Source organism: Enterobacter cloacae subsp. cloacae ATCC 13047 (assembly GCF_000025565.1).
Taxonomy (GTDB): Bacteria; Pseudomonadota; Gammaproteobacteria; order Enterobacterales; family Enterobacteriaceae; genus Enterobacter; species Enterobacter cloacae.
Map to the genome: position 1 here is coordinate 4,307,475 of NC_014121.1, position 57,671 is coordinate 4,365,145.

Consider the following 57,671-nt stretch of genomic DNA (forward strand, 5'->3'; position numbering starts at 1 on the left):
GGCCAGGCGGCGTGTGCCAGCCATGCGGCACCGGGTTCCCCCTGCTGTCGTTCTCCCACGTATAGCGAACACGGCTTGGGGCTTCACGCATCTGCGCGAGGCGCATACGGTCGATAAAATCCTGTTCGCCGTCGTTCAGCCTGCCGGGCATCATTCCCACCAGTAGCCCGGCCACGGGTGCGCCCGCTCCGGCGGCGGCTATCTCCCCCAGCCCGGCAGCACCGCGCACCGCCCATGTGCCGTAGGTCAGCGCCCTGCCGCTTATCAGCTCCAGCAGGCTTGCGCCCGCTGTGGCCGTCTGCGCGCGCGTAGCTGCAGTTGCGGCGGCAACAGCGGCCTGATAATCCATCTCCTCCTGGTTGCCGTTCCACCAGCGATAAAGGGCGCTGCGCTTTTTCGGTCTGGGGATATCCTCTGGCTTTTTCTTTCTGGCGGTCTGCGCGTGCTGCGGGGTGTCTGAATCGGTTGCCGGGTCGCTGGCCGGCATGGCCAGGAAAAATGCCATATCGGCAAAATTAGTATGGGGTTCGCGCTCGTCACCGGCATCATTGCAGCCATCCCCCCGCAGGCAGGATTTTGCAAATACCCGGTTGCGCTCCCTTTCCTCCTCTCTGCGGTTTTCTTCAGCCTGCTTTTCTGCTGCCAGCCTGGCGGCGTGTTGTTCCCTGGCAACATCAACCGGGTCTCGGCCACGTCCCAGCCACTGACCTGCGGGAGCAATTACCCGATTTGAACCTGGTGGGCAATCACAGTGTACTTTTGAACCGTGAACGGCGACGGGTACGCCGTGGAATGTCACCCGTTCCTCACCTGATACAATCACGCCCTTCCTGCCACATTTAGGACAGGGAGTGGTTTTATCACCTACCCTGAGAATTCTGCGTCCAAATTCGGTGCTGTCCGTAATAGACGCAATACACCTGGCACCGGTAGTCGTTTTATCATTCTCAAGCGCCTGTCCCCGGCCAAAATTATCGGTACGATAACCCATAGGTTAAACTCCGGTAACGGTCGGAAAATCCGCCTCAAGCGCAATCACTTCTCGGGTTACCAGATTCAGCAGATTACCCACTGGGGCAACAATTCCCCCACAACGGGTAATAATCCCTTCTGTTGCTCTGCGGCAGATAGCAATCTCAGGGTGTTTACATTCAAAACCCATGATTTCTGTGATTATTGCATGTGCCGGATCAACCCTTGTGGTACTTTTTGCTGGCGTTAATTCTTTGCTGCATCGCTGATTCATATAAATTCCCTTTAGCTACATTTGATTACAAAACCGAATAATTCTACTACGAATAAAGATCAACCAGATTTAATCAGCACTTTTGGCTCATATAATCCAATTCAATATTTCCCAATCAAAAATAAACACCATCAATATTAACATCTGTGGCTCGCTATTTTTTTTCGCATACTTCAAGACAATTACAGCCTTTGAAAGTTTTGCAGCGTCCAGTTGCTTTTGCCTATACGATTTCCGTCAGGGTCGGAACAATACAGATTTAAGAAGATCGAGTTACTGGTTCACCACGGCTTATTTTCTTCAATGTTAAGTACTGAAAGGTAATAGCTTAATATTAAGCACTGACACACAAGACAAAATGTCATCGAATAAAAGTGTCAATGCGGTATACCCAAACGTAACAGATACAAGAGCAGCACCCAGTATCAACGCAAAGTGCTTTTACAGTGGGGATTCAGGAGTTATTTAGCGTTTAAAGAGAAGAGTAACCCTAACCCACAGCCTCACTGTCAAAACGCGAAACAGGGTCATAAACGCCACAGAGGAAGGCCAATCGATATTTAGCCCGCCTAGCCTTCGGCTGGGAGAGGCGCACGGGGGAAGTTGAAGCCTTAATCGTTGAGAGAGGGGCAACCATAAACGTGCAATTTTTCAAGCCGTGATAAACCTACATCTTCAAGCATTACAGTCTAACCGGTAAAGATTGCTTATAGTCCATCTGGGCTACCATGTTTCAACCAGCCAGGAGAATATCCATCAGGTAATCTTTCACGAAACCAGTCATACAATCCACGCAGCTCACTTTCGAACGCTCGGTTTAAGCCGTATCGCCCATCCTCAGCCGCGCTAAGTGCAGACTCAACTGCCTCATGAAGCCCCACAAAATCTAGTTTCAATACTTGGTAGGTATAAGCTCCGACAAAGTTGTTCAGCGCACGGCCAGCCTTCCAGCGCTCCTCTCGCACGGAAGAACGAATATCGCCAAACTCTCCCGTGTCAATCCGTGCCTCTGACACCGCCATGTAATACTTAATTAGCATCAGCCTAGCTTTCAACTCTTCCACCGTTTCGTTCATAAACACGCCCTCATCGTTAGTGAATACGCTAATAATCCATTAAGAAAAATGAAACGGAAACATCGTTATCAAAAATCAGAATAACCGTAGCAAAGTCAGCCACATGATTATACAAAGCGAGGTTTTAGCAGGCCGATAATTATAATATATATAAGTTTTGCGATGATTAACTTTTTGCAGTACAAAGCTGCAAGTTACCAACAATGCACTGGCAAGTAATAACACATTGAATATTTTATTTCATACCATCAAGCAAGTTGGCAAATTTATCATCTAATCTTTTATTATTGGCTTTGAGTCTATCTAATTCAGAGACAAAGACACGATGGTATTCAACAAATTTTTCCTCACTCATTGTTTCAAAATTTTCAATGATAAAAGAACATGCAGCCTTCGAATCCAGAACAGACTGTCTAAAGAATGTATCTCTTTGCTCAAAAAGTTCATCTAAAACAACGCGCTTTGCTGCTACCGATACATCATTGTTGTTTTGTAGTTCTCTAATGAATGATGCAATTTTTTCATATATATCCTGAAACGCGATCTCGGACTCTCTCGCTTTACTTAAAGTTTCAATTTTAAATCGATACAAAGAATCTTTGTTATTCTTTATTTTTATTTCTCTACTATTTAGATAACCCAACACTGATACAATTAACGCTAAGGCCGAAAAAAGCAAGCTAACCTTATCCAGCAAAAATAATAAAACTGACATACATCCCCCATAATAAAAAGTCATTATTGTCTAGCTACAATATAAAACTAGGCATGTTCATTGAACTCATTACGACATACTTTACAATACCAACTTGGGGAGTATTCTCTACTACCAGAATAATAGATCATATGTATTAGTTTGTTTTCGTTCTCTTTACATACCGGGCAAAAAGCAGTTTCATCACCCTCTTTCCAATATAAACGACCATCAAATTTTACTTCTTGCTTTCCTTCTAGCTTAGCCTTTAGCTCTTGTATTTCTTCTTCTTTACTTAGCAAAACAGCTTTAAGACTAACAAATTCACTTTTGACTTCTACAAGGTCATCAAGCAAATCAATCAATGTATTTCTCATTTCGGCAGCGGTAAGTTCATCGTCACCTTTTTTACGGAGATTGCGAACTAAATCAACTGATTTGTTAACAAGCTCAAGGGTGCCAGAGATAGCAGCGAGAGAAGTTGGGTCAGCCATTGTTCTTCCTTAACATGTTATTTGCATCGCTTGGGATTATATCAATTTCTACCGTAATAAGTGGAATTGGGTGAATTTTTATCTAATCAGCCACGACGCCGTCAATTGCTTGAGGCAAACCGGCAGCATCCTACTGCTCGTAAAGTTACCGTATGCACCAGAAAAGAGCCATAAAGCCCCGTTGGTGGTAAGACAACAAGCGGAGCCTCTGGCGACTTCATTAGGGTTATGTCAGTTAGTGAGGCTTATCAGGATGACCATGTACCCAAAAGGAGCGAGGCCGAACCGCTGGCAGAGCTTGCATATGGTCTGCAAGTACCGTGACCACCATAAACCTGTTTATCCCTGCGGCGTCTCGCGACGGCGACAGAACGGGGGCATCGGGCTAAAATGCGCTTCACTAAAAGTCTTCGGGATTATGCCGAGTAGGCGGCTTTTGTTCGTTGTTGGGCTGTCGCAGTAAGAACGTTGAAACCACTGCCAGCGCGGTGATATGCTCCCGACTACCACACACCAACCACGCGACAGACGCGGCGATTGTGCAATGTGTAGTTACGGCTGTACCTGCATTAGCGGGGTAAAGTAACTAGCTGATAAATAATAATATACTTATTTATCAGTGATTTGGAGCGGGCGAAGGGAATCGAAACTCTGTTTCATAATTTCCGCAACGCGACGATCATCGAATCAACATAGTAACTATTATTGATACTTGATTGCGAGATTTTAGAGGATCAGTCTCATGACAATCAAGGGCCAGGAGTATCTTTATCTTTCACCGGACGGTGTATGGCAGTTTCAAATCTACATCCCGTCTTATATGCGTCACATGTTCGGCGGGAAGCGCCTGTATCGGAAAAGTACAGGGACAAGAGATATCTACAAGGCGCGTCACTTCCGTAACCACATGCTGGTAGAGTGGAACAACCTTAAAGAACAGTTCAAGCCTGATACTGAGGATAAGCGTATTCAGCTTGCGATCACTTCCCTGCACTCTCAAATCAGGAAGAACAAGAATAAACCATTGATTGAAGAGCGAGCCAGTTCGATTCCTCACCTGTGCTTCTTACGAGATGAATACGCTACTGCCTACCAGGATCGGAGATCATTCTCCACACTGAGCAAATCGGCGCGAGCCGTTGAGGTGTTTCTCCAGAGTATTGGGAAAGTTGATATCAGCCTGGATCAGATTGGACGCCGATTAGTTACAGACTTCATAGAAGAGCAGCAGAAACGCGATGTAGCGCCCCAGACCGTGCAAAACTGGCTTACATCGTTAGGTAGCCTCTACGAGTTCGCCAAACGCCGCTATGACGCTATAGCCCCCCTAAATCCGTTTCATGGTCACAACCTTGAAGCGCGGCGCACAATTGAAAGCTATCAGCCGTTTGAATGGCATCAGCTATCTACACTACTCAACGAAGCAGACGAAGAGCTACGAGCAGTTATTCTGATCGGTTTGTTCTCTGGTGCAAGGCTGGACGAAATAGCCAGCTTGAAGAAAGAAGAGATCGTTATGGTGGAAGGGATACGGACATTCTACATTAGCAAATCCAAGACGAAGGCAGGGATTAGACACATTCCTATCCATGCTTTTCTGATCGGCATGGTGGATTATTATCTGAGTTTGAACACTGGAGATTACCTGTTACCACAGGCTAACAAGATTGAACGCAAAGACGGTAAGAAAGGACCATTCTATTCCCAAGCATTCACCCGCTTACGGCGTCGCGTAGTGCCTATGGCTACAGACCGTCAATGCTTTCACAGTTTGAGGGGGCATTTTATCACGTGTCTCGACCGTGCCGGAGTACCCGAACAACGGATCGGCTACATCACGGGACACTCTTCCCAAGCCGCTGCCACAGAAGCATTCAAAACCTACAGCGCGGGGTGTTCCATGAAAGAGCTATCCGACTATGTGGAAATGGTGGCCTATCCAGAGATCACTTTCCCAGAATTAAACAAAGAGGAGCAAGCTCCCCACGCATAAATTTATAACTAATGTCAAATTATTTTTTTGATGCGCTGCTATTCACCTTGCTCATACCTGCGAGCTTAGCTCTCACAAAAAAAACAACCAACCAATTGATAAATAATAAATAAAAGATAAAAAAGGATGACAGAATTTATTTACTCAAACAACTTTTAAAAAAATCAACCACCAAAATTTAATAGATTACAACGATCAAAAACAAATTATTGATCGCTTTTATTGATAAATGGTATTTTTTAGATGATAATCAGTACATAACTAAAATGGGCAATTAGTATGGAACACATTTATATTGCAGACCCAATAATGAATGTTGACGAGAGATTAATGGGCGTTGAACTTTTAACTCGTTTCATTTCCAATGATGGCCGTCCTTGTCATCCTGACTTTGTTATTTCATCTTGGGATTTAGATAGGAAGCGGCTCTTTCTATACGAACAATGCGGTATCATTTCCAGCAAACAAAAGTGGTTCGAACGAAATAAACTTTTTTGCACACTAAACATTGATCAACAAATGGCTTTTCTCGTTCGGCACGATCAAACATTGATAAAAGCATTTGAATCTATGCCATTCGTCAAACTTGAACTTTCTGAGCATTTCCCTGGTTTGGATAAGGGATTGAAAAGTCCCTTATTAAAATCGCTGAGCCAGGGTGTAAATGGGCTATGGCTCGATGACCTTGGCGCAGGAAACGCGAATGTAGTTAGTTTGATCGAAGGATACTTTGAGGTTGTAAAGATAGATCGCTGCTTCTTTAATGAACAGGTGCAGAAACCAACCTTCAACCTGTTGATTGCATCAATCAAAAAACACTGCGACAAAATTATTATTGAAGGGATTGAGAATAGAGATCATATGGGGTTACTGCGTGAGGTGGGAATTTGGGGATTACAGGGCTATCTTTTTAAATCTGTCCCTTTTAAAAATGTGGATTCATTGCTTTAGTGTTGAAACCATCAAAAAAGGGGCATAAGCCCCTCATTTTTTAAACTCCGTCGTAACAGTGTCAGATTCAGTTTTCTTAGGTGCATTGTTCACCACCTTCTGTTTCACCGTACCGCCTACAGATTTATTTCCCTGCGTTTTAGTTGCAATCACATTAACTGTAGCTTTACTGACAAGCCTGATCTGTTCAAATTCAAGATCGAATTGCATCGCGTATTCAGATTTATAATCGTAGGAAATACCGGAGAGAATAACATTATCGTACACTTTGTGCTCTGTCACTAATGTGATGGGCTGGCGACTTTCAAACATCTTATCGAGGTATTCGATAGCTTGACTGATACGAGTGCCATTCACACCAGCGCTGTATAACAAATCCTTTTCCAGCCTCACCGGAGTTTCGGAAATAATCCCCGATAGCTTGAATGTATTATTCTTAATCTGAACGTGATCGCTCACCTCTGCCCCGCTCTCAACGGGATAGCTGGTAATATCAGCCTGTCTGCGTATTCCCGTATCCGTCACGGCATCAAACACTATCGCCTGATAGTTCTGAATATAGCTATCTGAGGACGAATTATATACAGATGCAAGGATGGTGAATCCGTTTTCACCTTTGGTGCGGGTAGCACTGCTGTTATTACTGTTCTGAGTCGAATTGATACGGGAGGCATCGCTGCCCCCGATAGTTAAACTACCTGGTGTTGCCATTTAGCCCCCCGTCCCTTGTCCAGATGAAACAGCCAGCACCATACGCTGATTGTTATCATTGATACGCTGATCAACGGTAGCATTAAGCATGTTTCCGAATGTCGGATCAGGAGAAATAGTTAGATGGATAAGCCCTTCCGGTAGCTGATTCTGCAATACTACAGGCTGCATGATCGGCGCACTGGCTGGCTTAGCGGGCGCTGCTGCACTCTGTTTCAACATCGAAACAGGAGAGTAATCTCCGTTGGTGCTCTGCGCGTAGCTGCCCACGTCCTTAGCGTCGCTTGTCCCGTTCCACCATTCGCGCACTGTGTCGAATACATTATGCTCATGACCATCCGCTTTCGGCTGGCTGGCTCCATAGGCGTTAGCCACTGGATTACTTCCAGCCTGTACAGGTGCTGACGTAGTGCCGTAATGCTGGCTAACAGCTTCTTTAGAGGTGTTATCCCCATTGAGTAGGTTGAGCTTACCTGTGATCCAGTTGGTTAGCTTCATCAGACCATCCACCACATCGCCCGCAGCCCGTCCGACACCCTGAAAGAAGGGTAACGCCTCCTGCATAGCGTCCTTAAACTCTCGCATGGTTTCAGGGTCAATCTCTGACATAAACCCTTCGAAGAATGCCAGCTTCTGGCTATCGGAGAGAATGCTAAGCTCCTGATTAAACTTACGGTAGGCCACAAGCTGATCCTGCTGTGCTTCATCCAGCCACTGCCCGTTACGCTTGAGCACGTCCACCTGATAAGTAAGAGCCTTCCCGCCATTCATAAAGGCTTTGGCGTAAAGTCCGAGATCGTCCCCGAGGTCTTCAAGATTGTGCAAAATTTCTTGTTCGCTCAATCCTTTAGATTGCATTGTGTTGGTATATGAAGAGACAAAACCAAACGGATTTTTAGCCCATTCTTTAAGCTGTTCAGGCGTGTACCCCATATTCAAAGCGGTGTTAATACCTGTTGGTGCTCCTGTCCATTCACCTTGTTTATTACGTTTCGCATTCAACGCACCATCTGCGAGCTTTTCAGAAACATCTTTTGCTACATCGAGGTTTTTTCTGGCTCCCTGGGTTCCCATCCCGCTATCGATACCATTAGCCTGTGCAAATTGGCCTAACGATTGTAAAAAGTTATAATCTACACCGCCCAATCTGGCACGTTGCACAATTTCGCTACGCTCTTCCTGTGCTGTAACAGCCTCTTTCCCCCATGAATAAGCACCGTAAGCCGCCGCACCAATACCAGCGCCAGCAAGCGCACCAGTGCCTAAGCCCATCAGAGAGCCAGAGATAGCCCCTGTAGCCTTACCACCGCCACCAAGAGCGTTAGCCCCTCCCGCTTTCGCCGCAGCCCTACGCTCAGCGTTAATGCGTCTGTAGCTCTGCTGGAGTCGTTTGATCTCGCTGTTTTGGCGTTGTAATGAGATAGTACCTGCTGCATAAGCCTTAGTGATCCTGCTGGCCTGTAATGCCGCCTGGGTTAATTCGACGTTGGTAAGGTGTTGCATACTTCTAAAGCTGCTGGCAGTGTCCAATAGCTTCAATTCAGCCCGTTCACGGCGCTGTGCGTTTCTTGCGGCCTCTTTCGCTGCCTGAGCCTCTACACGGGCTTGCGCCTTAGCTGCCCTTGCCTTTTCTCGTTCATCGCTATTACGAGGCTTTGACGCTTTCTTATTCAGCTTGTCTAATTCTCTTTCAGCAGATTTAAGCCCTTGGCTGAATTTTTTCATATTCAACGTGGGATCTTTAATGCCTTTAGCTTTCTTCTGAATTTGATCGAAAGCGTCCATAGTGATGTAGCCCCCTGAAACACCAGACAGTAGCTGTATCTCCAGATAAGAGATAGGCTTGAATATATGTCTAACACTAACACCAATTTTGAGATGACCGGGATCCTGTTAGGGCAAGAAGTCCGTAAACGTAAAACTCCTCAGGAGAAGATCGCCATTATCCAGCAGACGATGGAGCCGGGTATGAATGTCTCCCATGTCGCCCGCCTGCATGGTATCCAGCCCAGCCTGCTGTTTAAGTGGAAGAAGCAATATCAGGAAGGCAGCCTCACCGCCGTTGCGGCTGGAGAGGAAGTCGTTCCTGCTTCTGAGCTTACTGCTGCTCTGAAGCAGGTCCGGGAGCTTCAGCGCCTTCTGGGCAAGAAGACGATGGAAGTTGAGATCCTGAAAGAAGCCGTGGAGTACGGTCAGTCGCGAAAATGGATAGCGCACGCGCCCTTGTTGCCAAAGGACGGGGAATAGCCATGGTCAGCCGGACCATGGGCGTGTCGCGTGCGCAACTGTCACTGCGGATTAACCGTTCTGCCGACTGGCAGGACAGGCGCTGTAACCGGCGTAATGAAGAAGCAGACGCAGAAATACTGTCGGCTATCCTCAACATTATCAGCGATATGCCGAGTTATGGTTATCGACGCGTGTGGGGCATCCTGCGCAAGCAACGTCGCACAGAGGGACAGCCACCTGTGAATGCCAAACGGCTTTACAGGATAATGAGCGAGCATAACCTGTTGTTGTTGCATCACAAACCAGAGCGACCGAAGCGTGAACATAAGGGCAAGATAGCGGTGGCAGAAAGCGATATGCGCTGGTGTTCAGATGGCTTCGAGTTCGGCTGCGACAACGGCGAAAAACTGCGGGTAACGTTCGCGCTGGACTGCTGCGACCGTGAGGCCATAGACTGGGCAGCAAGCACGGGAGGCTATGACAGTTCGACCGTGCAGGATGTGATGCTGAGGTCGGTGGAAAAGCGCTTCGGCGACAGGCTGCCCGACACAGCGGTGCAGTGGCTGACGGACAACGGTTCAGCATATACCGCGCATGAAACGCGGAGGTTCGCCAAAGAGCTGAATCTGGAGCCATGTACAACAGCGGTGAGCAGCCCGCAGAGCAATGGCATGGCCGAACGGGTTCCGTGAAGACGATGAAGGAAGACTATATCGCGTTCATGCCGAAACCGGATGTGAGAACAGCCCTGCGAAACCTTGCAGCGGCGTTCACGCATTACAATGAAAATCACCCGCATAGTGCGCTGGGATATCACTCTCCGAGAGAATACCGGCGGCAGCGGGCATCGTTAACTTAAGATACAAAAGCTGTCCGGAAATGGCGGGTCAAGATCATCGAAAGCGTCCATAGCTTCTTTCATTGAATTACGATCAACACTAAATTTCACCGTGTTCTTGATAGAACTTGTGTGGATTTCAAGCATGATTATTCACCGCCTTTCTTTTCGTTCACAAGATAATTAAGCGCATCTGATACACTCATTCCTTTGAAAATGAGTTGTCTTAAATGTGAATAGCTCACATCAAGTGCTCTCGATACGGCTGCTAAATTCAGTAGTTGCTCGGCATTCGTATCATTAAGTTGAATCGCCACGGGTTTAACAGACACCTCAGAGTCATTTAAGATGGCTTAAAGAGAGGTGCCCATGAGCGGTAAGCGTTATCCCGAAGAGTTTAAAACTGAAGCAGTCAAACAGGTTGTTGATCGCGGTTATTCTGTTGCCAGCGTTGCAACACGTCTCGATATCACCACCCACAGCCTTTACGCCTGGATAAAGAAGTACGGTCCGGATTCTTCCGCTAATAAAGAACAGTCAGATGCTCAGGCCGAGATCCGCCGTCTCCAGAAAGAGCTGAAGCGGGTTACCGACGAACGGGACATATTAAAAAAAGCCGCGGCGTACTTCGCAAAGCTGTCCGACTGAGGTACGCCTTTATCCGTGACAACACCTGTTGCTGGCCTGTTCGCCTGCTCTGTCGGGTGCTGGATGTTCATCCCAGTGGTTTTTACGCCTGGCTTCAGCAGCCGCATTCACAACGCCATCAGGCAGACCTGAGACTGACAGGACAGATTAAACAGTTCTGGCTGGAATCGGGATGCGTCTATGGTTATCGCAAAATCCATCTGGATCTGCGGGACAGCGGGCAACAGTGCGGAGTGAACAGAGTCTGGCGACTGATGAAACGTGTCGGGATAAAGGCTCAGGTCGGATACCGGAGCCCGCGGGCACGTAAAGGCGAGGCCAGTATCGTGTCGCCCAACAGGCTCCAGCGACAGTTCAATCCGGATGCTCCGGATAAGCGTTGGGTAACGGACATAACCTACATCAGGACCCACGAAGGCTGGCTGTATCTTGCCGTGGTTGTTGATCTGTTCTCACGCAAAATTATCGGCTGGTCCATGCAATCCCGGATGACAAAGGACATTGTCCTGAACGCACTGCTGATGGCTGTATGGCGCCGTAATCCCCAAAAACAGGTGCTGGTTCATTCGGATCAGGGCAGTCAGTACACAAGCCATGAGTGGCAGTCGTTCCTGAAATCACACGGCCTGGAGGGCAGCATGAGCCGTCGCGGTAACTGCCATGATAATGCGGTTGCAGAAAGCTTTTTCCAGTTGTTGAAACGCGAACGGATAAAGAAAAAGAGCTACGGAACGCGGGAAGAAGCCCGCAGCGATATTTTTGATTACATCGAAATGTTTTATAACAGTAAGCGTCGGCATGGTTCCAGCGATCAGATGTCACCGACAGAATATGAAAACCAGTATTATCAACGGCTAGGAAGTGTCTAGATTATCCGTGGCGATTCAGATACCACGGGAAGCATCGGTAAGAATTTCATCCCCTATCGTAGTAAACTGACACAGGGATTTATCTCTGTTGGTAGCGAAGATAAATTCACCAGGCACGCGCTGGATGATTTCCTGGAGATGTTCGTGAAACACTTCCTGTAATGCTGACAAGGTGCATCTGTTTTCACATACGGCGACCAGGGAGATCGGTACACGCTTATGTTTACGTCTTTCAAGTGGCGGCTGTAAATCTTCACCAGCTTCCTCAACTTCGTATTTCGTCAGATGTTCAGCAGCCCAGACAAACAAACTTCGAGAAGAGCCAGCACCTAAGAGTGTAAGTTGTTCAGCCCATTCTACAGATCTGATAATTGGTGAAGCAGTGAAGGCAAACAGGTGTTTATTCTCTTCGTAGAGAAGTCCAGCACCCTGCATAATCGCCCAGAGCAGGCGCTTTAACTCAGCACCATTCGCCTCTGTTTCGTGCCAATAGTCGTAGAAATCTTCACGCTTATCCTCACTCAGGAATAACAATCCGTCCCGCTCTTCCAGCCAATCCAGGAATGGGAAATTTTGTTCCGTCCGTTTGGTATGCTGCACTTTGATGTAAGCGCCAAACATTGCATCAGGGATTTCATCAACAAAGATACTGAAATTACGGAGAAGGTTTTGAAGTTCCGTTTCAAGCGCTGCACGATAGCAGTAATGAATGAAACATTGATGTGTACAGATAATAACCGAATGCTGGAAATCGTATTCCAAGGTGGAAATTAGGTGTCTTACCGCTTCTGTTTCGGTGTCCACATGGAAACTCTTCACCCGTCTGTCTTTTAGTTCTTCCCTCACCTGTCCACATAATTCATGTGTTGGCATCACGAGAAGATAACGAGGGGGAATTGCTTCGGAGTTTGTTAATAAACTTGATTTGATGTAGTGCTGTAACGTGGTGGATTTTCCAGATCCGCAAATTGCATCAACGAATTTTACTACTTTTCTTCTTTGGTTCATTGGTTTCCTCTTTGTTAAGGACTGTTGTTATTAATTCGCTCACCAGTGCGGCGGCGGCTTTATTTTCACGATTAGCCCGATTGATCAGAGCCTCGTAAGTTTCAGGGGTGAAGTTAATCTTCATTCTTTGGAATCCTTCTTAAATTCATCAAAACGGGATAATGCTTCTTTAAACATCTGTTCACGTTCGAAATACTTTCGTTTTCTGGCTACGTACATAGATGCGTAGATTAAATCTCTTGTGGCTTTACCACTCACCAGTTCATAAAACACCTGGTCACTACTGAAATACTTCAATAACTACCTCCTTCGGATTTTGGATGCAAAAAGCCCCAGGCAGTTACCCCGCCCAGGGCTGAAAAGTTCAGAAGGTTTTCTCCCCTTCATACTTACCATAATACACTATTTTAATAACGTTTGTCAACCCCTACCACAAAATAAATTTGTCGTCAACAATTTTTTCATAATAGGATAAGACGGCTTCTCAAGGAAGGGTATCATTTCCGGCTCTTCATGCAAGTGAGCCGATCTTGTAGCTACGCTACATTGCACAATTAACCTGTTAACACATCATTTTAATGATAAGCCCTTTTACATAATTTTGATGTGTTGAGATCGTAGGCTCACAATGAACCAGCGATCAGCGGGTGAATGTCGCATGAAAAAGTATCTGCTCATGATCATCCTGCACAATGATGTATGTTCGAGGAATACGAGAACATAAGAGAGATAATTAATAACCTTAATTTAATTAAGGGTAGTTAGTAGTTGGTTTGTGTCAGTGAGTGAAGCGAACATGACAAGTTTCTCTACAGGAAAACCTCTTCTCAACAATAACTTTCAGTAGAGGTTACTTTCCTGTATAGCTATCTCCCATGCGCGTGATCAGCGCATACCAAATTGTACAGTCCACTTTATGGAGAATTAACCCTCCATCAATCCTGATTACGTGTTAATAGCGAATACTCGCCTCCATAGCGCCGGAAAAATCCCACGCTAATTACATTCTAAATACCCGCTAAACCCCAGGTAAAGCGATGCTTAATCTATTCTAAATAACCCGCCTGTAACGTTCTCTGAGCGCCTTTCTCACTTTCGAAGTATCTTTCATCACTTATACGAAAGCCTTGCGCCGTGCGGCTCACAGCGATCATTGTCCACAATGTACACTTTCATGATAGGTGCAATATGCTTAAAGACTTTTTGTGTTCTATCAAATTTATTTTAATCGCGATTATTCCATGCCGAAACCTTCCAATTCATTAGCATTCTAATCATTTCTTGGTGCAATCAACTCAGGTGAGAATTATTATCATCTAACGTGCGATATCGCCCAGCTTCGATACACTTTCGTAAAGTGTATTCTGTAACTCATTGATTCTATTCAATCAGTACACTTTTCCATCACTTCACCGTGCAAACAGGGGTAACTCCCCGTCATCGAAAATAAATTTCTTGACAGAACTACCGTTTCATGAATCATGTTGTTAAATGTATTTTCATCTATTTTTCAATCACTTACTGATATTTGCCAAAATCTGCGCCTGGAATTGGGGAAGTGCCTCGGGCGCTGTTCGATAGGTCAGGCAACCGCGCACACCTTTTGATCATTTCGTGCTCTTCATAAACAAACATATCGTGCAACATATTGAAAATGATCAATTTCTGATCAATGATGTTTTCAACGAAACGAACAAGAGGAGGGATAAAGAATGGAAGGTATCGCAGTTGCGCTTAAAAGCGCGGAGGACGTGAAAGCAGTGGCGGCAGAGCTACGACGCAATACCAGAACAAACCTGTTCTACTGTGCATGGGTGATGCAGTATGAGAGCGCATTACGTATCTCTGACCTGTTAACCCTCACCTGGTCACAATTCAGTGCAGGGAAAACGCATATCGAGGTGTGAAGTGGTCAACAAAAACTGGCCACCGCGTTAGAGTTTTTCCAGTATCGGTTTTCTGATTCGTTTGGCGGTAACCCACCATTATATTCGTGCGGTCTTAGTGCGCTGTAATATCCAACGATATAGTCCGTTATTGCGTGAGCTGCATCGCTGAAGCTTACATAGCCCGTCGCCGGCACCCATTCGTTCTTCAGACTCCTGAAGAAGCGCTCCATTGGGCTGTTATCCCAGCAGTTTCCACGCCGACTCATACTCTGCCTGATCCGGTATCGCCACAGTAACTGCCGGAACTGCCTGCTCGTATAATGGCTGCCTTGATCGCTGTGGAACATCACCCCGACGGGCTTACCACGGGTTTCCCATGCCATTTCCAGTGCTTTCATGGTGAGCCTGCTGTCCGGCGAGAACGACATGGCCCAGCCCACTGGTTTTCTTGCGAACAGGTCGAGAACAACGGCGAGGTACGCCCAGCGCTTACCCGTCCAGATATAGGTCACATCACCGCACCACACCTGATTTGGTTCCGTTACGGCGAACTGTCGCTCAAGATGATTCGGGATAGCAACGTGCTCATGACCGCCACGCTTATACCGGTGAGTCGGCTGCTGGCAACTGACCAGCCCCAGCTCTTTCATGAGTCTGCCAGCAAGCCAGCGCCCCATCTGGTAACCTCTCTGGGTTGCCATTGTGGCGATGCTTCTTGCTCCGGCAGAGCCGTGGCTGATGCCATGCAGTTCAAGTACCTGACTGCGTAATACAGCCCGTCTGCCGTCTGGCTTTTCAGGACGGTTTTTCCAGTATTTGTAGCTGCTGCGATGAACCCCGAACACATGGCAGAGAGTGGCCACAGGATAACGCGCCCTGAGTTTCCCGATTATCGAGAACTGTTCAGGGAGTCTGACATCAAGAGCGCGGTAGCCTTTTTTAATATTTCATTTTCCATTTCAATACGTTGTAGCTTTTTCCTGAGCTCACGGATTTCAATTTGTTCCGGGGTAATGGGGGAGGCTTTTGGTGTTTTGCCCTGCCGTTCATCACGTAATTGTTTCACCCATCGCGTCATTGTGGAAAGGCCGACATCCATAGCGCTGGCTGCATCTGCCACGGTGTAGTTCTGGTCAACGACCAGTTGAGCGGATTCGCGTTTAAACTCTGCGCTGAAATTTCTTTTTTTCATTATGACACCTGTGTTGTTCTGAGGTGAGCATATCACCTCTGTTCAGGTGGCCAAATTCAGTAAACCACTTCAAAACCACTTCATTCCCCTTTGCGAGAAATCTTGACTGAAAAACGTTTGAAGGTTTTGAAAAACTCCTCAAGCGTCATTGTGACTTTTTCCCTTCTTAACCCATGTTCATCGTCTGAAACAAATGCTTCAACATCAAAGAAACGCTCTGCTGAGTAGAAGGAAATACCTTTCACAATCTCACCTTCTTTCAATACCCCTTTGTCTCTCAGAAAGTCGCTAAAGTCTTCCTGATCAGCACTGTCTGCTGCAACGCTTCCCTTCCAGTCGTCATACTGAACGTGCGCTTTAAAGTGTTCTTTTTCCATCTTATTTATCCTTTGCTGTGAGTAATCAAAGGTAGCGTAGCGCAGATTTTGGACAATACAAGCCTTATTTCCCGTTGTTATTTTCCCCGTCCTCTTGTCGCATGGACTCGATAAACTCCCGTTGCTCCTGTGTGATTTCAAGTTCTTCCAGCAAGCGATCTAACTCTTCTTTGAGTGATTCCTCTTGAATCTGTCTGTTCCCGATAGCCATGTTCACCCTTGGGAGATTAGGATTAATCTCAGGTTAACCAGGGTGCAGAAAATGCGCAACTAACAGAATTTGGACAATAAAAGCCTAATGCCCGTTGGTGGTAAGACAACGCGCTGAGCCGTTAGGCGAGAACATCAGGGTGTGTCAGACAGTGAAGTTTATCAGGATGACCATGTACCCAAAGGGAGCGAGGCCGAACCGCTGGCAGAGCTTGCATATGGTCTGCAAGTACCATAACCACCATAAAACCTGTTTATTCCCTGCAACGTCATCACGACGTGTGGCATGTGGGAGCATCGGCAAAAATGCGCTTCACTGAAAGGTTATGAGAAGTGCGATCCGTCGCTGCCTGGTGTAGGCTTTGCGTTCATTGTTGGGCTATCGCGGTAAGAACTTGAAACCACCGCCGACGATTGGCTACACTCTCATTTCACCGAGTAACCATTCGTGACAAGTGTCAAAGTAGTGAACTATGGTAGAACGCCTAAGCATGTTAGTAAGCACTACTGCGTAACATGCTGAAAGAACCGGAGATTTTCGAACGGTTCCACCTGGGGAAATTCTGGAGCGGGCGAAGGGAATCGAACCCTCGTATAGAGCTTGGGAAGCTCTCGTTCTACCATTGAACTACGCCCGCTTTGAGGTGCGTAAAGCATTATAGACCTTACGCCTCTTCATACAAGCCTCTTCGCAACTAAACGGCGATAAAATAATCACTTAGCACTTCGGCTTGCTGCCCTGTGCCGGAAGATAACGCTGCGGGTCGATGGCGGTGGCCTTATAACGGATCTGGAAGTGCAGCTTCACCGTATCCGTGCCCGTGCTGCCCATGGTGGCGATCTTCTGCCCCGCCTTCACGTTCTGGCCGTTATTAACCAGCATTGTGTCGTTATGCGCATAAGCCGTGATGTAGTCTTCACCATGCTTAATCATGATCAGATTACCGTAACCGCGCAGCTGGTTGCCCACGTACACGACCTTCCCTGCCCCGGAGGCATAAACCGGCGTACCGCGCGCGGCTGCAATATCGATGCCCTTATTGCCGCCTTCAGATAAGGAGTACGGCAACACAACTTTGCCGCTGGCCGGCCAAATCCAGCAGCGCTGTCCGACAGGCGGCCAGGAGGATTGCGGCACCGCATAGGATGGCGTCACTTTGGCGGTTTTGCCTTTCGACGACGATTTTTTGCCCGAGGATGAACCACCATTAACCTTCAGCTTCTGCCCCACTTCGATGGTATATGGCGGAGAGATATTATTCAGACGCGCCAGCTCCTTTACGCTGGTCCCCGTCGCGCGCGAAATCCGGTACAGCGTATCCCCGCGCTTCACGGTATAGACCGCACCGGAATAGCTGCCCATATCCGAAGATTTACTCCCTGAACAGCCTGCCAGTAATAGCGTCAGCATCAGGCAGAACACGGCAGTGATGGGGTTTCTCGTCAGGCTTCCTGCAAACAAAACAGATCCTCGGTCAGCGTGAATGGCGCCCTATAATACCAGCCCAAACAGATATGGGTCAGCCCTTTTCCGCTCTGTGGAACAAACCGTTCGTACCGGAATGCAGTATAATGACATCGCTGGTGGTGCTGAACCATCCGCATGGTTAGCACTGGAGCATCAATGAGTATTCAAGAACACGTTATTTTGGTAAATGACCAGGGAATGGTGATTGGCACTCAGGAAAAATACGCTGCACATACCTCCCATACCCCACTCCATCTGGCGTTCTCTTCCTGGCTCTTCAATGCCAAAGGGGAGTGTCTTATCACCCGTCGCGCATTAAGCAAAAAAGCCTGGCCGGGCGTCTGGACGAACTCAGTCTGCGGCCATCCGCAATCTGGTGAAGCGATTGATCAGGCCATTGTGCGCCGCTGCCGCTATGAAGTGGGAGCCGAAATTACCGGGATCACCCCTGTCGCCGCTGAGTTTCGCTACTGTGAAACCGATCCTTCCGGGATCGTCGAAAATGAGATTTGCCCGGTCTTTGCCGCCAGGATAACGAATGCGCTGACGATCAACAGTGATGAAGTGATGGCATACGAATGGGTTGATCTGGATGCGTTGTTCCAGGCTCTGGATGCCACACCGTGGGCCTTTAGCCCCTGGATGGTGATGGAAGCGACGGCGGCACGCGAAAAACTGCGGGCCTTCGCCGCCAAATAAAAAAGCCCCGGCGACTATCGCACGGGGCTTTTTACGATCTGCAGACGTTATTTAACCGGACGCATCGCCGGGAACAGGATCACGTCGCGGATGGTGTGGCTGTTGGTGAACAGCATTACCATACGGTCAATACCAATACCCAGACCCGCCGTTGGTGGCAGGCCGTGCTCCAGCGCCGTCACGTAGTCTTCGTCGAAGAACATCGCTTCGTCGTCGCCTGCCGCTTTTGCGTCAACCTGATCCTGGAAGCGCTGCGCCTGATCTTCTGCATCGTTCAGCTCGCTAAAGCCGTTGCCGATTTCACGGCCACCGATGAAGAATTCAAAACGGTCAGTGATCTCCGGATTCTCGTCATTACGACGCGCCAGCGGGGACACTTCAGCCGGATATTCAGTGATGAAGGTCGGCTGAATCAGGTGCGCTTCTGCCACTTCTTCGAAGATCTCGGTCACGATACGGCCCAGACCCCAGCTCTTCTCCACTTTAATACCGATGCTTTCAGCGATCGCTTTTGCAGAATCGAAGTTATCCAGATCCGCCATGTTGGTTTCCGGGCGGTATTTCTTGATGGCTTCGCGCATGGTCAGTTTTTCGAACGGCTTGCCGAAGTCGAACACTTCTTCACCGTAAGGTACCTGCGTGGTGCCCAGAATGTCCTGCGCCAGGGTGCGGAACAGGGATTCGGTCAGCTCGATCAGATCTTTGTAATCTGCATACGCCATATAGAGTTCCATCATGGTGAACTCTGGGTTATGACGCACGGAGATGCCTTCGTTACGGAAGTTACGGTTGATTTCGAACACGCGATCGAACCCACCTACCACCAGACGCTTCAGGTACAGTTCCGGCGCGATACGCAGGTACATGTCCAGGTCCAGGGCGTTGTGATGGGTGATGAACGGACGTGCAGAAGCACCGCCCGGGATCACCTGCATCATTGGGGTTTCCACTTCCATAAAGTCGCGGTTAACCATGAACTGGCGGATACCGGCCATGATCTGGGAGCGAATTTTGAAGGTCTTGCGGGACTCATCGTTAGAGATGAGGTCCAGATAACGCTGGCGGTAGCGCGCTTCCTGATCCTGCAGGCCGTGGAATTTGTCCGGCAGCGGGCGCAGGGCTTTGGTCAACAGACGCAGTTCGGTGCAGTGGATAGACAGTTCACCGGTCTTGGTTTTGAACAGTTTACCTTTCGCGCCCAGGATATCGCCCAGGTCCCACTTCTTGAACTGCTCGTTGTAGATGCCTTCTGGCAGATCGTCACGGGAAACGTACAGCTGAATGCGGCCGCCCACGTCCTGCAGGGTAACGAAAGAGGCTTTACCCATGATACGACGGGTCATCATACGGCCCGCAACGGCCACTTCGATGTTCAGCGCTTCCAGCTCTTCGTTTTCTTTAGCGTCGAAGTCAGCGTGCAGTTGGTCTGAGGTGTGGTCACGACGAAAATCGTTCGGGAACGGCACGCCCTGCTCGCGCAGCGCTGCCAGCTTCTCGCGGCGGGTTTTCAGTTCGTTGTTAAGATCGACTACCGCGTCAGCGCCCTGTGCTTGTTGTTCAGACATGTTGGTTCCTCATAACCCTGCTTTCAAACTTGCTTCGATAAATTGGTCCAGGCTGCCGTCCAGCACCGCCTGCGTGTTACGGGTTTCAACCCCGGTACGCAGGTCTTTGATGCGGGAGTCATCAAGGACGTAAGAACGGATCTGGCTGCCCCAGCCGATATCAGACTTGTTGTCTTCCATCGCCTGTTTCTCAGCATTTTTCTTCTGCATCTCCAGCTCATAAAGCTTCGCTTTCATCTGCTTCATGGCCTGGTCTTTGTTCTTATGCTGGGAACGGTCGTTCTGGCACTGTGTTACCAGCCCGGTTGGAATGTGGGTAATACGTACCGCCGATTCCGTACGGTTAACGTGCTGTCCACCCGCGCCAGATGCGCGGTAAACGTCGATACGCAGATCTGCCGGGTTGATTTCGATATCGATATCTTCGTCAACTTCGGGGTAAACAAACGCGGAGCTGAAGGAGGTATGACGACGACCACCGGAGTCGAACGGGCTCTTACGTACCAGGCGGTGAACGCCGGTTTCGGTACGCAGCCAGCCGTAGGCGTAGTCACCAATGATCTTGATGGTGACGGACTTAATGCCAGCCACTTCGCCTTCAGACTCTTCGATAATCTCGGTTTTGAAGCCACGCGCTTCAGCCCAGCGCAGATACATGCGCATCAGCATGCTGGCCCAGTCCTGCGCTTCAGTACCGCCAGAACCTGCCTGGATATCGAGATAGCAGTCAGCGCTATCGTATTCGCCGGAGAACATACGACGGAACTCAAGCTGCGCCAGCTTCTCTTCCAGCACGTCGAGCTCTGCCACGGCTTCGTTAAAGGTTTCTTCGTCGTCGGCTTCTACAGCCAGCTCCAGCAAACCGGAAACGTCTTCCAGCCCCTGAGCCATTTGATCCAGCGTATCTACGATAGCTTCGAGAGAGGAACGCTCTTTACCCAGCGCCTGCGCGCGTTCAGGCTCGTTCCAGACGTCCGGCTGTTCCAGCTCGGCGTTTACTTCTTCAAGACGCTCTTTCTTGGCATCGTAGTCAAAGATACCCCCTAAGAACGTCAGAGCGCTCCGTGAGGTCCTGAATACGGTTTTTTACCGGATTAATTTCAAACATGGTCTGTTTTCTTTTATGGACTTGTCAAAATGCGGTGATAAGAGCGGGATTGTACCGAATCCACGCCCTTTTTTATAGAGATTACTGCCGCTAAATTGGCCAGATATTGTCGATGATGATTTGAAGGGAGCGGTTACCGCGAAACTCGTTGATATCCAGTTTGTAGGCCAGTTCAACCTCACGTACGCCATTGTCTGGCCAGACAGCGGTATCGACGTTAAAGGCAATACCATCCAACAGCGGGCCGCCGCCCACCGGTTCCACCATCACTTTCAAGTGACGTTCGCCCACGATGCGCTGTTGCAGCAGACGGAAGCGGCCATCGAACAGCGGCTCCGGGAACATCTGCCCCCACGGGCCTGCATCGCGTAGCATTTGCGCCACTTCCATGGTCATCTCCATCGGTGCGAGCTCACCGTCGGAAATCACTTCACCCTGCAGCAGAGCGGGGTCGATCCAGTCAGTCACCAGTTCGCCAAACAGACGCTGAAACTCGTCGAATTTCGCCTCTTCCAGCGACAAGCCTGCCGCCATCGCGTGACCACCGAATTTGAGCATCAGGCCCGGGTAGAGCGTATCCAGACGCTCCAGCGCATCGCGCATGTGCAGCCCCTGAATCGAACGACCGGAGCCCTTCAGCGTGCCATCGCCTGCGGGCGCAAATGCAATCACCGGACGGTGGAAACGCTCTTTAATACGCGACGCCAGAATGCCCACCACCCCCTGATGCCACTCAGGGTGGTACATCGCCAGCCCGCCCGGCAATGTTTCACCGCTGCGTTCAAGCTTTTCACACAGGGTTAGTGCTTCAGCCTGCATTCCCTGTTCGATCTCTTTGCGGGTCTGGTTCAGCGCATCCAGTTCATTCGCCAGCACGCGTGCTTCACCAATGTTGTCGCACAGCAGCAGCGCGACGCCGACGGACATATCGTCCAGCCTGCCGGCCGCGTTCAGGCGCGGGCCGAGGGCAAAGCCCAAATCGCTGGCGGCGAGCTTGAGCGGATCGCGGTTCGCAATCTCCAGCAGCGCCTTAATACCCGGACGACACTTGCCCGCACGAATGCGGCTTAACCCTTGCCAGGTGAGGATACGGTTATTGGTATCGAGCGGTACCACGTCCGCCACGGTGCCGAGCGCAACAAGATCGAGATACTCGGCAAGATTGGGCACGGCGATCCCGCGGGACTCGAACCAGCCTTTATCCCGCAGCAGGGTGCGCAGCGCCAGCATCAGATAAAACGCCACGCCCACGCCCGCCAGTGATTTCGACGGGAAATCGCAGTCGCGCAGGTTCGGGTTAATAATGGCTTCAGCGGCCGGCAGCGTGTCACCCGGCAGGTGGTGATCGGTAACCAGCACCGGGATCCCCAACTGATGCGCGTGATCGACCCCCGCATGGGAGGAGATCCCGTTATCTACGGTCAGGATCATCTGCGCGCCGCGGGCATGTGCCTGATCGACCACTTCCGGGCTAAGGCCATAACCATCTTCAAAGCGGTTAGGCACCAGATAGGTAACGTTTTCGCAGCCCAACGCGCGCAGGCTGAGCACGCTCAGCGCGGTGCTGGTGGCGCCGTCGGCATCGAAATCCCCCACCACCACAATGCGCGTGCCTTCACGAAGCGCGTTGTAGAGCATTTCAGTGGCTTTTTCGATGCCGTTCAGCTGCTGCCAGGGCAGCATCCCTTTGACGCTGCGCTCAAGATCACCTGCACTCCGCACGCCGCGGCTGGCGTAGAGCCGCTTTAACAGCGGCGGAAGATCGGCTGGCAAATCAACCTGTTCAACCGCGTCGCGGCGGCGCAATTTTATTGGGGCTTTCACGCGGATTATTTACCACCAAACTGTTTCTGGTGCGCGTCGAGGAACTCTTTCATCTCTTTTGGCCCCTGATAGCCCGGGACAACGTAGCCGTTGCTTAAGACAATGGCTGGCGTACCGGTCACGCCAAACTGCACGCCCAGTGCGTAGTGGTTGGCAATATCAATATCACAGGAAGCCGGCTGCACACCCTTACCGTTCATCGCGTCATCAAACGCTTTGTTACGATCTTTTGCACACCAGATGGCCTTCATATCCTGCTCAGGCTGGCTCTGCACACCCGCGCGAGGGAAAGCCAGATAACGCACGGTAATGCCCAGCGCGTTGTAATCTTTCATCTCTTCATGCAGCTTGTGGCAGTAGCCACAGGTGATGTCGGTAAAGACGGTTATAACGTGTTTTTCCTGCGCCGCCTTATAAACGATCATCTCTTTTTCGAGCGCATTCAGGTTTTTCATCAGCAGCTGGTTGGTCACGTTCACCGGCTGCGCGCCGCTTACGTCGTACATCGGCCCCTGAATAATGTGTTTGCCGTCTTCGGTCACGTACAGCACGCCGCTGTTGGTTAAAACGGTTTTCATCCCCGCCACCGGCGCAGGCTGAATATCGCTGCTGGTTACGCCGAGTTTCGTCAGCGACTGTTTGATAGCGGCGTCATCCGCATGGGCAAAACCGGTAAAAGAGGCTGCCAGCAGGGTGAACAGCGCAAAAGACTTTTTCATATAAGATCCTGTAACAATTCGTCGGCACTCACGCGCGAGGGTGGTGCTGTTGGTGTAGCTGCCGCAGGCGTTCCGTCGCGACATGGGTGTAAATTTGCGTCGTGGAAAGATCGCTGTGTCCCAGCAGCATCTGCACCACGCGCAGATCGGCGCCGTGGTTCAGCAGATGTGTCGCAAAGGCATGCCGCAACACGTGCGGCGACAGCTTTTCGCTGTCAATGCCCGCCAGTGTGGCGTAATGCTTGATGCGATGCCAGAACGTTTGCCGCGTCATCTGCTGCGCACGCTGACTGGGGAACAAGACATCGATAGAAACGCCGTTCAGCAACCACGGACGACCGTGCTCCAGATACGTTTCCAGCCAGTACACCGCCTCTTCTCCCAGCGGGACCAGCCGTTCCTTGTTCCCTTTACCGATCACACGAACCACGCCCTGACGCAAGCTGATGTCGCTCATCGTCAGGCCAACCAGTTCCGAAACGCGCAAGCCGGTAGCATACAATAGCTCAAGCATGGCTTTATCGCGTAACTCCAGCGGCAGGTCAACAGCCGGTGATTGTAATAATCTCTCAACTTGTGCTTCGCTGAGATCTTTCGGTAGCCGCTGCGGGAGTTTAGGCGATGCCAGGAGGGCGCTGGGATCGTCCGCGCGAATTTTCTCACGGTAGAGATGCTGGAACAGTCGACGCATTGCACTGAGCAGACGCGCAGAGCTGGTGGCTTTGTAGCCCCCTTCCATACGCTCGCCCAGCAGCGCCTGCAGGTCGTCGCTTTGTGCGCTCTCCAGCGACAGTCCCCGGTGTGCCAGCCACTCCACCAGCATGGTGAGGTCCCGCCGATAGGCGCTCAGCGTATTTTGGGCCAGGTTTTTCTCCAGCCACAGCGCGTCGAGAAACTGTTCGATGAGTGCGAGATCCTTTTCCACATCAGCCCCTTTGATTCTGCAATCCGGGCATTATGCCTGATTGCGAGCGGTTTCTGGTACACTACGCGCAAAGTCATAGCAAGAATTGAGATAGATACGCGATGAATATTGGTCTGTTTTATGGTTCCAGCACCTGCTACACCGAAATGGCGGCAGAGAAAATTCGCGACATCATTGGCCCGGAACTGGTGACGTTGCATAACCTGAAGGACGATGCGCTCACGCTGATGGAGCAGTACGACGTATTGATCCTCGGCATCCCGACCTGGGATTTCGGTGAGATACAGGAAGACTGGGAAGCCATCTGGGATCAGCTCGATACGCTCAACCTCGACGGCAAAATCATTGCCATGTACGGTATGGGCGACCAGTTCGGTTACGGGGAATGGTTCCTGGATGCACTCGGCATGCTGCACGATAAGCTGGCACCGAAGGGCGTCACGTTTATCGGCTACTGGCCAACGGAAGGTTACGAATTTACCAGTAAAAAACCGATTATCGCAGACGGCCAGTTGTTTGTCGGGCTCGCGCTGGATGAAACCAACCAGTACGATCTGAGCGACGAGCGTCTGCAAACCTGGTGCGAGCAGATTCTGGGCGAAATGGCCGAGAAGTTCAGTTAACGCGTATTATTCCTGCGTCGGTTGCTGCTGCAGTAGCATCCGGCGCAGTTCCCGCCACTCCGCAATATCCATACTGTCGGCGGCCAGCCACAGATGCTGGCACTTACCGCCGCCCACCTGGCGTAACCGTAGCATCATGCCGGAACTGAGCATCCAGGGCATACCGAGGATATCCCACTCTTTACCCTGCCAGCGCAGGCGGGAGTCCATCAGTAATTTAATCTCACCCTGGCGGGCATTGATCCGGCGCTGGCTGCGCACGCTGTCAAAAACGACGAACGACAGCAACAACAGCCACAGCGGCGTATAGCTAAGCGGCCACGGCATCAGTAAAACAAATGCCGCGACCAGGCCGTGGAGCAATAACGACATCCACTGCGAGCGCCACGAGACGCGAAGATCAGATTGCCACAGGACCACGTTCCCGATTCCGTGTTTGAATTAATTGCACCATCCGTTGCAACTCGGTGTCGGCGGGCTTGCCGTGGTTCATCAGCCAGTTGAATAAATCGGGATCGTCAGATTCAAGCAGGCGAACAAACAGACGCTTATCCTCATCGCTTAAGCTGTCATACTCATATTCGAAGAAAGGCATGATGGAGATATCAAGTTCACGCATGCCGCGTCGGCATGCCCAGTGAATACGGGCCTTGTTGTTAATATCCATGTTCTGTTTCCTGCATTACGTTTGGCACAGTCGGTACCCCGTTCAGTCTTCTTTATTTCTCTGCGGGGACACTCGCTAGTGTAACGTGTTTTTGACCGTTTCTTTACTGGAATATTGCGAAGCTGAAGCGGGCTTCCAGAATAACCCCTATAAAGACAGCGGATTACACTATTTTGCGTGGCACTACGCATTGCTGCGTTATGGCACGAATGGCCTGCTGAAAGCGCTTGCAATGGCTGTAGTCTCTTTTACCATTAGGCATTATCAAAGCGTTAAGCAATTCAGGATACCGTTATGGGATTTACACCATTTTCTCCTCGCCAGCCCGCCGCCTCTGCGCGTCTGCCGCTGACGCTTATTTCTCTTGATGACTGGGCACTGGCCACACTTGTTGGTGCCGACGCCGAAAAATACCTTCAGGGCCAGGTCACGGCAGACGTGAGCCAGATGACCGAACATCAGCACCTGCTGGCTGCGCATTGCGATCCAAAAGGCAAAATGTGGAGCAACCTGCGTCTGTTCCGCCGTCAGGATGGCTTTGCCTTTATTGAGCGCCGCAGCCTGCGTGATGACCAGCTTAAAGAGCTGAAGAAATACGCGGTCTTTTCCAAAGTCACGATTGCGCCAGATGACGAGCACGTGCTGCTGGGTGTGGCCGGTTTCCAGGCGCGTGCCGCGCTGAAAAACCTGTTCAACGAACTGCCGGATGCAGAAAAGCAGCTGGTTAGCGAAGGTGAGACCTCCATTCTGTGGTTTGAACACCCTGCAGAGCGTTTCCTGCTGGTGACCGATGCCGCGACCGCCGAGCGCGTAACTGAGGCCCTGCGCGGTGAAGCCCAGTTCAATAACAGCCAACAGTGGCTGGCACTGAACATTGAAGCGGGTCTGCCGGTGATTGACGCGGCCAACAGCGCGCAGTTTATTCCGCAGGCGACCAACCTGCAGGCGCTGGGCGGCATCAGCTTTAAAAAAGGCTGTTACACCGGCCAGGAGATGGTCGCGCGGGCAAAATTCCGCGGCGCAAATAAGCGCGCGCTGTGGACACTGGCGGGTCACGCCAGCCGTGTACCGGAAGCGGGTGAATATTTAGAACTGAAGATGGGTGAAAACTGGCGCCGTACCGGCATCGTGCTAGCCGCCGTTCAGCTGGATGATGGCCGTCTGCTGGTGCAGGCGGTGATGAACAACGACATGGAAGCCGACAGCGTGTTCCGCGTGCGTGATGATGCCAATACCTTGAGTATTGAGCCGCTGCCGTATTCACTGGAAGAGTGATGCTGTATCGCCCGGTGGCGCTGCGCTTACCGGGCCTACGGTTTTGGTGTTCTCCCTCTCGCTGTGGGAGAGGGTTAGGGTGAGGGCAACAGGCCGCAAGATGTAAAAACTACACCTGCCCCACATACAAATAAATGGCCAGGAAGTGACACACGCTGCCCCCAAGTACAAAGCCGTGCCAGATGGCATGGTTATAAGGGATGCGCTTGCAGACATAGAAAATGACGCCCAACGAGTAGACCACGCCGCCTACGGCAAGCAAGGTCACGCCCCCTACCGCCAGCTTAATCGCCAGCTGATAAACCACTATCAGCGACAGCCAGCCCATCGTCAGGTAGGTCACCAGCGACAGCACCTTAAACCGGTGCGCAATGGTCAGCTTAAAGAGGATCCCCAGCAGTGCCAGGCTCCAGATCACAATCATCAGGCCACGCGACAGCGGTGAGTTCAACCCCACCAGCAGGAATGGCGTGTAGGTGCCTGCAATAAGAAGATAGATAGCGCAGTGGTCAAATTTTTTGAGCCATATCTTTGCCCGCTGATGCGGAATGGCGTGATACAGCGTCGACGCCAGAAACAGCAGGATCATACTCCCGCCATACAGGCTGTAGCTGGTAATGGCCATGGCACTGGCGTTGGTGTCCACCGCCTGCACCAGTAATAACACTAAACCGACAATCCCAAACACCAGGCCAATGCCGTGGCTGATGCTGTTGGCTACTTCCTCAGCCAGTGAATATCCCTGTGCGATTAATGGTCTGCTCACCATACAAAACTCCGGGAAAACGAAAGATGATTATTCATCGCATGACTATGCTAACTGAGAATGATTCCAGTGAACACCTGTTAGCTAAAATAATTTCAATCCATAATTTATATATAAAAATCATAGACATAAAAAACAGTTTCACCTTACATTTGTTCACATTAAAATTTAATCATTATGAATCAAAGGCATAAAAATGGATCCTGCCCTCTGGCTGCATGTTATGATGGGTCAATGAAGTCTGAATGAGAGTTATGCCACTGTGAGTATGTTCACCCACGCCGCCATTGCCAGTCTCAATAATCTGGAGATGATGGTCTACAACTATGTCATCAAAAATCGTGACAAAGTGATGTACATGACTATCCGCGAACTGGCGGACGCGGCGGGTGTCTCCACCACCACTATCCTGCGCTTTTGCCGCAAACTCAACTGCGAAGGCTACTCTGAATTTCGCGTACGCTTTAGGCTCTATCTGGAGCAGAATGAGCCTCAGCAGATAAATTTTGGTGCCAGTGAAATTATCAGCTTCTTTAAAAGCGTTAATAATGAAGAGTTCGATACATTATTAGATGAAGCGGTGGAGATAATATTATCGTCCGAGCGAATTATCTTTGTCGGCGCAGGGACCTCAGGCTCGCTGGCAAAATATGGTGCACGCTTCTTTTCTAATATCGGTAAATTCAGCAACCATATCGACGATCCTTATTTCCCGGTGACCAATGATATGGCCAAAAATGCGCTGGCGATTGTACTGTCGGTATCCGGTGAAACGGAAGAGATCCTGCGCTTCGCCAGCCAGTTCAGCCTGCATCACTGCAAGGTACTCTCCATTACCAGCCATGAGCACTCGCGGCTGGCAAAACTGGCCGATTTTAATCTCTCCTGGCATGTTCCACAGACGCGTATTGCAGGCGTGTATGATATCACCACCCAAATCCCCGTTATTTATATTCTGGAGTCGCTCGGGCGTAAACTGGCGAAGAAATTAACAGAATAAAACATCCTGTTTTTTGCATGTAACAAATTACAATTCAGGCAAATTGTTATATCGTGACATTTAATGTCGCTTTGCTAGACTCGATTCCAATAAGTCATGAATTGAGAATAGCAACGATGAAAAAATTAACCTTACCAAAAGATTTTTTATGGGGCGGCGCGGTTGCTGCTCACCAGGTGGAAGGCGGCTGGAACAAAGGCGGCAAAGGGCCGAGCATCTGTGACGTGCTGACCGGTGGCGCGCATGGCGTTCCCCGTGAAATCACCCAGGAAGTGGTACCGGGTAAATACTACCCAAACCACGAGGCCATCGACTTTCACGGCCACTACAAAGAAGACATCAAGCTGTTTGCCGAGATGGGCTTCAAATGTTTCCGCACCTCTATCGCCTGGACGCGCATCTTCCCGAAAGGTGACGAAACGCAGCCCAATGAAGAAGGGCTGAAGTTTTACGACGATCTGTTCGATGAGTTGCTAAAGTACAACATCGAGCCGGTGATCACCCTCTCCCACTTCGAAATGCCGCTGCACCTGTTGCAGGAATATGGCGCCTGGACCAACCGTAAAGTGGTCGATTTCTTTGTCCGTTTCGCGGAAGTGGTCTTCGAGCGTTACAAAAACAAGGTCAAATACTGGATGACCTTCAACGAAATCAACAACCAGCGTAACTGGCGTGCCCCGCTGTTCGGTTACTGCTGCTCCGGTGTGGTCTATACCGAGCACGACAACCCGGAAGAGACCATGTACCAGGTGCTGCATCATCAGTTTGTGGCAAGCGCCCTGGCAGTGAAAGCTGCGCGTCGTATTAACCCTGAAATGAAGGTCGGCTGTATGCTGGCGATGGTGGCGCTCTATCCGTTCTCCTGTAAACCGGAGGACGTGATGTTTGCCCAGGAATCCATGCGTGAACGCTATGTCTTTACCGACGTTCAGCTGCGCGGTTATTACCCGTCTTATGTACTGAATGAGTGGGAGCGCCGTGGTTTTACCATTAACATGGAGCCGGGTGATGAGCAGATCCTGCGTGAAGGTACCTGCGACTACTTAGGTTTCAGCTATTACATGACTAACGCCGTCAAAGCAGAAGGCGGTACCGGCGATGCAATTTCAGGCTTTGAAGGCAGCGTGCCCAACCCGCATGTGAAAGCCTCTGACTGGGGCTGGCAGATTGACCCTGTGGGTCTGCGCTACTCTCTGTGTGAGCTATACGAGCGTTATCAGAAACCGCTGTTTATCGTCGAGAACGGTTTTGGCGCCTACGATAAAGTGGAAGAAGATGGCAGCATTAACGACGATTACCGCATCGACTATCTGCGCGCTCACGTGGAAGAGATGATCAAAGCCGTGACGCACGATGGCGTGGACCTGATGGGTTATACGCCGTGGGGCTGTATCGACTGCGTGTCGTTCACCACCGGCCAGTACAGCAAGCGCTATGGTTTTATCTATGTGAACAAGCACGACGACGGCACGGGCGACATGTCGCGCTCCCGTAAGAAAAGCTTCGAGTGGTATAAAGGTGTGATTGCCAGTAACGGTGAGACGCTTTAACTCTGTAACGCCGGGCGGCGCTACGCTTGATCCCCTCTCCCTTTTGGGGAGAGGGTTAGGGTAAGGGGTTTACTTCCCGCCCGCTAACTCAATAAAACTGCCCGTCACGTACGACGCTTTCTCGCTCAGCAGCCAGACAATCGCCTGGGCTACCTCTTCAGGCTGGCCGCCGCGCTGCATCGGCAGCAACGACTTAACGCGATCCACACGTCCCGGCTCTCCACCGTCGGCATGGATGTCGGTATAGATAAGCCCAGGACGCACGCAGTTAACGCGGATCCCTTGCGCCGCCACCTCCAGCGCTAACCCGGTTGTCAGTGAATCCACCGCCCCTTTGGACGCCGCGTAATCCACATACTCACCCGGTGCGCCCAGTCGTGACGCCGCGGAGGAGACATTCACAATCGCCCCACCCTTGCCGCCATGTTTGTGCGACATACGCTTTACCGCTTCACGGCAGCAAAGGAAATACCCCGTGACGTTAGTTGCCAGCACGCGATTAATGCGTTCAGCCGAAAGATTTTCGATGGTGGATTGCTCAAACAGGATCCCGGCGTTATTCACCAGCGCGGTTAGCGGCTCAGCTTCTCGGTCAAGACTGTCGAACATCGCCAGTACCTGCGCTTCATCGCTAATATCTGCGCGCAGGGCAAAGGCTTTACCGCCCGCCCCGACGATCTGGTTGATAACGTCCGTCGCAGCCTTGATATTGTGGTGATAATTCACCGCCACGGTGTAGCCTTCGTTTGCCAGCTGCAGCGCGGTGGCTTTACCGATACCGCGGCTGGCGCCTGTTACAAGTGCAATACCCATTCTTTTCTCCCAATAAAAAAGCCGGGTATGGCGGCTTCGCCATACCCGGCCTACGTTACTACATCAACACGATTACTGGTATTCGCTCATTGGTACGCAGGAGCAGAACAGATTACGGTCACCGTAGACGTCATCAAGACGTTTCACGGTTGGCCAGTATTTGTTTGCCACACCGGCCGGGAAGACCGCCAGTTCACGGCTGTAACCGTGATTCCACTCCGCCACCATTTCATGCTGCGTGTGCGGCGCATTGACCAGCGGGTTGTCTTCCAGCGTCCATTCGCCGTCCTGCACGTGGTCGATCTCCATGCGGATGGCCAGCATCGCATCAATAAAGCGGTCCAGCTCGGCTTTGCTCTCGGACTCCGTTGGCTCCACCATCAGCGTACCCGCAACCGGGAACGACATGGTTGGCGCATGGAATCCATAGTCGATAAGACGTTTGGCAATATCCAGCTCGCTAATGCCGGTCTGCTCTTTGAGCGGACGAATATCCAGAATGCACTCGTGCGCCACGCGGCCATCACGACCGGTGTAGAGCACCGGATAGGCCGACTTGAGGCGGGTCGCGATGTAGTTAGCGTTCAGGATCGCCACCTGGCTTGCCTTTTTCAGCCCTTCCGCGCCCATCATGCGGATGTACATCCAGCTGATTGGCAGGATAGAGGCGCTACCAAACGGTGCCGCTGACACCGCGCCCTGACGGGTCAGCATCCCTTCGATCTGCACCACGCTATGGCCTGGAACAAACGGTGCCAGGTGCGCTTTCACGCCGATTGGCCCCATACCCGGGCCGCCACCGCCGTGCGGAATGCAGAAGGTTTTATGCAGGTTCAGGTGCGAAACGTCCGCGCCGATGAAGCCCGGCGAGGTGATGCTCACCTGCGCATTCATGTTCGCACCGTCGAGATAGACCTGGCCGCCAAACTGATGCACCACTTCACACACTTCACGGATGGTCTCTTCGTACACGCCGTGAGTCGACGGGTAGGTCACCATGATGCAGGAGAGCTTATCGCCCGCCTGTTCGGCTTTCGCACGCAGGTCAGCGAGGTCAATGTTGCCGTTCTTATCGCACGCCACCACGACGACTTCCATCCCCGCCATCTGGGCGGAGGCCGGGTTGGTGCCGTGGGCAGAGCTTGGGATCAGGCAGATATCACGGTGGCCTTCGTTACGGCTCTCGTGATAGTGGCGGATCGCCAGCAGACCGGCGTACTCACCCTGCGCACCTGAGTTTGGCTGCATGCAGAGCGCGTCATAACCCGTCAGTTTCACCAGCCAGTCGGAGAGCTGGTTGATCATCAGGTGATACCCTTCCGCCTGTTCGGCAGGGCAGAACGGGTGCAGCTCGGCAAACTCAGGCCAGGTGATAGGGATCATCTCCGCCGCCGCGTTCAGCTTCATGGTGCAGGAACCCAGCGGGATCATCGCCTGGTTCAGCGCCAGATCCTTGCGCTCCAGAGAGTGCATGTAACGCATCATCTCGGTTTCGCTGTGGTAGCGGTTAAAGACCGGGTGCGTCAGGATCGCATCGTTACGCAGCATGCTTTCCTGAATTGAACGGCTGTCGAGCGCGACCTCTTTGTCCAGCGTATCAATATCCAGACCGTGCGCGTCGCCCAGCAACACGTTAAACAGGTTGACGATATCTACACGGGTGGTGGATTCATCGAGGGTGATGCCGACCGCGTTATGGATGTCGCTGCGCAGGTTGATTTGCGCCGCATCAGCACGCGCCAGCACCGCCGCTTTGTCCGCCACTTCAACGCACAGGGTGTCGAAGTAGTGAGCGTGACGCAGTTTGAGGCCTTTCTGCTGCAGACCGCAGGCCAGAATATCGGCCAGACGGTGAATGCGGCTGGCGATGCGTTTCAGGCCAACCGGACCGTGGAACACCGCATACAGGCTGGCAATGTTAGCCAGCAGAACCTGCGAGGTACAAATGTTGGAGTTCGCTTTCTCGCGGCGGATATGCTGCTCACGCGTCTGCATCGCCATGCGCAGCGCAGTGTTACCGGCAGCGTCTTTTGACACACCGATAATACGGCCAGGCATGGAGCGTTTGAATTCATCTTTTGCCGCAAAGAATGCCGCGTGCGGGCCGCCGTAGCCCATCGGCACGCCGAAGCGCTGCGCAGAGCCGAAGACGATATCCGCACCCTGTTTGCCAGGCGCCGTCAACAGTACCAGTGCCATAAAATCAGCGGCGACGCTGACAACGACTTTGCGGGATTTGAGTTCGGTCATCAGGGCGCTGTAGTCATGCACTTCGCCGGTGGTGCCCACCTGCTGTAGCAGCACGCCAAAGACATCCTGGTGATCCAGTACTTTGTCGGCATCGTCGACAATCACGTCGAAGCCAAAGGTTTCCGCACGAGTGCGTACCACATCCAGCGTCTGCGGATGAACATCCGCCGCCACGAAGAAGCGGTTGGCGTTTTTCAGCTTGCTCACGCGTTTCGCCATTGCCATGGCTTCTGCCGCGGCGGTCGCTTCATCCAGCAGAGACGCAGAGGCGATGTCGAGACCGGTCAGATCCAGGGTCACCTGCTGGAAGTTCAACAGCGCTTCCAGACGGCCCTGGGACACTTCCGGCTGATAGGGGGTATACGCGGTATACCAGCCCGGGTTTTCCAGCATGTTGCGCAGGATCACCGGCGGTAACTGCACGTTGGTATAACCCATGCCAATGTAAGACTTATAGCGCTTGTTAAGGGCTGCAATGGCCTTTAATTCTGCCAGCGCAGCAAATTCAGTCGTCGCCTCGCCCACCTGTGGTGGCGTGGCAAGCTGGATGTCTTTTGGCACGATCTGGCCGATCAGTGCGTCTAATGAATCCGCGCCAACTGTCTTCAGCATCTCCTGCTGTTGCTGAGCATCCGGCCCTATGTGACGTTCAATGAAGGCGCCACGGTTTTCAAGCTGGCTTAAAGTCTGTGTCATGAGCGATGGTTCCTGAAACGTGCAGTGAATATAAGTTCCCTCTCCCACCGGGAGAGGGTTTAGGGTGAGGGGAAGATGGGCACCCTCACCCCTGTCCTCTCCCGAAGGGAGAGGGATAATGGCTTACTCGTCTTCTAACAGGGCTTCGTATGCGGTGGCATCCAGCAGCGCAGCAACCTGTGATTCGTCGCTGGCTTTGATCTTGAAGATCCAGCCGCCTTCATACGGTTCGCTGTTGACCAGTTCCGGGGAGTCGCTCAGCGCGTCGTTGACGGCAATGATTTCGCCGCTCACCGGTGCATAGATATCGGATGCCGCCTTAACAGATTCCGCGACAGCGCAGTCATCGCCCGCGCTAACGGTCGCGCCCACTTCCGGCAGGTCAACAAACACCATGTCGCCCAGCAGCTCTTGCGCGTGCTCGGTGATCCCAACGGTATAAGAGCCGTCCGCCTCTTTGCGCAGCCACTCGTGTTCTTTGCTGTATTTCAGTTCTGCTGGCACATTGCTCATTGAAGTTCTCCTGATAAAAATGATTAGGCGACCGGCTTACCGGCGCGAACAAAAATCGGTTTGGTCACGTGGACCGGCATTTCGCGGTTGCGGATCTGTACCACCGCCGTTTCGCCAATGCCGGCCGGCACGCGTGCCAGTGCAATACTGTAGCCCAGCGTCGGGGAGAAGGTACCGCTGGTGATCACGCCTTCACGCGGATTGCCGTCTGCATCGGTAAAACGTACCGGCAGTTCGCCGCGCAGCACGCCTTTTTCCTTCATCACCAGGCCAACCAGCTGTTCAGTGCCCTTTTCGCGCTGCATCTCCAGCGCTTCACGGCCAATAAATTCGCGGTCAGCCGGTTCCCACGCGATGGTCCAGCCCATGTTAGCGGCCAGTGGAGAGACGCTTTCGTCCATCTCCTGACCGTAAAGGTTCATGCCCGCTTCCAGACGCAGCGTATCGCGCGCGCCCAGTCCTGCTGGCTTGACGCCCGCTTCCACCAGCGCACGCCAGAAGTCGGCGGCTTTTTCATTCGGCATGGCAATTTCATAGCCCGCTTCACCGGTATAGCCGGTGGTGGCGATAAACAGATCGCCCGCCTGCACGCCGAAGAACGGCTTCATGCCAGCGGTGGCTTCACGCTGCTCGTTGTTGAACAGCGTGGCGGCTTTCGCCTGCGCGTTCGGCCCCTGTACGGCGATCAGCGACAGATCATCACGGACGGTGATGTCGATGGCATACGGTTCAGCGTGTTGGGTAATCCAGGAGAGGTCTTTTTCGCGGGTGGCGGAGTTTACAACGAGGCGGAAGAAATCTTCAGTGAAGTAGTAGACGATAAGGTCGTCAATCACGCCGCCAGAGGCATTTAGCATGCCGGTATAGAGCGCTTTACCTGGCGTCTTCAGTTTTGCGACGTCGTTTGCCAGCAGATAACGCAAAAACTCCCGGGTGCGGCTACCGCGCAGGTCGACAATTGTCATGTGGGAGACGTCGAACATACCGGCATCGGTACGCACTGCGTGGTGTTCATCAATCTGGGAGCCGTAATGCAGCGGCATCATCCAGCCATGAAAGTCCACCATACGTGCACCGCATAACACGTGTTGTTCGTACAAAGGAGTCTGTTGAGCCATCTTTTCCTCGTTGAAAAATTCACCGTGAATCCCGGTATCGGCCCCGTCATTCGGCACCGACGCAAACGTTCTCTTTTACCTGAACTTACCACCGAAACCGACGGTTAACCATAAGGTAAAACAGGTCATCACATTAGCTTATGACCAAAAAACGCTGAAAAGCCTACAGAGTTATTCACTGGTAAAATGCGATTCAACCCGCATAAAATTAACAACGATCTAACAATATTTAGCACATGGTGATATTTCATGCGGAAAAACGGGCCAAATTTCCGTAACGTAAAAATAGCCAGATTAGATTATCTAATGCGAAAAATGGCGTGAAATTAGATTATTTCAAACGAGGATATTTACCCGGCGCAGAGGCCGGGTAAATAAAGTGTGACGGGGATCGAGATTAACGTAACCAGTCGGGAAGATCGTTAAGACCCATCGCCTGACGAAGGAGTTGAGGTTTTACGCCCGGAAGGGTGTCGGCCAGTTTCAGGCCGATGTCGCGCAGCAGTTTTTTCGCCGGATTTGCCCCGGCAAACAGCTCGCGGAAGCCCTGCATGCCTGCCAGCATCACCGCCGCGCTGTGCTTGCGGCTGCGTTCGTAGCGACGCAGGTAGAGATGCTGGCCGATGTCTTTACCTTCGCGGTGCAGACGGCGCAGCTCATTCACCAGCTCTGCCGCATCCATAAAGCCAAGGTTAACTCCCTGTCCGGCCAGCGGATGAATGGTATGCGCCGCGTCACCCACCAGCGCGAGACGGTGCGCCGCAAACTGGCGCGCGTAGCGGCCGGTCAACGGGAATACCAGGCGTTCGCTCTCAAGGGTGCACAGACCAAGACGGTTATCAAACGCCATGCATAGCGCCTGATTAAACGCCTCTGGCGTCGCCTCGCGCATCAGCTGTGCTTTTTCCGGCACCAGAGACCAGACGATCGAGCACAGGTGCGGATCGCTCAGCGGCAGAAATGCCAGAATACCGTCGTTATGGAAAATCTGGCGCGCAACGCCGCCGTGCGGCTCTTCAGTACGGATGGTTGCTACCAGCGCATGATGACGATAATCCCAGAAGGTCAGGGGAATATCCGCCTTGTTACGCAGCCACGAGTTTGCGCCATCCGCGCCCACCACCAGCCGCGCGGTGAGCATGTCGCCGCTCTGCAGGGTGAGAAACGCTTCGTTTTCGCCCCATGCCACCTGCTGGATTTGCGCGGGCGCCATCAGGTTGATATCGCTGCAGGATTGCGCTTTTTGCCATAACGCATGGTGAATGACGGCATTTTCGATGATATGACCCAGATGGCTATAGCCCATGCTTTCATCATCAAACGCGATATGGCCAAAGCTGTCTTTGTCCCACACTTCCATTCCGTGATAGCAACTGGCACGCTGCGCCACGATATCTGACCAGACGCCAAGGCGCGTCAGTAGTTTTTCGCTGGCGGCATTAATTGCCGAGACGCGCAGTTCCGGCGGCGCATCGTGCGCAACGGGCTGAGGCAGATTTTGCTCCAGCACGGCCACGCGCAGACCGCTGCCCTGTAAACCACAGGCCAGCGCCAGCCCTACCATTCCGCCGCCCACAATGGCGACATCAACATTTTGCACGATGATAACTCCTTAACGCGCGACCCAACCAAGGGTCCGCTGCGCCAGCACGTCACGTGCCGGAATGAATAATTCCATCGCCATCAGCCCAAGGTTGCGGCCTGCAACCAGCGGTGCCCAGCGATTGGCAAACAGATGTACCAGGCCATCGGTGACGCCGATAGTCGCTTCTTTATCGGCCCGGCGTCGCTTCTGATAATGGCTGAGCACCGGATACGCGCCGCAATCTTTTTGCTCATGCCACGCCTGAGACAGAGTCTCTGCCAGGCTCATTACGTCGCGTAGCCCAAGGTTGAAGCCTTGCCCGGCGATTGGGTGCAACGTCTGCGCGGCATTGCCGACCAGCGCCACGCGATGGGAGATGGACTGAGATGCCGTGGTCAGCGACAGCGGGTAAACAGCGCGTTTTCCCGCATGGGTAATACGCCCCAGCCGCCAGCCAAAGGCTTTTTGCAGTTCGGTACAGAAACGGTCGTCGGACCAGGCCTCAACGTCAGCCGCTTTATCCTGAGGATGGCACCACACCAGCGAGCAGCGTCCGTTTGACATCGGCAGCATGGCCAGCGGGCCGTGCTGAGTGAAACGTTCAAACGCCCTGCCGTTGTGTTCTCCCGCCGTAGAAACGTTAGCAATAACGGCGACCTGTCCGTAAGACTGGGCGCGCCATTCCACGCCGCACTGGGTGCCAAGCGCAGAACGTGAACCATCGGCGGCGACCAGAAGCTGGCCATCCAGAACCGTGCCGTTTTCCAGCGTCACGCTGACCGCCGCTTCGCTGCGGCTGAAGCTGGCGACGCGTGCCGGGCAATGGAGCGTTACACCCGGGGCATCCTGCAATAAACGGAACAGACGCAGCCCGACGTCGTGAAGTTCAACCACCCGGCCTAAGGCATCAATGCGGTAATCCTGCGCATCCAGCGTCACAAACCCGGCATGGCCACGATCGCTGACGTGAACGGTGTTAATTGCCGTCGCACAATCCGCAATCGCCTGCCAGATGCCAATTCGAGCGAGCTGCTGGCAGGTCCCCTGAGCCAGGGCAATGGCGCGGGCATCAAAACCGGGATGGTCGGACGCCTCTGGCGCCACGGCCTCCACCAGATGGACCGGAAGTTGCCCTTTCGTCAAATGCGAGATGGCCAGCGCCAGCGTAGCTCCCGTCATCCCCCCACCAACGATAATCACGCTCATGGGCGTGCCGCTGCCATCAGCGCCTCAATGTCATCGGCGTTTTTCACCACGCCCGCGGTCAGGTTTTCGTTACCGGTTTCGGTGATGACAATGTCATCTTCGATGCGAATACCAATTCCACGGTACGCTTCCGGCACGTCGGCATCCGGCGCAATGTAGAGCCCCGGTTCAACGGTCAGTACCATACCCGGCTCCAGCACGCGAGAACGTTCTGAACCATACGCGCCCACATCATGCACATCCAGCCCCAGCCAGTGGCTCAGGCCGTGCATAAAGTAGGGGCGATGCGCATTTTCAGCAATCAGGGTATCCACATCACCGTTCAGAATCCCGAGCCTTACGAGGCCAGTAATCATGATGCGCACCACTTCGCCGGTTACTTCCTGGATGGAGGTGCCGGGGCGATAGAGCTTCAGCGCGGTTTCAAGAGATTCAAGAACGATGTCATAAATTTCGCGCTGCGCGGGGGTGAACTTACCGTTCACCGGGAAGGTACGGGTAATGTCGCCCGCATAGCCCTGATATTCGCAGCCTGCATCAATCAGCACCAGATCGCCGTCACGCAGTTCACTTTCATTTTCGGTGTAGTGCAGAATGCAGCCGTTTTCACCGCCGCCGACAATGGTGTTGTAAGAGGGATAACGCGCGCCGTGGCGGTTGAACTCGTGGTGAATCTCGCCTTCCAGCTGATATTCAAACAGGCCGGGATGGCACTTTTCCATCGCCCTTGTGTGAGCCAGCGCGCTGATTTCGCCTGCACGACGCATAACGTCCAGCTCTTCCTGCGATTTAAACAGGCGCATCTCGTGGACCACCGGGCGCCAGTCCGTCAGCGTGGCCGGGGCGGAGAGATTCTGCCGGGAGCCTTTACGCAGCTTATCCAGCGCGGTGAAGACTATCTCATCGGCATACGCATACTCACCCTGCGCGTGGTAAAGCACATCCAGCCCGTTCAGCAACTGATAGAGCTGCTGGTTGATTTCGCTGAACGCCAGCGCACGGTCCACACCCAGTTTCGCGGGCGCGGCCTCTTGCCCCAGGCGGCGACCAAACCAGATCTCCGCGGTGAGATCCCGTACGCGGTTGAAAATCACGCTGTGGTTGTGGGTGTCATTGCTCTTGATCAGCACCAGTACCGCCTCCGGTTCATTGAACCCGGTGAAGTACCAGAAATCGCTGTTCTGGCGATAGGGGTATTCACTGTCGGCACTGCGCGTCACTTCGGGCGCGGCAAAAATCAGCGCAGCGCTTCCGGGCTGCATTTTTGCCAGCAGCGCCTGACGACGATGGGAATACTCTTGATGCGAGATAACCATGACACCCTCCTGTGCGTTATTTTTCTTAATGTAAGGTTGGCTTACGAACTTCCGGTGCGGTTGGCTGCGAGCGGGTGAAGTTATCGTGGCACAGCAGTGCCGCCACGCGAACGTACTCGATAATCTCTTCGAGAGACATCTCCAGCTCTTCCTGATCTTCTTCTTCGTCGTAACCCAGCTGCGCGATGTTACGCAGATCGTCGATCGCTTCACCCGCTTCGCCGGTCACTTTATCAAGCTTAGGCTGCGTTACACCCAGCCCCAACAGATAGTGGTTTACCCAACCGGCCAGCGCATCGGCACGATCGAACACGCTGACATCGTCGCCTTCAGGCAGATAAAGCTGAAAAAGGAAGCCATCGTCCTCCAGCGAATCGCTGATTGCCGAGTGCATTTTTCGTAGCGCTTCCGCCAGTTCATGACCAAACGCCAGCCCTTCGTTCGTCAGGTCGTGGATCAGCGGCTGCCATGAGCTGTCGCTGTTTCCGCCGCATAGCATGCCACTGATCAGACCGTGCATTTCGGCAGGGGTTAAACCCACACCCTGCTGGTTCAGTAACTGGTTTAAATCGTTGTAACCAGGCATTTCGTTCTGTATAGACATGAGCTTTCGTCATCAAAGGGAGGAATATTCATGATATGCTACCACTTTGGACCCTGGTGATACCAGAAAAGGGCTTGTATCTTCACATCAGGGTAGCTATAGTGTCGCCCCTTCGCAGCCCCCGGGGCAGTAAGCGAAGGCAGCGCAGTCAATCAGCAGGAAGGTGGCATGTCTGCACAACCCGTCGATCTCCAGATTTTTGGCCGTTCACTGCGAGTGAATTGTCCTCCTGAACAAAGGGATGCTTTGAATCAGGCTGCGGACGATTTGAATCAGCGGTTGCAAGATCTCAAAGAACGCACTAGAGTCACAAATACTGAGCAGCTGGTTTTTATCGCCGCGTTGAACATCAGCTATGAACTGACTCAGGAAAAAGCGAAGACCCGCGACTACGCGGCAAGCATGGAGCAGCGCATTAAAATGCTCCAGCAGACCATAGAACAGGCGTTGCTTGATCAAGGTCGCAATCCCGAAAGACCGGGACCAAAGTTTGAATAACACTTCTCAGTTGACTATGGTAGAGTAACTGTGAAGACAAAATTTCTCTGAGATGTTCGCAAGCGGGCCAGTCCCCTGAGCCGATATTTCATACCACAAGAATGTGGCGCTCCATGGTTGGTGAGCATGCTCGGTTCGTCCGAGAAGCCTTAAAACTATGACGACACATTCACCTTGAACCAAGGGTTCAAGGGTTACAGCCTGCGGCGGCATCTCGGAGATTCCCTCACTCTTCTTCTACCACTACCATGACTCAATTCCCTGAAGTTTCTGCCTCACGCCAGGATATTCGTCAACTCATTCGACAACGTCGCCGGGCGTTAACCCCTGAACAGCAAGCGCATTTTGCCCAGCAGGCCGCGGCACGCATGATGGCGTATCCGCCTGTAGTAATGGCGCATACCGTCGCGCTGTTTCTCTCTTTTGATGGTGAGCTGGATACGCAGCCACTCATCGAACAACTCTGGCGAGCCGGAAAGCGGGTTTATCTGCCGGTGCTGCATCCCTTTAGCGCAGGGAACCTGCTGTTTCTGCACTACCACCCGCACAGCGAACTGGTTGTGAATCGTCTGAAAATCACCGAGCCGAAGCTGGATGTGCGCGACGTGCTGCCGCTGTCACAGCTGGACGTGCTGATTACGCCGCTGGTGGCGTTTGATGAACAGGGCCAGCGTTTAGGAATGGGCGGGGGGTTCTATGACAGAACGTTGCAAAACTGGCAGCAGTACGGGTTGCAACCGGTGGGTTATGCGCATGATTGTCAGGCGGTAGACGCCTTGCCGGTCGAGAAGTGGGATGTGCCGTTGCCGGCGGTGGTAACACCCAGTAAAACCTGGACCTGGTAGAATAAAGCCGGGTGGCGCTTACGCTTACCCGGCCTACAAAACCTCAACGTAGGTCGGGTAAGGCGCAGCCGCCACCCGACACCACAAACAGCACAATTAGTACAGCAGACGCGCGCGAATCGTCCCCGGAATGGCCTTCATGCTCTGCAGCGCTTTCTCGGCCACATCTTCATCTGCTTCGATATCAATAACCACATAGCCCATCTGCGAGTTGGTTTGCAGATACTGCGCGGCAATGTTGACACTCTGCTCAGCAAAGATCTGGTTGATGGCGGTCAGCACACCCGGACGGTTTTCGTGAATGTGCAGCAGACGACGGCCACCGTGCAGCGGCAGCGACACTTCCGGGAAGTTAACGGCAGAGAGCGTTGAACCGTTATCGGAGTATTTGCTCAGTTTACCCGCCACTTCCAGGCCGATGTTCTCCTGCGCTTCCTGAGTAGAGCCACCGATGTGTGGCGTCAGGATCACGTTGTCGAACTCGCACAGCGGAGAGTTAAATGGATCGCTGTTGGTTGCAGGCTCCGTCGGGAAGACGTCGATAGCCGCCCCCGCCAGATGCTTACGCTTCAGGGCATCGCACAGCGCGGGAATGTCGACAACCGTACCGCGTGCGGCGTTGATCAGCAGGGAACCTGGCTTCATCAGCGCCAGCTCTTCCGCGCCCATCATATTTTTGGTTGAGGCGTTTTCCGGCACATGCAGGCTTACCACGTCGCTCATGTTCAGCAGGTCAGAAAGATGTTGAACCTGAGTGGCGTTCCCCAGCGGCAGTTTGCTTTCAATGTCGTAGAAGTAAACATGCATGCCCAGGGATTCAGCCAGGATACCCAGTTGGGTACCAATGTGGCCGTAACCGATGATACCCAGTTTTTTACCGCGCGCTTCATAAGAGCCCGCGGCCAGTTTGTTCCACACGCCGCGGTGGGCTTTGGCGTTGGCTTCCGGAATACCGCGCAGCAGCAGCAGCAGTTCGCCAATCACCAGCTCCGCCACGGAACGGGTGTTGGAGAACGGGGCGTTGAAGACCGGGATACCGCGTTTTGCGGCAGCATTCAGGTCAACCTGGTTGGTACCGATGCAGAAACAGCCGATAGCGACCAGCTTTTCCGCCGCAGCAATAACATCTTCAGTCAGGTGAGTACGGGATCGCAGGCCGATGAAGTGGGCATCACGGATGGACGCTTTCAGCTCTTCAGTATCCAGCGCGCCTTTGTGAAATTCGATGTTGGTGTAACCTGCCGCGCGAAGGCTATCAAGTGCTTTTTGATGCACGCCTTCTACTAGCAGGAATTTAATCTTGTCTTTCTCCAGTGATACCTTTGCCATTTACCCGACCCTGTTTTTTTGTCTGAACTGATGTTGTGCTGGATTGAAATCCGCTTAGCCAACATATCAAAAAAAACTATTGCAGCAATATGAACGTTTGCGTCGGCACTCTGAAGAAAAGTCATACAGCGCAAAATAGCAGAGTAAAATGCTGTAAATATTTGTGAATGCGGAAGGTTCAGCAAGAGAGGGGCAAAAAACGTGACACAAGTCACCGAATTTAGCTTTTCAAAATTTTTTTAGCGGGGGGAGGACTCCCCCCGTCAGATCATTTTACGATGGTTTTCACGCCATCAGCCGTGCCGATCAGCGCAACATCCGCGCCACGGTTGGCGAATAACCCTACTGTTACCACGCCCGGAATGCCGTTGATGGCGTTTTCGAGCGCGATCGCGTCGAGAATTTCCAGGCCATGAACGTCGAGGATCACGTTGCCGTTATCGGTGACCACACCCTGACGGTATTCAGGACGTCCGCCCAGTTTTACCAGCTCACGTGCCACGGCGCTGCGCGCCATTGGGATCACTTCAACCGGCAACGGGAATTTACCCAGAATATCAACCTGCTTGGATGCATCCGCGATACAGATGAATTTATCGGCCACGGAGGCGATGATCTTTTCACGCGTCAGCGCTGCGCCGCCGCCTTTGATCATCTGCATATGCCCGTTGATTTCATCCGCGCCATCAACGTAGATCCCCAGACGGTCCACTTCGTTCAGATCGAAAACGGTAATGCCGAGGCTTTTCAGCTTTTCCGTGGAAGCATCGGAGCTCGAAACCGCGCCCTCGATCTGCCCCTTCATCGTGCCCAGCGCATCGATAAAGTGTGCCGCCGTCGACCCCGTACCCACACCGACGATAGTACCCGGTTGCACGTACTGGAGCGCGGCCCATCCTACTGCTTTTTTCAGTTCATCCTGCGTCATGATCGTTTTGCCTGTGGTATGAAAACTTAGGGCGCATTATAGAACACGTGAGGTGGAATTCGTCTGCCACAAAGGGAAAATTGTGTCATAGTGCAGATTAAGCAAAATTAAGGAGTAAGCCAGAGCAATGAAACGTCCGGACTACAGAACACTACAGGCACTTGATGCAGTTATTCGTGAACGCGGTTTTGAGCGCGCAGCGCAAAAGCTGTGTATTACTCAGTCCGCCGTATCGCAGCGTATCAAACAGCTTGAAAACATGTTCGGGCAGCCACTGCTGGTGCGTACCGTGCCACCGCGTCCAACAGAGCAAGGACAAAAGCTCCTTGCCCTGCTCCGTCAGGTTGAACTGCTGGAAGACGAATGGCTGGGTGATGAACAAACGGGTTCTACGCCGTTGCTGCTGTCGCTGGCGGTGAACGCCGACAGTCTGGCAACCTGGCTGCTGCCCGCCCTCGCCCCGGTCCTGGCCGATTCCCCTATCCGTCTTAATCTGCAGGTTGAAGATGAAACCCGCACCCAGGAACGCCTGCGTCGCGGTGAAGTGGTCGGGGCGGTCAGTATTCAGCCTCAGGCACTGCCAAGCTGCCTGGTCGATCAACTGGGCGCGCTGGATTACCTGTTTGTCGGTTCAAAAGCCTTTGCGGAGCGCTACTTCCCCAATGGCGTCACCCGCGCCGCGCTGCTTAAGGCACCTGCCGTGGCGTTCGACCATCTGGACGATATGCATCAGGCTTTCCTGCAACAAAACTTCGACCTGCCGCCGGGCAGCGTGCCGTGCCACATCGTAAACTCGTCTGAGGCCTTCGTGCAGCTTGCGCGTCAGGGAACCACCTGCTGCATGATCCCGCACCTGCAGATTGAAAAGGAGTTGAAAAGCGGTGAGCTGATTGATTTGACGCCGGGGCTGTATCAGCGCCGGATGCTTTACTGGCACCGTTTTGCGCCGGAAAGCCGCATGATGCGCAACGTCACCGACGCGCTGCTGGCATACGGGCACAAGGTGTTGAGACAGGATTAATCGCTTGAATACCCTCTCCCTGTGGGAGAGGGTTAGGGTGAGGGCAAATTACTGCGCCTTAGCCGTCTCAGTTTGCTGAGTTTGCGTCGGCTCCAGCTGGAACACCACATCAACCTGATCGTCGAACTGAATGGTCGGCTGCTCATAGCTTTCCTGAGCAGATACCGGCGCCGCATCGGCTTTCATCATCCGTACCATCGGGCTTGGCTGATAGTTAGAGACGTGGTAACGCACGCTATACACCGGGCCGAGCTTACTCTTAAAGCCAGCGGCCAGCTGCTGCGCCTGATGCATCGCATCATCAATTGCCGCTTTACGCGCTTCGTCTTTGTATTTCTCCGGTTGCGCAACGCCCAGTGAGACGGAACGAATTTCGTTCAGACCCGCCTTCAACGCGCCATCCAGAAGGGAGTTCAGCTTATCCAGCTGGCGGACGGTCACTTCAACGCTACGCACCGCGCGATAGCCTTTCAGGATACTTTTGCCGTTCTGGTAGTCGTAATCAGGCTGAGTACGCAGGTTCGCAGAGCTGATGTCTTTTTTGGCAACACCGTTCTGCTCCAGGAAAGAGAGATATTGCGCAACACGATCGTCAGCCTGCTTCTTGGCGGAAGCGGCATCCTTCGCGGCCACGTTGACTTCAATTGCCAGCGTCGCAACATCCGGTACCGCATCCACGCTGGCGGTGCCGGAAGTGACGATGTGCGGACCATTTGGCAATTCATTCGCCTGAACAGACACCGCACCCAAACTTACTAATGCCGCCAGGGCCATCACGTTAAACTTCACTGTCATTCCTCCATGTTGCGAAGAGTGCCCTAACAACAAGGCGCATGCCAGCAAGCTTAGCGGGTCCTGCTCAGTTGTCCATAAGACAACGCTTAGTTGAACAATCCCTGAACATGATGAATACCCTCTTTCGCCAGCTGAAAGGCAATGACCCACATCACCACGCCCACCAGCGTGTTGATGATCCGCTGGGCTTTGGCGGTACGCAAACGGGGTGCCAGCCACGCCGCCAGAATGGCGAGGCCAAAGAACCAGAGGAAGGAGGCACTCACCGTGCCCAGGGCAAACCAGCGCTTCGGCTCAACGTCCAGTTGCCCACCCAGGCTCCCGAGCACCACAAACGTGTCGAGATAGACGTGCGGGTTAAGCCACGTTACCGCCAGCATGGTGACGATGATCTTCCAGCGCCCCTGCTTCATCACTTCGGCGCTCGCCAGCTCCAGGTTACTGCTCATTGCCGTTTTTAACGCACCGAATCCGTACCACAGCAGGAAGGCGACCCCGCCCCAGGTCACCAGCGCCAGCAGCCAGGGTGACTGCATCAGCAGCGCACTCCCGCCAAAAATCCCGGCACAAATCAGCAGTAAATCGCTTACCGCGCACAGCAGAGCAATCATCAGATGATACTGGCGGCGAATCCCCTGGTTCATGACAAACGCATTTTGCGGACCGAGGGGAAGGATCATGGCTGCGCCTAACGCAAGCCCCTGAAAATAATACGATAACATGACATTTATCTCGCAGAATTGTCTTTGGAGCAGACTATACTGCGAGAAGAACATTAGAGGAAATTGATAATATTAATTGGGTATTAGCATAGCTAATAAAATAAAAGCCCGGTGGCGCTAGCGCTTACCGGGCCTACGGGAGACGTTATTCGGCTTCTTTTACTTTTTTGACGTTTACGTCCATCTGCGGATACGGGAAGCTGATGCCGTTGGCGTCAAACTCGCGCTTAATGCGCTCCAGCACGTCCCAGTACACGTTTTGCAGATCGCTGCTTTTGCTCCAGATACGCACCACGAAGTTAATAGAGGAAGCACCCAGTTCGTGCAGGCGCACGGTCTGCTCTTTGTCTTTCAGAATACGATCGTCGGAGGCGATGATGTTAGCAATCAGCGATTTCACCTGATCAATATCGGAATCATACGCCACGCTGATAATTAACTCGTTACGGCGCACCGGCTCGCGAGAAAAGTTAATAATGTTGCCCGCGATGATTTTCCCGTTCGGGACCACAACGATACGCCCGTCAACGGTACGCAGAGTGGTTGAGAAAATTTGTACCTGCAGTACGGTACCGGCAATGCCGCCCAGATCAACATACTCACCGGAACGGAACGGACGGAAGGTGACCAGCAGAACGCCTGCCGCCAGGTTTGAGAGCGAGCCCTGTAACGCCAGACCAATAGCCAGACCCGCGGCACCAAGCACGGCGATCACCGATGCCGTTTGTACCCCCACGCGCCCCAGTGCAGCAATCAGCGTAAACGCGATGATACCATAGCGCACCAGCGCAGAGAGAAAGTCAGCCACCGTAGCGTCGATATGTCGCGCTACCATCACCCGGTTGACCGCATTCGATACAATACGCGCCACGATCATCCCGACGATGATGATGGCAATCGCCGCGACGATATTCACGGCGTAACTCAGCAGCAGCGCCTGGTTGCGCACCAGCCAGTTACCGGCGTTATTGATGCTGTCTACAACATCGAGTTGTTCCATTTATTCTTCCTTTTGTTAAACCAAAACACAAATCCATCCCCCATGGAGACAGGCAGGTCCGTAAAGGGTAAACAAAAAGCGCAAGTTTTGCCAAACAGATCACAAAAACCGATCTGACAGGGTATTGAAAAAGCATAAAAAAAGGCCCGCGTTTGCGGGCCTCCTGATGCTGTCAGCAGCTCAAATTACAGAACGTCGATCGCGTTCAGCTCTTTGAATGCCTGCTCCAGACGGGTCACCATGGACGTCTGCGCTGCGCGCAGCCATACGCGTGGATCGTAGTATTTCTTGTTCGGCTGGTCTTCGCCTTTCGGGTTGCCCAGCTGGCCCTGCAGGTAAGCTTCGTTCGCTTTGTAGTACTGCAGGATACCGTCCCAGGTTGCCCACTGGGTGTCGGTATCGATGTTCATTTTCACTACGCCGTAGCTTACGGAGTCTTTGATTTCCTGAGCAGAAGAACCGGAACCGCCGTGGAAGACGAAGTTCAGGCTGTTGTGCGGCAGGTTGTGTTTCTTGGACACGTATTCCTGAGAGTCACGCAGGATGGTTGGGGTCAGAACCACGTTACCTGGTTTGTAAACGCCGTGTACGTTACCGAAAGACGCTGCAATGGTGAAGCGTGGGCTAATTTTGCTCAGCTCGGTGTAAGCGTAATCAACGTCTTCTGGCTGAGTGTACAGAGCAGAAGCGTCCATGTGGCTGTTGTCCACGCCGTCTTCTTCACCGCCGGTGCAACCCAGTTCGATTTCCAGGGTCATGCCCATTTTGGACATGCGCGCCAGGTATTTGGAGCAGATCTCGATGTTCTCTTCCAGAGACTCTTCAGACAGGTCGATCATGTGAGAAGAGAACAGTGGCTTACCGGTAGCCGCGAAGTGTTTTTCACCCGCGTCCAGCAGACCGTCGATCCACGGCAGCAGTTTCTTCGCGCAGTGGTCAGTGTGCAGGATAACTGGAACACCGTAGTGTTCAGCCATCTGGTGTACGTGGTGCGCACCAGAGATAGCGCCCAGGATTGCAGCACCCTGAGGAATGTCAGTTTTCACGCCTTTACCTGCGATGAACGCAGCGCCGCCGTTAGAGAACTGTACGATAACCGGTGCTTTAACTTTTGCAGCGGTTTCCAGTACGGCGTTGATGGAGTCAGTACCCACGCAGTTAACTGCTGGCAGAGCAAAGTTGTTTTCTTTAGCTACCTGGAACACTTTCTGAACGTCATCACCAGTGATCACGCCAGGTTTTACGAAATCAAAAATTTTAGACATGTTGCTTAGTCCTGTATCTTCGGCCGTTAGAAAAGGTGCGAGCTCTTAAAGCGCGCTGAAAATTGGGCAGGTTTCCCTGCCCTTGAATGGCTTACTTCTTAGCGCGCTCTTCGAGCATTGCTACTGCTGGCAGAACTTTGCCTTCCACGAATTCGAGGAATGCGCCGCCACCAGTGGAGATGTAGGAGATTTTGTCAGCGATACCGAACAAGTCGATTGCTGCCAGGGTGTCACCACCGCCTGCGATAGAGAACGCTTCGCTGTCTGCGATAGCGTTAGCAACAATTTCAGTCCCTTTACGGAAGTTCGGGAATTCGAACACGCCAACAGGACCGTTCCACAGGATAGTTTTTGCGTTTTTCAGGATTTCAGCCAGTTTCTGTGCAGAAACGTCACCCAGGTCCAGAATCTGCTCTTCATCTTTGATGTCGTTTACAGATTTCAGGGTAGCAGTCGCCGTTTCGGAGAACTCAGTGGCAACGCGAACATCGGTCGGAACCGGGATATCACAGGTGCCCAGCAGGCGTTTGGCTTCGTCAACCAGGTCTGCTTCATACAGGGATTTACCAACGTTGTGGCCCTGAGCGGCAACGAAGGTGTTCGCGATACCACCGCCAACGATCAGCTGGTCAGCGATTTTAGACAGGGAATCCAGAACGGTCAGTTTGGTAGAAACTTTAGAACCACCCACGATGGCAACCATTGGACGAGCAGGTTCTTTCAGTGCTTTACCCAGCGCATCCAGTTCCGCGGCCAGCAGAGGACCAGCGCACGCAACGTCTGCGAATTTACCGATACCGTGGGTAGACGCCTGCGCACGGTGCGCAGTACCGAATGCATCCATTACGAATACGTCGCACAGCGCCGCGTATTTTTTGGAGAGTGCTTCGTCGTCTTTCTTCTCGCCTTTGTTGAAGCGAACGTTTTCCAGCACCACCAGCTCACCGGCAGCCACTTCCACGCCATCCAGGTAATCTTTCACCAGGCGAACCGGGCTGGACAGTTTGTCTTTCAGGTAATTAACAACCGGCAGCAGAGAGAACTCTTCGTTGTACTCGCCTTCAGTTGGACGACCCAGGTGGGAGGTCACCATCACTTTCGCACCCTGCTTCAGAGCCAGTTCGATGGTTGGCAGAGATGCACGGATACGCGCGTCACTGGTCACTTTGCCATCTTTAACTGGCACGTTCAGATCCGCACGGATGAAAACGCGTTTACCAGCCAGATCCAGATCGGTCATCTTAATTACAGACATGGTGAATCCTCTCGTTGATTCTTAAAGTTTTGCAGACGCACGATGCGTCTTACCTGAAACCTTTGGCAGCCATTGCTAACGTGGTGTCGAGCATTCGGTTAGCAAAGCCCCATTCGTTATCACACCAGACCAGCGTCTTGATAAGGTGTGCGCCACTGACGCGCGTTTGCGTGCCATCAACAATGGCGCTGTGCGGGTCGTGGTTAAAATCCACTGAGACCAACGGTAATTCCGTATAGTCAACTATACCATGAAATGCCCCCTGTGCCGCTTTTCGCAGCAACAGGTTGACTTCACAGGCTTTTACCGGTTTTTTTACCGTCACGCTGAGGTCAATTGCGGTGACGTTTATCGTCGGTACACGCACGGCAATCGCTTCGAAACGGTCATTAAACTGCGGGAAAATTCGGGTGATCCCGGCAGCCAGTTTTGTATCCACCGGGATGATTGACTGGCTCGCAGCACGCGTGCGTCGTAAATCCGGGTGGTAGGCGTCGATGACCTGCTGATCGTGCATGGCGGAGTGAATCGTGGTCACGGTGCCGGATTCAATGCCATATGCATCGTCTAACAGTTTAATGACCGGAATAATGCAGTTGGTGGTGCAGGAGGCGTTGGAGACAATACGGTGTTCGGCTTGTAGCTCATGCTGATTGACGCCGAAAACGACCGTTGCGTCGAGGTCGTTACTGCCGGGATGAGAGAACAGGACTTTTTTCGCGCCGGCGGTGAGATGCGCTTCGCCGTGTTCGCGGTTGCCATATACGCCGGTACAGTCAAGCACCACATCCACACCCAGTTCACGCCACGGTAGCGCGGCAATATTGCGCTCATGCAGTACGCGGATCGTATCGTCACCGACAAACAGCTGATCCCTTTCCTGGCGCACGTCCCAGGCAAAGCGTCCGTGGCTGGTGTCATATTTCAATAAATGCGCCATGCCCGCAGCATCCGCCAGTTCATTGATTGCCACCACGGTAATTTCCGCCCGACGCCCGGATTCATATAAAGCACGAACCACGTTGCGCCCGATGCGACCGAAGCCATTAATCGCTACGCGTACGGTCATAGATCTCCTGCAAAGCTGTCCCTGAGTTCGAGGTGGCTGAAAGAGTAATCCAGCTACGCCCGAAGGGGAATCTTTGCTATCACAAACTGCGATTGATTGGTCAATTGTCGAACATTTAATCGACTGAAACGCTTCAGCAAGAATAAGCGAATCGGGGAATAAAAGGAATGTCTGTCCAGATGAATAAGCGAGCTATATGACTTGCGTCACATTTTAGATGGAATAATTTACAGAGCAGTTACATGTCTGAGGAATAGTGCCTACAAAAAAGCCGGGTGGCGCTTACGCTTACCCGGCCTACTTTCGAGCCATTTGTAGGCCCGGTAAGCGTAAGCGCCACCGGGCAAAACGGCAATTACAGCAGTTCTTTAGCCTTAGCGACAACGTTCTCAACGGTGAAGCCGAACTCTTCGAACAACTGCTCTGCCGGAGCAGATTCACCGAAGGTGGTCATACCGACGATAGCGCCGTTCAGGCCCACGTATTTGAACCAGTAGTCAGCGATACCCGCTTCAACCGCCACGCGTGCGGAAACGGCTTTAGGCAGTACGGATTCACGGTAAGCAGCATCCTGCTTGTCGAACGCATCGGTAGACGGCATGGAAACCACGCGCGCTTTAACGCCTTCGGCAGTCAGTTTGTCCCAGGCTGCAACAGCCAGCTCAACTTCAGAACCGGTTGCGATGAAGATCAGCTCTGGCTGTCCCGCGCAATCCTTCAGCACGTAGCCACCGCGGGCGATGTTCGCCAGCTGCTCTTCGGTACGATCCTGCTGTGCCAGGTTCTGACGGGAGAGGATCAGCGCGGTTGGACCGTCCTGACGCTCAACGCCGTATTTCCATGCCACTGCAGATTCCACCTGGTCACATGGACGCCATGTGCTCATGTTCGGGGTGACACGCAGAGAAGCAACCTGCTCTACCGGCTGGTGAGTTGGACCATCTTCGCCCAGACCAATGGAGTCGTGGGTATAAACCATCACCTGACGCTGTTTCATCAGCGCAGCCATACGCACGGCGTTACGGGCATATTCCACGAACATCAGGAAGGTAGAGGTGTACGGCAGGAAACCACCGTGCAGGGAGATACCGTTCGCGATAGCGGTCATACCGAATTCACGTACACCATAATGGATGTAGTTACCGGCCGCATCTTCGTTGATTGGCTTAGAGCCAGACCACAGGGTCAGGTTAGACGGTGCCAGGTCAGCGGAGCCGCCGAGGAATTCTGGAAGCCATGGACCGAACGCTTCGATCGCATTCTGAGACGCTTTACGGCTGGCGATTTTAGATGGGTTCGCCTGCAGTTTAGCGATGAACTCGTTCGCTTTCGCGTCGAAGTCAGACGGCATTTCACCTTTCATACGACGGGTGAATTCAGCCGCTTCCTGTGGGAAGGCTTTAGCGTAAGCCGCGAACTTCTCGTTCCAGGCCGCTTCTTTCGCCTGACCCGCTTCTTTGGCATCCCACTGGGCATAGATTTCAGATGGGATTTCGAATGCAGGGTGTTTCCAGCCCAACGCTTCACGGGTCAGCGCGATTTCCGCGTCGCCCAGTGGCGCACCGTGGGAATCGTGGGTGCCCGCTTTGTTCGGAGAACCGAAACCGATGATGGTTTTGCACATCAGCAGGGATGGTTTGTCAGTGACCGCACGCGCTTCTTCTACTGCACGTTTAATCGAGTCAGCATCGTGGCCATCAACGCCACGCACAACGTGCCAGCCGTAGGCTTCGAAACGTGCCGCAGTGTCATCAGTGAACCAGCCTTCAACATGACCGTCGATGGAGATACCGTTGTCGTCGTAGAACGCAACCAGTTTGCCCAGCTTCAGGGTACCTGCCAGGGAGCACACTTCGTGAGAAATGCCTTCCATCATGCAGCCGTCGCCCATGAACGCGTAGGTGAAGTGGTCAACAATGTCGTGACCAGGACGGTTGAACTGCGCCGCCAGAGTCTTCTCAGCAATCGCCATACCCACCGCGTTCGCAATACCCTGACCCAGTGGGCCGGTCGTGGTTTCAACACCTGCGGTGTAACCCACTTCCGGGTGACCCGGGGTTTTGGAGTGCAGCTGACGGAAGTTTTTCAGCTCTTCGATAGGCAGATCGTAGCCAGTGAGGTGCAGCAGGCTGTAGATCAGCATTGAGCCGTGGCCGTTAGACAGCACGAAACGGTCGCGGTCAGCCCATGCCGGGTTCTGCGGGTTGTGGTTCAGGAAATCACGCCACAGGACTTCGGCGATATCAGCCATACCCATAGGGGCCCCTGGGTGGCCAGATTTGGCTTTCTGTACTGCGTCCATGCTCAGCGCACGAATAGCATTAGCAAGCTCTTTACGTGAGGACATTTTAACTCCAGATCGGACTGTTAAAGGCCATGCCCTTGACGACAGCGCGTTTTGGGCTACGCCGGAAAAAAGTGCCAACAATGTAACCCAAGCGGCATGCCATGTACATGGAGCATTCTTTTGCCGCTTAAGAAATCTCTGGATCATGCTCGCATGTTGCGCAATCTGCTCGCCCGGGCCCGTCGATATTCCTTATACTTAGCCCGACCCCGGCTTCGCTGTCGGTGTACTTTTCGGATTTTATTCAGATTAACGAGTACGGAAGCAACCTCATGAAAATGCGTGCATTAGTGCTGGCCCTGGGTACAACGTTCCTGCTGAGCGGTTGTCAGAATATGGATTCTAACGGCCTGATGTCCTCAGGCGCAGAAGCTTTTCAGGCCTATTCCCTGAGCGACGCGCAGGTTAAAGCCCTGAGCGACCAGGCCTGTAAAGATATGGATGGAAAGGCTACGATTGCCCCGGCCAACAGTCCCTACACGCAGCGTCTGAATAAAATTGCCTCTGCGCTTGGCGATAACATTAACGGTCAGCCGGTGAACTATAAAGTGTACGTCGCGAAAGACGTGAACGCCTTTGCCATGGCGAACGGCTGTATCCGCGTTTACAGCGGGTTAATGGACATGATGACCGACAACGAAGTGGAAGCGGTGATCGGCCATGAAATGGGCCACGTTGCCCTCGGCCACGTGAAGAAAGGGATGCAGGTCGCCTTAGGCACTAACGCCATCCGCGCGGCGGCGGCTTCTGCGGGCGGTATTGTGGGCAGCCTGTCCCAGTCACAGCTTGGCGATGTGGGCGAAAAGCTGGTTAACTCCCAGTTCTCTCAACGTCAGGAGTCCGAAGCGGATGACTACTCCTACGATCTGTTGCGCAAACGCGGTATCAATCCAGCAGGTTTAGCCACCAGTTTTGAAAAGCTGGCTAAACTGGAAGCCGGACGTCAAAGCTCCATGTTTGATGATCACCCGGCCTCAGAAGCGCGTGCACAACATATTCGCGACCGTATGGCCGCAGACGGAATTAAATAATTTTGGAAGGAGGCAAATTTGCCTCCTTTTTATTTCGCATGAATTGCTAACTTAACCGCACATATCGGTAACACCCACAAAAGCCCCGTCACACCTGCCCTTCACCATTGAAATGTCTGGTCACATAATTATTGCAATCGGTTACTTTTCGGGTAATTATCGAATCCGCAGTAATTCAAATTAATATATTAAGACAGAGACGTTCCCTCCGTGAAAAAAGAATTATCGTTAGTTGCGTTAAGCATATTTGTCACATTACCTGCCGTTGCAAGCCAACAATCAGACAGCCAGGGTTTTATTAATGACAGCCATTTAGATCTGTTTTTACGCAATGCGTATATCAGCCGTGATTATCATCAGGGCCAGCAGGATAAAGCAGAATGGGGTCAGGGTATCATCGCCACCTTTGAATCAGGTTATACCGAAGGAGTGGTTGGCTTTGGCGTGGACGGCATTGCGCAGTATGGCGTGCGTCTGGACGGTGGCCGCGGTAAGAGCGGCGCAGGTGGCATTGACTTCTTTAAACAGGAAGACGACGGACGCGCAAAATCCGATCTGGCGAAATTTGGCGCGACCGCCAAAATGCGCATCTCGAATACCGTACTCAGCTACGGTAATCAGCGTCCCGAGCTGCCAATCATTAACGCCGACAGCTCCCGCCTGCTGTTTGAAAGCTACACCGGCACCATGCTGACCTCTAAGGAGATCGACGGTCTGGAAATCAACGCCGGTTATTTCACCGACGAGCAGCGTAAAAGTGACGATCGCCACGACAGCGGCCTCAAGGGTTTCTCCTTCGGCGGGGCGAGCTACCAGTTTAATGACCAGTTCAGCGGCGCGCTGTACGCCTCCCATAATGAAGAGGTGATGAACAAGCAATATCTGGGCATGAATTTCAAACAGCCGTTCAGCACTGGCCAGCAGCTGGTACTCGATTTTAACGGCTACAACTCGCGTCTGGATCAGGGCTACGCAGACAGCCTCGACACGGGCCGCAGCAACACCATCTGGAGCCTGGCGGCGAGCTACATCTGGGATATCCATACGTTCAAAGTGGCGTACCAGCAGAGCAGCGGAAGCACCGGCTACAACTATGGCGGCTACCGCGACCAGGGCGGTGTTGGTGACGGCGGCAACACCATCTGGCTGGCGAACTCCTACTGGTCTGATTTTAACGGTGAAGACGAACGTTCATGGCAGGCGTCTTACGGGCTGGACTTTGGCGGTCTCGGTTTGCCGGGTCTGAGCTGGACCACCGCCTACGTGCGTGGCGACAACATTAAAACCGCTGAAACCAGTAACGGCAAAGAGCATGAATGGTTTAACCAGATCCAGTATCAGGTGCAGGACGGCCCGGCGAAAGATCTGAAGCTGAAACTGCGCTATTCCGTACTGCGCGTCTCCAGCAACGCCAGCGATTACAACGTGGGCGGGGATGAGATCCGCGCTTACGTGGAATACCCGTTTAACGTGTTCTGAGTTTGTCCCCTCACCCTATCCCTCTCCCAAAGGGCTGAGGGATCCCCAGTAATATGGTCATGCCACCATGACCATATTACTGTACTCTTTTCCCAGCTTTTTCATCTCGTTAACTATATTCAGCCGTCTCACTTTCCCGGGCTCATGCCGGATGACTTCTTCCGCCAGACTCAGGTATGACAGAACCCGTCTGTGCCTGATGCTGCTTGCCTGATAGTGCCAGTGTAAACACTGCCTTTCTGCCCTGTAACCTGCCAGCCACATCACCAGGCTTGCCATTGCCGCGACCATATTCAGCACTTCCAGTCGCCCTTTTCCCTGACTCCGGCTCAGCCTCAGACCGAACCCGAAGCGTGGACTTTTGTCGTCCCGGAAGTTTTGTTCTATCTGCATTCTGCGGCTGTACAGGGCCATTATCTGGTGCGGCTCCAGTCCCTCTGCATTACTGAACAGCAGCCAGGGCTCCCGCGCGCTACTGCGGTGTTCCCGCTGTGTTTTCGGCATCCCCCCTTTTCCCTGACGCCCTGCGTCAGGGCGCTTATGCAGATAGAACCGGCCGTAACAGGGCGTTCGTGGTTTACGGGACAGGACACCGTAACCCACGCAGACCGGTTGTCCGGTAGCCTCAAGCTCACTGATTTTCATCCACTTTTTATCTCCGTCCAGCCGGAAGCTGATGCAGCCCCTGACCCTGCCGGTGAAGCTCCAGCCCAGCTGGCTGACATGCCGGAACCAGTCTGTCCGGAAGCCTGCATCCGTAATGATGGTGACGGCTTTATCTTTCGGGATGGCATCATGCAGGCGGTCAAGGAAGCGGCATTGTACATCGCTGTTCTGCGCCAGCTCTGCGGGGACAACCTCACTCATAAGCGGCAGTGAGCGACCATTACAGACCAGGCTTGCCTGCAGAAGATACCAGTTCCTGTCATGCCAGCCTGTCCAGTCGACAGCAATCACACAGAAGGGCATCAGGGAGGTGATGGTATGTGTGAGCAGATGCTGAATACGGGGAATATCCCGGTGAAGGGCGGTATTACCCAGGGCACGGTCAACACGTTTAATTTTATTTTTGACGTGCGCCCTGCCGGGAAGAGAGCGACCAAGGCTGGTCAGGGTCAGATCCGCACCGTGCGTGAGGGCAACGGCCATGGAAACAAGGACATTAATCCGGAAGCTGTGAACGTCCGGTAAAGACGCGGAGAAAAATTTCTGGCAGACTGTCTGTAAAGGCACGATGAGGTCTCTTCTGATTTGTTAGCGCAACCAGTAGATCACACTTCATCGTGCTTTTCATTTTTCTGGGGAACCCTCAGCCCAAAGGGAGAGGGAACGCGATCACCCTCTCCCTTTGGGAGAGGGCCGGGGTGAGGGA

The 57,671-nt window shown here is 52.6% G+C and carries 53 protein-coding genes, 1 tRNA gene, 1 other RNA gene and 2 pseudogenes (1 of these 57 only partly in view); 16 read left to right on the top strand and 41 right to left on the bottom strand.

Going from position 1 to position 57,671, the window contains the following annotated elements; genetic code table 11:
* The 5 genes and pseudogenes from ECL_RS20925 to ECL_RS20945 all read right to left on the bottom strand — a co-directional run.
* A pseudogene (locus ECL_RS20925) lies at nt 1-991 on the bottom strand (S-type pyocin domain-containing protein) (it extends 702 nt beyond the left edge of the window).
* 3 nt (nt 992-994) lie between these two features.
* Nucleotides 995-1,246, bottom strand: coding sequence for a hypothetical protein (locus ECL_RS20930; protein WP_044157539.1), 252 nt, complete (start codon nt 1,244-1,246; stop codon nt 995-997).
* Nucleotides 1,247-1,953: 707 nt separating this feature from the next.
* Nucleotides 1,954-2,322 (bottom strand): hypothetical protein, encoded by a 369-nt coding sequence (locus ECL_RS20935; RefSeq protein ID WP_052429237.1) that lies wholly within the window; start codon nt 2,320-2,322, stop codon nt 1,954-1,956.
* 235 nt (nt 2,323-2,557) lie between these two features.
* A complete protein-coding gene (locus tag ECL_RS20940; RefSeq protein ID WP_013098596.1) occupies nt 2,558-3,037 on the bottom strand; it encodes a hypothetical protein in 480 nt (159 codons plus the stop codon).
* A gap of 47 nt (nt 3,038-3,084) precedes the next feature.
* Nucleotides 3,085-3,510, bottom strand: coding sequence for a hypothetical protein (locus tag ECL_RS20945; protein WP_044157542.1), 426 nt, complete (start codon nt 3,508-3,510; stop codon nt 3,085-3,087).
* 742 nt (nt 3,511-4,252) lie between these two features.
* On the opposite strand from ECL_RS20945, the gene ECL_RS20950 reads away from it, so the two are divergent.
* Nucleotides 4,253-5,503 (top strand): tyrosine-type recombinase/integrase, encoded by a 1,251-nt coding sequence (locus tag ECL_RS20950; RefSeq protein WP_003862885.1) that lies wholly within the window; start codon nt 4,253-4,255, stop codon nt 5,501-5,503.
* A gap of 279 nt (nt 5,504-5,782) precedes the next feature.
* On the top strand, nt 5,783-6,454 hold the full coding sequence (locus tag ECL_RS20955; RefSeq protein WP_044157545.1) for an EAL domain-containing protein: 672 nt from the start codon (nt 5,783-5,785) through the stop codon (nt 6,452-6,454).
* 33 nt (nt 6,455-6,487) lie between these two features.
* Here the strand turns inward: ECL_RS20955 and ECL_RS20960 are convergent, their stop codons facing one another.
* Nucleotides 6,488-7,165 carry a phage baseplate protein gene (locus tag ECL_RS20960; protein WP_013098598.1) on the bottom strand — a complete coding sequence of 226 codons (678 nt, stop codon included), beginning with the start codon at nt 7,163-7,165 and terminating at the stop codon, nt 6,488-6,490.
* Nucleotides 7,166-8,950 (bottom strand): hypothetical protein, encoded by a 1,785-nt coding sequence (locus ECL_RS20965; RefSeq protein ID WP_013098599.1) that lies wholly within the window; start codon nt 8,948-8,950, stop codon nt 7,166-7,168. It lies immediately after the preceding gene.
* A 93-nt stretch (nt 8,951-9,043) separates the two neighbouring features.
* On the opposite strand from ECL_RS20965, the pseudogene ECL_RS20970 reads away from it, so the two are divergent.
* Nucleotides 9,044-10,253 (top strand): annotated as a pseudogene (locus tag ECL_RS20970) (IS3 family transposase).
* A gap of 128 nt (nt 10,254-10,381) precedes the next feature.
* Here ECL_RS20970 and ECL_RS20975 read toward each other — a convergent pair.
* Nucleotides 10,382-10,564: an uL22 family ribosomal protein gene (locus ECL_RS20975; protein ID WP_237707062.1), complete on the bottom strand. Its 183-nt coding sequence runs from the start codon at nt 10,562-10,564 to the stop codon at nt 10,382-10,384.
* Between the two features lie 37 nt (nt 10,565-10,601).
* Here ECL_RS20975 and ECL_RS20980 point away from each other — a divergent pair.
* Nucleotides 10,602-11,749, top strand: a protein-coding gene (locus ECL_RS20980; protein WP_088581786.1) for an IS3 family transposase whose coding sequence is annotated in 2 segments (ribosomal slippage) — nt 10,602-10,839 and nt 10,839-11,749 — 1,149 coding nt in all. Because the reading frame shifts where the segments join, the coding sequence is not laid out codon by codon here.
* Between the two features lie 15 nt (nt 11,750-11,764).
* Here the strand turns inward: ECL_RS20980 and ECL_RS20985 are convergent.
* Both ECL_RS20985 and ECL_RS27520 read right to left on the bottom strand, forming a co-directional pair.
* Nucleotides 11,765-12,757, bottom strand: coding sequence for a DEAD/DEAH box helicase (locus ECL_RS20985; RefSeq protein WP_013098601.1), 993 nt, complete (start codon nt 12,755-12,757; stop codon nt 11,765-11,767).
* Nucleotides 12,723-12,881 carry a hypothetical protein gene (locus ECL_RS27520; RefSeq protein ID WP_013098602.1) on the bottom strand — a complete coding sequence of 53 codons (159 nt, stop codon included), beginning with the start codon at nt 12,879-12,881 and terminating at the stop codon, nt 12,723-12,725. Before ECL_RS27520 ends, ECL_RS20985 begins: the two co-directional genes overlap by 35 nt.
* Before the next feature lie 1,588 nt (nt 12,882-14,469).
* On the opposite strand from ECL_RS27520, the gene ECL_RS20990 reads away from it, so the two are divergent.
* On the top strand, nt 14,470-14,664 hold the full coding sequence (locus ECL_RS20990; RefSeq protein WP_013098604.1) for a site-specific integrase: 195 nt from the start codon (nt 14,470-14,472) through the stop codon (nt 14,662-14,664).
* A gap of 5 nt (nt 14,665-14,669) precedes the next feature.
* On the opposite strand, the gene ECL_RS20995 is transcribed toward ECL_RS20990, so the two are convergent.
* From ECL_RS20995 to actS, 5 genes are all read right to left on the bottom strand, one after another.
* Nucleotides 14,670-15,838, bottom strand: a protein-coding gene (locus ECL_RS20995) for an IS3-like element ISEc52 family transposase (RefSeq protein WP_085929673.1) whose coding sequence is annotated in 2 segments (ribosomal slippage) — nt 14,670-15,589 and nt 15,589-15,838 — 1,170 coding nt in all. Because the reading frame shifts where the segments join, the coding sequence is not laid out codon by codon here.
* 80 nt (nt 15,839-15,918) lie between these two features.
* Nucleotides 15,919-16,215 (bottom strand): hypothetical protein, encoded by a 297-nt coding sequence (locus ECL_RS21000; protein ID WP_013098605.1) that lies wholly within the window; start codon nt 16,213-16,215, stop codon nt 15,919-15,921.
* Between the two features lie 64 nt (nt 16,216-16,279).
* Nucleotides 16,280-16,426, bottom strand: a complete 147-nt coding sequence (locus ECL_RS27525) for a hypothetical protein (RefSeq protein ID WP_003863460.1) — start codon at nt 16,424-16,426, stop codon at nt 16,280-16,282.
* A 563-nt stretch (nt 16,427-16,989) separates the two neighbouring features.
* Nucleotides 16,990-17,063, bottom strand: a tRNA-Gly gene (locus ECL_RS21005).
* An 80-nt stretch (nt 17,064-17,143) separates the two neighbouring features.
* Complete coding sequence (gene actS, locus ECL_RS21010) at nt 17,144-17,887, bottom strand: amidase activator ActS (protein ID WP_013098606.1); 744 nt, start codon at nt 17,885-17,887, stop codon at nt 17,144-17,146.
* Between the two features lie 162 nt (nt 17,888-18,049).
* Here actS and idi point away from each other — a divergent pair, with 162 nt between their 5' ends.
* A complete protein-coding gene (idi, locus tag ECL_RS21015; protein ID WP_013098607.1) occupies nt 18,050-18,592 on the top strand; it encodes an isopentenyl-diphosphate Delta-isomerase in 543 nt (180 codons plus the stop codon).
* A gap of 47 nt (nt 18,593-18,639) precedes the next feature.
* On the opposite strand, the gene lysS is transcribed toward idi, so the two are convergent.
* The 5 genes from lysS to xerD form a co-directional block, all read right to left on the bottom strand.
* Nucleotides 18,640-20,157 carry a lysine--tRNA ligase gene (gene lysS, locus ECL_RS21020; RefSeq protein ID WP_013098608.1) on the bottom strand — a complete coding sequence of 506 codons (1,518 nt, stop codon included), beginning with the start codon at nt 20,155-20,157 and terminating at the stop codon, nt 18,640-18,642.
* 9 nt (nt 20,158-20,166) lie between these two features.
* Nucleotides 20,167-21,265, bottom strand: a protein-coding gene (prfB, locus tag ECL_RS21025; protein ID WP_095908218.1) for a peptide chain release factor 2 whose coding sequence is annotated in 2 segments (ribosomal slippage) — nt 20,167-21,189 and nt 21,191-21,265 — 1,098 coding nt in all. Because the reading frame shifts where the segments join, the coding sequence is not laid out codon by codon here.
* 90 nt (nt 21,266-21,355) lie between these two features.
* The gene (gene recJ / locus ECL_RS21030; RefSeq protein ID WP_013098610.1) at nt 21,356-23,089 is read right to left on the bottom strand and encodes a single-stranded-DNA-specific exonuclease RecJ; all 1,734 of its coding nucleotides are present in this window, start codon (nt 23,087-23,089) and stop codon (nt 21,356-21,358) included.
* Nucleotides 23,090-23,094: 5 nt separating this feature from the next.
* A complete protein-coding gene (gene dsbC, locus ECL_RS21035) occupies nt 23,095-23,808 on the bottom strand; it encodes a bifunctional protein-disulfide isomerase/oxidoreductase DsbC (protein ID WP_013098611.1) in 714 nt (237 codons plus the stop codon).
* A gap of 28 nt (nt 23,809-23,836) precedes the next feature.
* Complete coding sequence (xerD, locus tag ECL_RS21040) at nt 23,837-24,733, bottom strand: site-specific tyrosine recombinase XerD (protein ID WP_013098612.1); 897 nt, start codon at nt 24,731-24,733, stop codon at nt 23,837-23,839.
* Between the two features lie 101 nt (nt 24,734-24,834).
* Between xerD and fldB the strand changes: the two genes are divergently transcribed.
* A complete protein-coding gene (gene fldB, locus ECL_RS21045; protein WP_013098613.1) occupies nt 24,835-25,356 on the top strand; it encodes a flavodoxin FldB in 522 nt (173 codons plus the stop codon).
* Nucleotides 25,357-25,362: 6 nt separating this feature from the next.
* On the opposite strand, the gene ECL_RS21050 is transcribed toward fldB, so the two are convergent.
* On the bottom strand, nt 25,363-25,776 hold the full coding sequence (locus ECL_RS21050; RefSeq protein WP_023620447.1) for a protein YgfX: 414 nt from the start codon (nt 25,774-25,776) through the stop codon (nt 25,363-25,365).
* Complete coding sequence (gene sdhE, locus ECL_RS21055) at nt 25,757-26,023, bottom strand: FAD assembly factor SdhE (RefSeq protein ID WP_013098615.1); 267 nt, start codon at nt 26,021-26,023, stop codon at nt 25,757-25,759. Before sdhE ends, ECL_RS21050 begins: the two co-directional genes overlap by 20 nt.
* A gap of 294 nt (nt 26,024-26,317) precedes the next feature.
* Between sdhE and ygfZ the strand changes: the two genes are divergently transcribed.
* Nucleotides 26,318-27,298: a tRNA-modifying protein YgfZ gene (gene ygfZ, locus ECL_RS21060; RefSeq protein WP_013098616.1), complete on the top strand. Its 981-nt coding sequence runs from the start codon at nt 26,318-26,320 to the stop codon at nt 27,296-27,298.
* A gap of 109 nt (nt 27,299-27,407) precedes the next feature.
* Here ygfZ and trhA read toward each other — a convergent pair whose 3' ends face one another.
* Complete coding sequence (trhA, locus tag ECL_RS21065; RefSeq protein ID WP_003863433.1) at nt 27,408-28,067, bottom strand: PAQR family membrane homeostasis protein TrhA; 660 nt, start codon at nt 28,065-28,067, stop codon at nt 27,408-27,410.
* Between the two features lie 265 nt (nt 28,068-28,332).
* Between trhA and ECL_RS21070 the strand changes: the two genes are divergently transcribed.
* Nucleotides 28,333-29,064, top strand: a complete 732-nt coding sequence (locus ECL_RS21070; RefSeq protein ID WP_013098618.1) for a MurR/RpiR family transcriptional regulator — start codon at nt 28,333-28,335, stop codon at nt 29,062-29,064.
* 116 nt (nt 29,065-29,180) lie between these two features.
* Nucleotides 29,181-30,614, top strand: a complete 1,434-nt coding sequence (locus ECL_RS21075) for a 6-phospho-beta-glucosidase (RefSeq protein ID WP_013098619.1) — start codon at nt 29,181-29,183, stop codon at nt 30,612-30,614.
* 69 nt (nt 30,615-30,683) lie between these two features.
* Here the strand turns inward: ECL_RS21075 and ECL_RS21080 are convergent, their stop codons facing one another.
* From ECL_RS21080 to ECL_RS21115, 8 genes are all read right to left on the bottom strand, one after another.
* Nucleotides 30,684-31,427 (bottom strand): SDR family oxidoreductase, encoded by a 744-nt coding sequence (locus tag ECL_RS21080; RefSeq protein ID WP_013098620.1) that lies wholly within the window; start codon nt 31,425-31,427, stop codon nt 30,684-30,686.
* A gap of 72 nt (nt 31,428-31,499) precedes the next feature.
* Complete coding sequence (gene gcvP / locus ECL_RS21085) at nt 31,500-34,373, bottom strand: aminomethyl-transferring glycine dehydrogenase (protein WP_013098621.1); 2,874 nt, start codon at nt 34,371-34,373, stop codon at nt 31,500-31,502.
* Nucleotides 34,374-34,496: 123 nt separating this feature from the next.
* Nucleotides 34,497-34,886 (bottom strand): glycine cleavage system protein GcvH, encoded by a 390-nt coding sequence (gene gcvH / locus ECL_RS21090; protein WP_013098622.1) that lies wholly within the window; start codon nt 34,884-34,886, stop codon nt 34,497-34,499.
* Between the two features lie 23 nt (nt 34,887-34,909).
* A complete protein-coding gene (gene gcvT / locus ECL_RS21095) occupies nt 34,910-36,004 on the bottom strand; it encodes a glycine cleavage system aminomethyltransferase GcvT (RefSeq protein WP_028028158.1) in 1,095 nt (364 codons plus the stop codon).
* A 397-nt stretch (nt 36,005-36,401) separates the two neighbouring features.
* A complete protein-coding gene (gene ubiI / locus ECL_RS21100; protein WP_013098624.1) occupies nt 36,402-37,604 on the bottom strand; it encodes an FAD-dependent 2-octaprenylphenol hydroxylase in 1,203 nt (400 codons plus the stop codon).
* Nucleotides 37,605-37,616: 12 nt separating this feature from the next.
* Entirely contained in the window at nt 37,617-38,795 is a 1,179-nt protein-coding gene (gene ubiH, locus ECL_RS21105; RefSeq protein WP_013098625.1) for a 2-octaprenyl-6-methoxyphenyl hydroxylase, read from the bottom strand.
* Entirely contained in the window at nt 38,792-40,105 is a 1,314-nt protein-coding gene (gene pepP / locus ECL_RS21110) for a Xaa-Pro aminopeptidase (RefSeq protein ID WP_109455543.1), read from the bottom strand. The genes ubiH and pepP overlap by 4 nt, the downstream gene beginning before the upstream one ends.
* Nucleotides 40,106-40,136: 31 nt before the next feature.
* Nucleotides 40,137-40,715 (bottom strand): YecA/YgfB family protein, encoded by a 579-nt coding sequence (locus ECL_RS21115; RefSeq protein WP_013098627.1) that lies wholly within the window; start codon nt 40,713-40,715, stop codon nt 40,137-40,139.
* Nucleotides 40,716-40,883: 168 nt separating this feature from the next.
* Between ECL_RS21115 and zapA the strand changes: the two genes are divergently transcribed.
* From zapA to ECL_RS21130, 3 genes are all read left to right on the top strand, one after another.
* Nucleotides 40,884-41,213, top strand: a complete 330-nt coding sequence (zapA, locus tag ECL_RS21120) for a cell division protein ZapA (protein WP_006811891.1) — start codon at nt 40,884-40,886, stop codon at nt 41,211-41,213.
* 41 nt (nt 41,214-41,254) lie between these two features.
* A non-coding RNA gene (ssrS, locus tag ECL_RS21125) (6S RNA) lies at nt 41,255-41,438 on the top strand.
* Nucleotides 41,439-41,461: 23 nt separating this feature from the next.
* On the top strand, nt 41,462-42,058 hold the full coding sequence (locus ECL_RS21130; protein WP_013098628.1) for a 5-formyltetrahydrofolate cyclo-ligase: 597 nt from the start codon (nt 41,462-41,464) through the stop codon (nt 42,056-42,058).
* 96 nt (nt 42,059-42,154) lie between these two features.
* Here ECL_RS21130 and serA read toward each other — a convergent pair whose 3' ends face one another.
* Together serA and rpiA are read right to left on the bottom strand one after the other, a co-directional pair.
* The gene (gene serA, locus ECL_RS21135; protein ID WP_013098629.1) at nt 42,155-43,387 is read right to left on the bottom strand and encodes a phosphoglycerate dehydrogenase; all 1,233 of its coding nucleotides are present in this window, start codon (nt 43,385-43,387) and stop codon (nt 42,155-42,157) included.
* 268 nt (nt 43,388-43,655) lie between these two features.
* Complete coding sequence (gene rpiA / locus ECL_RS21140) at nt 43,656-44,315, bottom strand: ribose-5-phosphate isomerase RpiA (protein WP_013098630.1); 660 nt, start codon at nt 44,313-44,315, stop codon at nt 43,656-43,658.
* A gap of 127 nt (nt 44,316-44,442) precedes the next feature.
* Between rpiA and argP the strand changes: the two genes are divergently transcribed.
* A complete protein-coding gene (argP, locus tag ECL_RS21145) occupies nt 44,443-45,336 on the top strand; it encodes a DNA-binding transcriptional regulator ArgP (RefSeq protein WP_008499727.1) in 894 nt (297 codons plus the stop codon).
* A gap of 48 nt (nt 45,337-45,384) precedes the next feature.
* On the opposite strand, the gene ECL_RS21150 is transcribed toward argP, so the two are convergent.
* The 7 genes from ECL_RS21150 to tkt all read right to left on the bottom strand — a co-directional run bounded on the left by ECL_RS21150 (nt 45,385) and on the right by tkt (nt 53,789).
* Nucleotides 45,385-46,125 carry an oxidative stress defense protein gene (locus ECL_RS21150; RefSeq protein WP_013098631.1) on the bottom strand — a complete coding sequence of 247 codons (741 nt, stop codon included), beginning with the start codon at nt 46,123-46,125 and terminating at the stop codon, nt 45,385-45,387.
* 92 nt (nt 46,126-46,217) lie between these two features.
* Nucleotides 46,218-46,853 carry an arginine exporter ArgO gene (gene argO / locus ECL_RS21155; protein ID WP_013098632.1) on the bottom strand — a complete coding sequence of 212 codons (636 nt, stop codon included), beginning with the start codon at nt 46,851-46,853 and terminating at the stop codon, nt 46,218-46,220.
* Between the two features lie 145 nt (nt 46,854-46,998).
* Nucleotides 46,999-47,853 carry a small-conductance mechanosensitive channel MscS gene (locus tag ECL_RS21160; protein WP_013098633.1) on the bottom strand — a complete coding sequence of 285 codons (855 nt, stop codon included), beginning with the start codon at nt 47,851-47,853 and terminating at the stop codon, nt 46,999-47,001.
* A gap of 185 nt (nt 47,854-48,038) precedes the next feature.
* Complete coding sequence (gene fbaA, locus ECL_RS21165) at nt 48,039-49,118, bottom strand: class II fructose-bisphosphate aldolase (protein WP_013098634.1); 1,080 nt, start codon at nt 49,116-49,118, stop codon at nt 48,039-48,041.
* Nucleotides 49,119-49,209: 91 nt separating this feature from the next.
* The gene (pgk, locus tag ECL_RS21170) at nt 49,210-50,373 is read right to left on the bottom strand and encodes a phosphoglycerate kinase (RefSeq protein WP_013098635.1); all 1,164 of its coding nucleotides are present in this window, start codon (nt 50,371-50,373) and stop codon (nt 49,210-49,212) included.
* Nucleotides 50,374-50,422: 49 nt separating this feature from the next.
* Nucleotides 50,423-51,442, bottom strand: coding sequence for an erythrose-4-phosphate dehydrogenase (gene epd / locus ECL_RS21175; RefSeq protein WP_013098636.1), 1,020 nt, complete (start codon nt 51,440-51,442; stop codon nt 50,423-50,425).
* Between the two features lie 355 nt (nt 51,443-51,797).
* Entirely contained in the window at nt 51,798-53,789 is a 1,992-nt protein-coding gene (gene tkt, locus ECL_RS21180; protein WP_038420542.1) for a transketolase, read from the bottom strand.
* Nucleotides 53,790-54,061: 272 nt separating this feature from the next.
* Between tkt and loiP the strand changes: the two genes are divergently transcribed.
* Nucleotides 54,062-54,820, top strand: a complete 759-nt coding sequence (gene loiP, locus ECL_RS21185) for a metalloprotease LoiP (RefSeq protein WP_013098638.1) — start codon at nt 54,062-54,064, stop codon at nt 54,818-54,820.
* A gap of 210 nt (nt 54,821-55,030) precedes the next feature.
* Nucleotides 55,031-56,299: an OprD family outer membrane porin gene (locus tag ECL_RS21190; RefSeq protein WP_013098639.1), complete on the top strand. Its 1,269-nt coding sequence runs from the start codon at nt 55,031-55,033 to the stop codon at nt 56,297-56,299.
* Between the two features lie 57 nt (nt 56,300-56,356).
* Here the strand turns inward: ECL_RS21190 and ECL_RS21195 are convergent, their stop codons facing one another.
* Nucleotides 56,357-57,532: an IS4 family transposase gene (locus tag ECL_RS21195; protein WP_013098640.1), complete on the bottom strand. Its 1,176-nt coding sequence runs from the start codon at nt 57,530-57,532 to the stop codon at nt 56,357-56,359.
* Between the last annotated feature and the right edge of the window lie 139 nt (nt 57,533-57,671).

Coding starts and splice junctions, on each gene's coding strand:
- ECL_RS20930 (WP_044157539.1), bottom strand. CDS start 1,246: ATGAATCAGCGATGCAGCAAAGAATTAACGCCAGCAAAAAGTACCACA.
- ECL_RS20935 (WP_052429237.1), bottom strand. CDS start 2,322: ATGAACGAAACGGTGGAAGAGTTGAAAGCTAGGCTGATGCTAATTAAG.
- ECL_RS20940 (WP_013098596.1), bottom strand. CDS start 3,037: ATGTCAGTTTTATTATTTTTGCTGGATAAGGTTAGCTTGCTTTTTTCG.
- ECL_RS20945 (WP_044157542.1), bottom strand. CDS start 3,510: ATGGCTGACCCAACTTCTCTCGCTGCTATCTCTGGCACCCTTGAGCTT.
- ECL_RS20950 (WP_003862885.1), top strand. CDS start 4,253: ATGACAATCAAGGGCCAGGAGTATCTTTATCTTTCACCGGACGGTGTA.
- ECL_RS20955 (WP_044157545.1), top strand. CDS start 5,783: ATGGAACACATTTATATTGCAGACCCAATAATGAATGTTGACGAGAGA.
- ECL_RS20960 (WP_013098598.1), bottom strand. CDS start 7,165: ATGGCAACACCAGGTAGTTTAACTATCGGGGGCAGCGATGCCTCCCGT.
- ECL_RS20965 (WP_013098599.1), bottom strand. CDS start 8,950: ATGGACGCTTTCGATCAAATTCAGAAGAAAGCTAAAGGCATTAAAGAT.
- ECL_RS20985 (WP_013098601.1), bottom strand. CDS start 12,757: ATGAACCAAAGAAGAAAAGTAGTAAAATTCGTTGATGCAATTTGCGGA.
- ECL_RS27520 (WP_013098602.1), bottom strand. CDS start 12,881: ATGAAGATTAACTTCACCCCTGAAACTTACGAGGCTCTGATCAATCGG.
- ECL_RS20990 (WP_013098604.1), top strand. CDS start 14,470: ATGGAAGGTATCGCAGTTGCGCTTAAAAGCGCGGAGGACGTGAAAGCA.
- ECL_RS21000 (WP_013098605.1), bottom strand. CDS start 16,215: ATGGAAAAAGAACACTTTAAAGCGCACGTTCAGTATGACGACTGGAAG.
- ECL_RS27525 (WP_003863460.1), bottom strand. CDS start 16,426: ATGGCTATCGGGAACAGACAGATTCAAGAGGAATCACTCAAAGAAGAG.
- idi (WP_013098607.1), top strand. CDS start 18,050: ATGAGTATTCAAGAACACGTTATTTTGGTAAATGACCAGGGAATGGTG.
- lysS (WP_013098608.1), bottom strand. CDS start 20,157: ATGTCTGAACAACAAGCACAGGGCGCTGACGCGGTAGTCGATCTTAAC.
- dsbC (WP_013098611.1), bottom strand. CDS start 23,808: ATGAAAAAGTCTTTTGCGCTGTTCACCCTGCTGGCAGCCTCTTTTACC.
- fldB (WP_013098613.1), top strand. CDS start 24,835: ATGAATATTGGTCTGTTTTATGGTTCCAGCACCTGCTACACCGAAATG.
- sdhE (WP_013098615.1), bottom strand. CDS start 26,023: ATGGATATTAACAACAAGGCCCGTATTCACTGGGCATGCCGACGCGGC.
- ygfZ (WP_013098616.1), top strand. CDS start 26,318: ATGGGATTTACACCATTTTCTCCTCGCCAGCCCGCCGCCTCTGCGCGT.
- trhA (WP_003863433.1), bottom strand. CDS start 28,067: ATGGTGAGCAGACCATTAATCGCACAGGGATATTCACTGGCTGAGGAA.
- ECL_RS21070 (WP_013098618.1), top strand. CDS start 28,333: ATGTTCACCCACGCCGCCATTGCCAGTCTCAATAATCTGGAGATGATG.
- ECL_RS21075 (WP_013098619.1), top strand. CDS start 29,181: ATGAAAAAATTAACCTTACCAAAAGATTTTTTATGGGGCGGCGCGGTT.
- ECL_RS21080 (WP_013098620.1), bottom strand. CDS start 31,427: ATGGGTATTGCACTTGTAACAGGCGCCAGCCGCGGTATCGGTAAAGCC.
- gcvP (WP_013098621.1), bottom strand. CDS start 34,373: ATGACACAGACTTTAAGCCAGCTTGAAAACCGTGGCGCCTTCATTGAA.
- gcvH (WP_013098622.1), bottom strand. CDS start 34,886: ATGAGCAATGTGCCAGCAGAACTGAAATACAGCAAAGAACACGAGTGG.
- gcvT (WP_028028158.1), bottom strand. CDS start 36,004: ATGGCTCAACAGACTCCTTTGTACGAACAACACGTGTTATGCGGTGCA.
- ubiH (WP_013098625.1), bottom strand. CDS start 38,795: ATGAGCGTGATTATCGTTGGTGGGGGGATGACGGGAGCTACGCTGGCG.
- ECL_RS21115 (WP_013098627.1), bottom strand. CDS start 40,715: ATGTCTATACAGAACGAAATGCCTGGTTACAACGATTTAAACCAGTTA.
- zapA (WP_006811891.1), top strand. CDS start 40,884: ATGTCTGCACAACCCGTCGATCTCCAGATTTTTGGCCGTTCACTGCGA.
- ECL_RS21130 (WP_013098628.1), top strand. CDS start 41,462: ATGACTCAATTCCCTGAAGTTTCTGCCTCACGCCAGGATATTCGTCAA.
- serA (WP_013098629.1), bottom strand. CDS start 43,387: ATGGCAAAGGTATCACTGGAGAAAGACAAGATTAAATTCCTGCTAGTA.
- rpiA (WP_013098630.1), bottom strand. CDS start 44,315: ATGACGCAGGATGAACTGAAAAAAGCAGTAGGATGGGCCGCGCTCCAG.
- argP (WP_008499727.1), top strand. CDS start 44,443: ATGAAACGTCCGGACTACAGAACACTACAGGCACTTGATGCAGTTATT.
- argO (WP_013098632.1), bottom strand. CDS start 46,853: ATGTTATCGTATTATTTTCAGGGGCTTGCGTTAGGCGCAGCCATGATC.
- ECL_RS21160 (WP_013098633.1), bottom strand. CDS start 47,853: ATGGAACAACTCGATGTTGTAGACAGCATCAATAACGCCGGTAACTGG.
- fbaA (WP_013098634.1), bottom strand. CDS start 49,118: ATGTCTAAAATTTTTGATTTCGTAAAACCTGGCGTGATCACTGGTGAT.
- pgk (WP_013098635.1), bottom strand. CDS start 50,373: ATGTCTGTAATTAAGATGACCGATCTGGATCTGGCTGGTAAACGCGTT.
- epd (WP_013098636.1), bottom strand. CDS start 51,442: ATGACCGTACGCGTAGCGATTAATGGCTTCGGTCGCATCGGGCGCAAC.
- tkt (WP_038420542.1), bottom strand. CDS start 53,789: ATGTCCTCACGTAAAGAGCTTGCTAATGCTATTCGTGCGCTGAGCATG.
- loiP (WP_013098638.1), top strand. CDS start 54,062: ATGAAAATGCGTGCATTAGTGCTGGCCCTGGGTACAACGTTCCTGCTG.